This window comes from Paenibacillus cisolokensis, assembly GCF_018403665.1.
GTDB lineage: Bacteria > Bacillota > Bacilli > Paenibacillales > Paenibacillaceae > Paenibacillus_AH > Paenibacillus_AH cisolokensis.
Map to the genome: position 1 here is coordinate 1 of NZ_BOVJ01000059.1, position 57,671 is coordinate 57,671.

Sequence of the window (57,671 nt, forward strand, 5' to 3'; positions counted from 1 at the left end):
GCTGTCAATAGCGGAAAAAACTGTACTTTTGCAGGATTGGTTGATTTATAACGAATGAAAACGAGTGAAAACGGCAGCGAACAGGTGCAGGGGCCCGAAATGGTTTAAGCTGATGGTATGCGGATCTCTTCGGGATGGTTTAAGCTCCGGAAGTGCGGTGCTTTCCGAAATGGTTTAAGCTGATGGTATGCGGATCTCTCCGAAACGGTTTAGGCTACTGGTGTACGGAGATCCCCGAGACGGTTTAAGCTGCTCTGTATGGAGGGATGCCGCGAACTGCGGCTAATACCGTATACCGGGTCGGCTAATACCGTAATACCGGGTCAAAGAAAAGCTGCGAATGGGAAACGTATGACTTTATGCCGTTCGATAAGCGCGAACCGCGCAACAGAAAACGTCGCATGTCACTAACGCCGCCAGGCGTTTTTCTTATGTTTGACCGCACCATAGACAGCACCGTGTTATGTTTGACAGTACTCTTATGTTTGACAACACCGTTAATACCGTATATACTGTATATGTACAGTTATAACGAATAGAGGGATCCCGCGCAGTGAACATTTTGATTTCCAATTCGTCCGACGAACCTATATATTTGCAAATCGTGAACCAGATTAAAGAACAAATTATGAAAGGGGAGCTGACCGATTCCGAGCCTCTTCCTTCGATCCGCAGCTTGGCGAAAGATCTCAACATCAGCGTCATCACGACGAAGAGAGCCTACGACGAGCTGGAAAAGGAAGGCTTTATCGTCACCGTGGCCGGAAAAGGTTCCTTTGTGGCGTCGATTAACAACGAAATGCTGCGCGAGGCGAAAATCAGGGTGATCGAGGAAAAATGACCGAGGCCGTAACGACAGCCAAGCTTTTGGGTCTGACTTTGGATGAATTGCAAGAAATGCTCACGTTGATCTACGAGGGGTGAACCGCAATGGATAACATTTTGGAAATAACCAACCTGTCAAAAAGCTACGGCGAGTTCTCTTTGAAAAACATCAATCTTTCGTTGAAACGCGGGTATATTATGGGCTTCATCGGGCCGAACGGGGCCGGCAAAAGCACCACGATCAAACTGATCATGAACCTGGTGAAGAAGGATGAAGGACAAATCCGCATTTTCGGATTGGACCACGAGAAGGATGAAATCGCCGTCAAGGAGAAAATCGGGTTTGTTTACGACGAAAATCATTTTTACGATGAACTGACAGTCCGGGAATTGAAAAATATGATCCGCCCTTTTTACAGCAGATGGGATGAAGGATTGTTCCAAAAGCTGGCCAAAGACTTCAACTTGCCTTTAAAGAAGCAGATCAAGCATTTGTCCAAAGGGATGAAAATGAAATTTTCGTTGGCCTTGGCGCTTTCGCACGGTGCGGAGCTGCTGATCATGGACGAACCGACGTCCGGTCTGGACCCGCTGATCCGGAACGAGCTTCTGGAAATTTTGCAGGAGGTCATTCAAGACGAAGATAAATCGATCTTTTTCTCCACCCACATCACGTCCGACCTGGACAAAGTCGCCGATTTCATTACCCTGATCCATAACGGCGAAATTTTGCTGAGCACAACAAAAGACGAGCTGCTGGAACAATACTGCATCGTCAAGGGCGGCAAGGAAACGTTAAGCGAAACGAACCGGGAAGACCTGATCGGCCTGAAGGAGAACAAATACGGATTTGAAGCGTTGTGCCGGAACAAACGGGAGGCCATGAAACGGTTCGGCAACTCGGTCATTCTGGAAAAACCGACCCTGGAGGACATTTTGCTGTTTACAACCAGAGGAGGACGGACCAATGTTTCATCTTATTAAAAAAGACGTATTGATGCAAAAACGGACGCTGCTGCTGTCTCTGCTTATCATGGTCTTCTTCTCTTTTTCCCTTTCCCCGATGGGAACCGCCGGGCTCACGGTCAGCATATGGGCGATCTGTTACCTGTTTGTTTACGGTGCCGGCATGCTGGAAGAAAAAACAAACGGCGATAAGCTGCTGGTCAGCCTGCCGATCCGGAAAAACACGATCGTGATGTCCAAGTACGTGTCCGTCTATGTGTTCGCGGCTTATGCGTTGCTCGTAAACTTTATCATTCGCATGCTGGCGAATCTGTTTCAGATTCCCCATTTCAGTTTTCCGTTTACGTTAGAGGCGGTTGCCTCCACACTCATTGCGGTCACGCTAATATTCAGTCTTTCGTTCCCGCTTATATTCAAAGTCGGTTTTATGAAATCGCGCTTGACGAATTTCGTGGTCCTGTTCGCTTTTCTGTTCGTAGGACACCCGATCGCAGGTCAATTATCGAACGGCGCGGGGATCGATTTCTCTCTTGCAAGGTCGGATACCGGCCTGACGATATTGGTTGTACTTGCGCTATTGATTATCGTGATCGCGTCATTTTCACTTTCGCTTGCTTTTTACCGGAGGAGGGAGTTTTGAAAATGGGGCCGTCAACGAGCCGTCTTTTATAACCCGGGACATGGCGGCGCGGTTATTCCGGCGGCACGGACCGGAACTGCTTCCGGAAGGCGCTGGGCGTCAAGCCGGCATGGCGGCGGAAGCAGCGGACGAAATAAGGGAAGGAACCGAAGCCGGTCTCCTCGGCCACTTTGCCGACCGGCTCGTTCGTATTAACGAGCAGCAGCTTGGCCTGCTCGATCCGGTAACGGGTCAAATACTCGAGCGGGGTGCAGCCGAACGCTTCTTTCATGCAGAGCGCAATATAATTGGCATGAAAATGCAGCGCTTCCGACATGCGCTTGTAATGCAGCGGTTCCCGGTAATGGCGGCGCAGGAAGACGGCCGCTTCCTCCGCGACGGCGAGGCGGGGGCTTGCGGGAACCGCGCCCCCCGCTTCCTGCAGCTGCAGCAGCGCCGCAAGAAAATGCTGCTGGCGTTTCCAGCGCGAAGCGGCGTCGGGATGCCGCTGCAGCAAAATGCCCCGCAGCTCGCTATAGACCGCTTCCGGCACTGGAATACGGCCGGCTTGCGGAATATACCAGGTGAAATATTCCACCTGGTCATACGGATGAACCGGCGGCCTGACTGCCGGCGTCTGCCGCTCGTACACTTCCTCCCAACGGCCGAGCGTCTGAAAATGAACCCAGTAGAAATGCGTCTCCGACCGGCATGGAACGGCTGTCCGGTGAGCGCGGTCCGGACGCAGAATGGCGTAATGTCCCGCTTCCACCTGCAGCGGCATGCCGTTCTCCTCCAGTTCAAGCGCGCCGCCTGTCACGACGAGAAGATCGAAGACGCCGATGTTGGAGCGGTCCGGATGCGTACCGCCCGCCGGGTACGTATCTTCGCCCGCGACGATGCAGTGCGGCATTGGCGGACATACGAATTGAAACATTTCAGTTCCTTCCCCTTTACGATGCAGCTTGTCATTATCTTAATAGACCGGCATGCGCAGATGCAATTAGATGTTGCGATCGGATAAAAGGCGGTTGTCATCGGCTATCCCGTCCCTTTCGCTTTCATGCTATATTCGGTTCATCCGATAGCGAAAAGGGGAGAAACGTATGGCGCTGCATCGTACGGCATTTGAACCGCTTCCGCTCGGAAGCGTAAAGCCGGCCGGATGGCTGTACAACCAGCTGCGTATCCAGGCGGACGGACTGACCGGCCATCTGGAAGATCATTGGGCCGACGTCGGACCGGACAACGGCTGGCTCGGAGGAAAAGGGGAAAGCTGGGAGCGCGGTCCGTATTATGTGGACGGGCTGCTTCCGCTCGCCTATCTGCTGGAGGATGAGCGGTTGATCGGCAAGGCGAACCGCTGGATCGAATGGTCGCTCGCGAGCCAGCGGAGCGACGGGCAATTCGGTCCGGACGCCATTCGCACCGTTAACAGCGAGGTCGACGGAAAGCAGGACTGGTGGCATTACATGATTATGCTGAAAGTGCTGACGCAGCATGCGGAGGCGACAGGAGACGAACGGATCGTCCCGTTCCTGGGCAGGTTTTTCCGATACGTGCGCAGCAAGATCGAGGAGCAGCCGCTGCGCGGATGGGCGAAGGCGCGGGGAGCGGAAATGCTGCTGACGCTGCGCTGGCTGTACAAGCGCACCGAAGATCCGATGTTGCCGGAGCTGGCGGCGATTGTCGCCCGGCAGACGCTGGAATGGACGGAGATCTTCCACGACTTTCCGTACTGGCGCAAGGTGGAGCAATGGGATTGGCGAACCCATGTCGTCAATGTGGCGATGGGGATCAAGACGCCGGGGACGATTTACGAATGGACCGGCGACCCCGTCCAGCGGGAAGCGGTGCGCCGCGGCATCGACAGCCTGATGATCTACCACGGTCAGGCGCATGGCATGTTCTCGGGAGATGAATGGCTGTCCGGCACACATCCGAGCCAAGGGGTGGAACTGTGCGCCGTCGTCGAGTACATGTTCTCCATGGAGCAGTTGACGCGCATCTATGGCGACGGGCGGTTCGGCGACATTTTGGAAAAAGTCGCCTTTAACGCGCTGCCGGCGGCGATTTCGGCGGATTGGACCTCGCATCAGTACGACCAGCAAGTCAATCAGATCGTCTGCAACGTCGCGCCGCGAAGCTGGAGCAACGGCCCGGATGCGAATCTGTTCGGCCTGGAGCCGCATTTCGGCTGCTGCACGGCCAATATGCACCAGGGGTGGCCCAAGTTTGCCGCTTCGCTGTGGATGGCGGACGGCGAAGGGGGATTGGCCGCGGTCTCCTACGCGCCGTGTGTCGTCCGGACGAAGGTCGGTTCGGGCGCGGAGGCGGAATTGAAGGTTAGCGGCGAATATCCGTTTCGCGAAGACGTCGTCATGGAGCTGACGCTTGAGCGGCCGGAGCGGTTTGCCTTCACATTGCGCATACCGGCATGGTGCTCCGATCCGGCGCTGGAGGTGAACGGCGAACGGGTCGACCTTGGCGCCGCCAAGGACGGATACGCCCGGATCGAGCGCGAATGGCACAGCGGCGACAGACTGGTGCTGAAGCTGCCGATGACGGTGCGCACGGTGATGCGCAATTTGAATGCCGTCAACGTGGAACGGGGACCTCTCGTCTATGTGCTGCCGGTGGGCGAGAATTGGCAGCTGCTCACGAAGCGCGAGAAGTTTCACGATTGGGAAATTTACCCTGCCACCCCGTGGAAATACGGTTTACTTGCGGAAACCGGTTTTGAGCCGTCGTTCGCGGAAGTGCCCTACCAGCCGTTCGATGCCCGCCATGCGCCGGTCCGGTTGAAGGCGACCGGCAAGCTGGTGCGCGATTGGCGGATGGAGGGCAACAGTGCGGGAACGCCGCCGCTTTATCCCGACGCGTCGGACCAGCCCGCCGCCGAGCTGGAGCTGGTGCCTTACGGCAGCGCGCGGCTGCGCATAGGGGAGTTTCCGCTTATTCGACAGGAACCGAATTCATAATTTTATTATCGTGGAGAAGCCGCCCCGTACGACCGGTCAATCCGGAACGTGAGAACGTGACGTGTCCGATAGCCGGTCATGCGAATGCGGCTTTTTGTTGTTCAAACTCGATACTTCCAGCCCATTGCGGTCGCTTGCCGATCCCGATTTCCTAAAAATAGTCGCATAGTCCCCGACCGCAAGCTTACGGCTGGAGTCGGAATTCCTAAAAATTCGTTAAGTTCGCTTGTTTGTTCGCCTTCCAGATTGCTATAGTTTTTGAAACAAAATCTATCGTTTCCAACTTATAGACGCAGACTTTGGAGCTAAGAAAGGAAGAGGGGTTATGAGATTGGGAGGCCCGGTCTTTGTCGAATTCGAGGACCCGGACGGCTGGATTCGTGCGTTGAAAGCGGAAGGGTATCGGGCGGGAACGTGTCCGGTCGGACATGACGCTTCGGCGGAGCTGATACGCGCTTACCGGAACGCGGCCGATGCGCATGATATCGTCATTGCCGAGGTGGGCGCTTGGAGCAATCCGATCAGCCCGGACGAGCGTACGAGAAAAGCGGCCGTCGAACATTGCAAGCAGCAGCTCGAGCTTGCGGAACGGATCGGCGCGAGATGCTGCGTCAATATTGCCGGTTCGCGCGGCGAGCAGTGGGACGGACCGCATCCGGACAATTTTTCCGAGGAAACGTTCGAGCTGATCGTCGATACCGTGCGGGAAATTATCGATGCCGTCAATCCGCAGCGCACCTTTTATGCGCTGGAGACGATGCCCTGGGCATTTCCCGACTCGGCCGACACTTACGTTGCGCTCATTAAAGCGATTAATCGCAAGGCGTTCGCGGTTCATCTGGACCCGGTCAACATGATCTCGAGCCCCCGAATCTATTATCGGAACGGAGAAATGATCAAAGATTTTTTGCCAAGCTGGGACCGTTCATTCGTACTTGCCATGCGAAAGATATCCGCTTGTCCGGACAACTGACCGTACGTCTCGAAGAGACGGTTCCGGGAACCGGGGAACTGAACTATGCCGTTTATTTGCGCGAGCTGAGCTGGCTGGACCCGGATATTCCGCTGATCATCGAGCATCTGGACGATGCGGATCAATATCGTCGGGCGGCCGGCTATATCCGCCAGGTTGCCGCTTCGCTCGATATCCCGCTGTAGTCCGGTCTTGCAAACGTGTAACGGCCGAAAATCGCGGGCAGCCCGCTTTGCGGGCTGCCCGCGATTTCATCTTTGTAAAATCAGATTTGCGTAATGACATATACAAGCGGTTCGTGGCCGGCTTCCGTACCGAAGAAATACAACTGGTTGCCGAGAAACAGCTCATAGTACCGGTGCCTCGACGGCTCCGGTTTGCCGCGCAGTCCGAGGCGGATTTGCGCCGGCGCGTCGTCCTCCAGATCGAATCGGGGAGGTTCGATCCACTGCATCAGAAACTTCATCGGCACGGACGAAGCGTAAGTCGCGGGCGACTCGTCGTCAAGCAGCCAGTTGGGCTTGCCGCCAAGCTTGTTTCGTTTGGCCGCGGTCTTCTTCGACGGCACAAGCTCGAGACGGTTGAAGCGGATTTTGGGGGTGTAATCCATACGCTGCTCGCCTGACCTCGTCTCGAACACGACGATGCGAAAATTCCGTTGATACTGAGTCAGGAAGCCTTGCGGAATATCGGCGCCGGCAAGCACGCCGGTCAGCATTTCCGGAATCAGATACTCTTCATGAGCGCATGAGGTGCAGGCGAATACGGCCATCGACAAGGACTGCCAGACATGTCCTGCCGGAAAGGCCACTTGATAGAAGAACGTCAGATCGGCACCGCACAGCCTGCATTGCGGCAAGTCGACGCCGGCCGGAATCCGGGGCCGGCCGCCGATGAAGGAGGTGTCGTCTGCGTTTTGGCCGCTCACGGCCGGTTTGGATTCAATGAACCAACAAGCATCCATAGGTTGATCGCTCCCTGCCGTTTAGTAAACTGTATGGCTATAAGTCAGTGTACCATATCCGGGACATCCGGCCGCAACCCGTCAAGCGGCATTACGGATTTCGGAATATTTTGCTGATCGTTTCCCCGTCAATGCGCACCTGATACAGCACTTCCGAAGGGCGCGTCGAGCCCGGCGGATATTTCGGCGTTACCCGTACGAACACATCCTTGCCCGCCAACACTTCTTCGGCGATCATTTTCTCGAATTCGCGGAACGCGCCGCGGTTGACCGTCGGGTTCTGCGGGAAAATATTGCCCGATTTGCGGCTGCCGAGACCGCCGAGCTTGTTGCCGATCGCATGGCCGGCGTCATCGGTCCGGCGGCCGAGCATGCGCGCGAATCTGCGCGACGCGTCGTTGGTAATCGTGCCGGTGTCGATATGGCGCGGTTCGATCTTCGCAAAGACCGATATAATCTGGCCGCGGCTGCCGAGCGTCGTACGGTACGTAAGACCCGCCTTCGTCGTGATTTCGTATCGGGCCAGCCCTTTGGCGGACGGCAGCATGCGGGCGGCTGCGATTCTCCCGAACGGCAGGCGGTTAAGACCGAGCGTGAACAGCGCGGCCGCGGCATATTCCGGCGATTTCAGCCGGCCGGGATGGCGAATGATATCGGCAACTTGATGGCCGCTGGCGACGATGCCGTAGCCGAACGAAACGGCGCCGATCGCCGACCATACGCCCATGAACGGAAAAGAAAGGGCGAATGCGCCGGCAATGATGGCAGCCTTCTCCCAACCGGATCGCCGGTCCCACCAGGACTGCAGGTTGTCGAACAGGCAGGCGAAGCATGTATCGTGCGAGCCGTCCGGCGTCCAGCCGCTTACGGCGGTCAGGCCGATGATGAAGAGCAGCGCAACGGCTGCGATCGTCATCGCTCCGTGAATGGAATAGACCCGTTCGTTCAACAGAGGCAGACGGGCTTTACCTTCCGCGTTGCCGTGCAGCAAGGCCATCCCCAGCTCGCGCCGTTCGCGATAAAAATAGAGCAGGTAGCCGAATTGCCGCCGGTCCTTGAACAGCATCCAGGTCAGAAGGAGCAGCTCGCTGACCGGATTGATGACCGGTTCGTATTGAAGCGCCGGCAGCTGGTTTTTCAACTTGTTCAGCTGGATGTAATCGATCAGAACGGCCGCCGCGATCATCAGCAGAAGAAGCGGTTCGGCCCGGTATCCGCTGCCGAGCCATTCGTGAATGCGTTCCAGCCAGCCCGGCGTTTGATAGTCGCCGTTCCACACCGCGTGATCGAGAATGGCCCATAAGAGCAGGAAGAGCGGGAACAGAAAACGGCGTACGTCAGCCGCTTCCGGAAGCGGATCGCAAAACCGGCGCCAAGCGCGATAAGCGCTGTCAGTACGGCATGGCCGCTGCTCATCTTGTCCGGCAAGAAGCTGCTTTCGAAGTAGCCGGGAAACCAGTCATACAGCTCCCAATGCAGCACCTGGCCGTCCAATAGCGTCATGCCGTAGGGGAACATCCCGGACACGAAGCGCCGGACCGTCTCCTCCATCCATTGAAAGCCTGCGCCGGTCGCGCCGCCGATCAGCGCGTAATCGGCCAGGCTGAGTGTGGACGCGCGCCGTGACAGGAACAGGAAGACGCCTAGCGGAAGCAGCTTCATCATTTCTTCCATTATCGGCGTCACGACCGCCGTGCTCCAGATATCCCGCGCTTCGCCGCCGAACAGAGCCGTAATCGCGTTGACGATGACCGTATTGATCGGCACGGTCAGCCATGCGCCCGCCAGAAAAAGTAGGAGCAGGTTCGCCATGTCAACGTTTTGCTGCGGCATAGAAACCAAAATTGCAGCAGGACATATAGCGACCAGCCATACTGAAGAAGCATCGTGCGCGATTCTTTCATATAGAAAAGGCTGGCCAGGAAACCGGCCACCAAAATCCAGGACAAAATCGAATAGAGCGTGTAAAGGACCGGATATTTTCGCAGCAGTTGCTGCGCGAACTCGCCGATCGCTTCGAGCCCGGAACGGATTCCGGTCCGGACATTGCCCAACATGCCGTTCGGCTTCAAGGTTTCACTCTCCTTTCGCAGGGCTCGGGCGCCTAGATACTATAACCGAATTTGGGCGAGATTGGTATAGGACAAAATTCCATTTTTGACGCATTTTTGTGACCGGAGGCGCAAAGCGCCGAAAACCGCAGATAACGCGCCGGATTCGGCCTTTGTTCATCAATTTGTGATAGCCGGGACGGTCCGACCAAAGAACTATCTGCTATAATGAAGGCGCAAATGCCGAGGATGGAGGGAAACATGATGTTGCTGCGAATGCGAAAAAGAAAAATACAAAAATATCGGTTATTGCTTGCGGTGCTTATCGCATGCGCCGTACTGCCCCGGACGGCATGGGGTCACTCCGCTCTCGTCGAATCGTCGCCGGAAGCGAACAGCGTTGTGAAACAGCCGCCGACGGAAATTACGCTAACATTTAATACGAAGATCGAACCCGTCAGCGCAATCGTCGTCAAGCGCGAAGACAAAACATCGGTTGCATTGGCGGAAACGAAGGTGGACGGCAAGCGGATCGTCGCCTCTTTGGAGGAACCGCTGGAGAACGGACGCTATACGGTCGATTGGAGCATTATCGGGGAAGACGGCCATGCCATAGACGGTGCATTCGCGTTTGAGGTGCAGGTTCCCGATGAGGCGGAGACGCCCGCCGGACAGCAGACCGAAGAGCGGACGGATATGTCCGGAGATTCGGCCGCGGGAGCGGAGAATAATCCGGCTGCAGGCGGCGGCGAACAGCCGGCGGCAGCTGATGATACGGCCGATTCTTCCGAAGGAGGATCGGAGACGGGAGCGGCGGCGGAAGATCCGTCTGCAACCGATGAGCAGAACGCGGCGCCTCTGCCGGAGAAGGACGATAGCGGCCGGGGAACGGCGCGCTTCAATATGCTGTGGCTGGCCGGAGGCGTCGCCGTCATCGTGCTGGTTCTTGCCGGACTGTCCTCCGTGCGCCGCGGCAAGCCATAATCGGGCCGGCAAGCGTTCACGGAACGAACCCGGCTATGCAAGCGGCCCCGATATTCTGCCGGCAGTCCGAAAATAGCCCAAAATACCTGTTAAAATATAACTATTTATAGTATATTATTTTCTGGTAATATGGTTATATTTACCTACAACAGGGTGAGGGAGAGATGTGGGACGATGAAAAGGTTTATGAGTGCGGTGCTGGCATGCTGCCTGCTCGTCGGCATCGTGACGGCGGGCAGCGGAGGGACGGCGGCGGCCGCCGCGGCGGATGCGAAAATCGCCGAAGTCGGGCGCAACGGATCGCTGCTGATGGAAGACGGTTCGCTCTGGATCGACAGCCTGGGCAACCGCAAGCTTCAACATTTTCCGAATATGAAAGCGAAGGCTTTGGTCGAAGAGGAGCGTACCGGCTATGCGTTGACGAGCGACGGCAAAATTCTGTCGTGGAGCTCGGGACAGAAGCCCAAAGTCGTGAAGGAAGATAAAAGCATTCGCGAGCTGAAGCTCGGCTACTGGCTCAGGTCGGACGGGACCGTCCGGGGGTTCGACAAGCGGGCGGACAAGCTGCAAAATGTCGTACATTTTTATAACGGGGAAGCTCTTGTCGCGTTGACCGGAAACGGCGAATTGCTGGTCAACTTGGGAGGGGACGAGTTCCAAAAAATCGATACCATTGAGTCCCCTTCATCGGTCGCCGATATTGCGATGTATGGATTCGATGTCGTCGTGCATTACAAAAACGGGGACGTCGTCTTACATTCGTGGTTTAATGTCTGGGATAAGAGCGACCCGCCGCAAACGATTGCGCAAAACGTCGTTCATCTGTCGACGAATTCGAACGGCCATCTGTTTTTGACCCATCGGGACGGAACGGTATCCTACTATAGAAGCGGCGAGCTGAATGCCTTGAAAGAAACCAAGGACTTCGTCAAAACGGTCGGCGTCGGCTACGCTTCCTTCTACGGTAAGAAGCGGGACGGCAGCTGGGTGTACTACGAGGAAGGCAAGACGAAGCTTGTGACCGTTCCGAAAATCGCAAGCTTGTCGGTCAAGCTGTCGGACCCGCTCCCGTATGTGGGCGACAAGGTGAAGGTCGATATCGTCGCGAACTATTCGAACAACGACAAAAAACGATACCGCTGAAAGAAGCGGATCTGGTAATCGAGAAGCCTTATATCGCCGAACGTTCAAGTGACGGTAGGTTGAAAGTGAAGGCGGCGGGCACGACGAAAATTACCGTCAAACAGGGCGGCGTTTCGAAGTCGGTCACGCTTTCCGCTTCTTACGGCTATTATCTGCAATACGCCAAACAAGTAAACGGCGTCATTTACATCCCCGTCAAAGATGTGTTCGAAACGATGGGCGCCAAAGTATCCTATAACAGCGGAACGAAAACGTTTACAGCGAAACTGGGCAATACCGTCGTCGAGCTGAAGCAGGGAAGCGCAAACGCCAAAGTGGACGGAAAGGCGGTCCGGATGAAAGGCACGGTGCGGCAGGAGAACGGCATGACCGTATTTCCGGCAAGCTTGCTGGCCGATCAATTCGGCGCCAAGCTGAAATGGGACGCGAAGCGGCAGGTGCTCACGGTCAGCTTCGGCCAGGGGCATATCTGGATCGAATCGGTCGATACGCAGGCAATCGACAAGCGCACCGCATTGGGAGGCTTGAACGCTTATATCGGCAAAACGTATTACGTCAATCATTATCAAGGCTGGAAACGGTTCATGAAGGTGAAGCTTGTCGATATCGAGGTGGAGGACCGGATGTACAAGCCGGTGTTCCAGACGGATGGCGGCAAGCAGTACGCCGGATATTCGACGACGGCGGACCGGCTGAAAGAATTGCTGGCCGACGATTATACGTTCCTGAATTACGATCCGTACAAAAAGTACAAATGGCCGTCGTCGGTGTGGAAATTGATCGAAGCCGAGAAAATCGCGATCGGCATGACGAAACAGCAAGTTCTGCTGTCATGGGGGGAACCGACCTCCACCAGCACCGTGTCGGGCTCCGGCATTACGGTGGAAACGTGGGGGTATGGCTATTACACGTTCGTTACGTTTACGAACGGCAAAGTGTCCTCCATCGTCAGATAGTGTCCCGGCAGGGAACGAACCGAACGTCGCCGGCATAGCCGCGCAGCGGACCGGATGCTGCTGCGCGGGGGACCGCATGACAAAAGGGGCGCGGATTACCCGCACCCCTTTCCGCGTCCCGGCAGCAGTACGGTCAGACTGACGAGGGTGACGAAGACGGTTGCGCCCATGTCCGACAGTATGGCGATCCAGAGCGTCAGCCAGCCGGGAATCGTCAGCAGCAGCGCCAGCAGCTTGAGACCGAGCGATACGGCAATATTGAAGCGAATGATGCGGTTGACTCTCCGCGATACCGATACGGCCTCCGGCAGCTTGCCGAGATGATCCTGCATCAGGACGATATCGGCCGTCTCGATGGCGCTGTCCGTTCCTTTGCCCATGGCGATGCCGAGATGGGCGGAGGCAAGGGCGGGCGCGTCGTTGATCCCGTCGCCGATCATGCCGACTTTGCCCCGCGCCGCCAGCTCTTTCACCCGGGCCACTTTGTCTTCCGGCAGAAGGCCGCCGTAAAATTCGTCTACGCCGACCGCGCGGGCGACCTTCTCGGCGGTCTGCCTGTGGTCGCCGGTCAGCATGACCGTCCGGATGCCGCGGCGGTGCAGCTCCGCTATCGTCTGCCGGCTTTCCTCGCGAATTTCGTCGGCGATGCCGAACATGCCGAGCAGCTTGCTGCCATCGGCGACGAGCACGATCGTCAGCCCTTCCGCTTTCATGGCCGCAATATCCGCTTGCTCCTTCTCCGACAGCGCAAGCTGTCCGACGCCCGTCTCATTGCCGGCGTAATAGTCCGTACCGTCTATCGCGGCGACGATGCCGCGGCCGGATAGCGTCTCGACCCGGTCCGGAGTGCGGGGAACGACGCCGAGCCGGGACGTCTCCTTCAGCACCGCTTTGGCGAGCGGATGGGACGACGTGCTCTCGATGGCGGCGGCTACATCGTAAAATTTCTCCTCGTCGTAGACGACGGTCCGCACGACATGCGGCTCGCCTTTCGTCAGCGTGCCCGTCTTGTCGAAAGCAATCGTATCGAGCTTGCCAAGCTGCTCCAGAAATACGCCGCCTTTGATCAGAATGCCGTCCCGGGCGCTGCGCGCGATGCCCGAAACAATCGCAATCGGGGACGACAGAATAAGCGCGCACGGACAGCCGACGATCAATACGGCCAGCCCTTGGTACAGCCATATCATCCAGTCGCCTCCGAACAGCAGGGGAGGGGCCAGAAAGACTACAAGCGCCACGGCGATGATGAGCGGCGTATAGTAACGGGCGAATCGGTTAATGAATAATTCCGTCGGCGTTTTCGTTTCCTGGGCTTCCTCGACGAGGTGAAGAATTTTGGCCAGGGAAGAATCCCGGTAGGGCCGGTCGATGCGGACGTGGAGCAAGCCTTCGTTGTTGATGCTCCCGCCGTACACGAAATCGCCGGCGTTCTTCTCGACCGGCATCGACTCGCCGGTTATGGCGGCTTCATTGACCGAGCTTGCGCCGTGCACGATCGTGCCGTCCGACGGAATTTTCCCGCCGGGCTTGACGACGACCGTATCGTTGGCCGCGAGCGCAGCGATCGGCACGATTCTTTCGCGGCCGCCTTCGAGACGAACGGCTTCTTTCGGCGCCGCCTGCAGTATCGCTTCCATCGAACGGCGGGCTTTCTCCATGCCGTAGCCTTCCAGCAGCTCATTAACGCCGAACAGCAGGGCGACAAGCGTCGCCTCTTTCCATTCGCCGATCGCGACGGCGCCGATGAGCGCAATCGACATCAGCGTGTCGATGTTGAAGCGGAGCCGGACCAGATTGCGGATGCCGCGAAGAAACGTTCGATAGCCGCTTAACGCAATGGAGAGCAAATAGAGCGCTGCCGAGACGCCCGCGCCGACCGCGGCCGATCCTTCCGCGCCGGAGCCGGCCAGCAAAGGGATGGCCAATGCGGCGGCATACAATACGGCGGAGAAGATGAGCCATCTCAACATCCGGTTGCCGGCGCCATGTTCGTGATGGTGTTCATGACCTTCATCGTGCCGTTGCGCTTCCGCATGATCGTGCACATGATCATGCCCATGATCGTGCGCATGATCATGCGAGCGATCGTTGCCGGCGGTGTCGTGACGATGAACGTCGTTCTCGCATGAACACGCCGCGACAGCGGCGGCTGCCCCGCCGCCGTCATTCGATACGAGGAAGGCGCCGTCCGATTTCAGAATCGCCGCTACCCGTTTCATTTCGATACGGGAATCGATCGTCAGTTTGCCGGAGTTGTAGCTCAGCGACGCCGAATCCCCGAACGGGAGCTGCCGGATTTGACGTTCCAGCTCTTGTGCGCAGTTTCCGCAAGACAGCCCCTTTACCCGGTATTCTTTCATGGCCATGATTCGTCCCTCATTCCGGATCACAAATTAAATATGAATACTTGTTCATATAATATGTTTAAATTGCGGAAATGTCAATGCGGTTTCGAACCCGTAATCTTTCTGATATAATAATCCGAAAGGCGGTGGACGTGACATGGAACGAACGATGGAAGAAGTTTGTGAGGATACCTGTACCGGTTCCGAACTCGCGGCGGACGATTGGAACGGCACCCGCATCGATGAGCAGACAGCGATCGATCTTGCCGAGTTGTTCAAGGCGCTGGGCGATCCGACGCGTATGAAACTGATTTACGCGCTGCTCGACCGCGAGCTGTGTGTCCACGATTTGTGCGTCATTCTTAATATGACCCAATCGGCAGTGTCGCATCAGCTCCGCTATTTGCGCAACGTTCGCATCGTCAAGCGCCGTAAAACGGGGAAAACGGTCTACTATTCGCTCGACGACACCCACGTCAAAGAAATCGTGCTGCTTACGATTCAACATTTGGCGCATGGTTGATCGAGACGGACGTTTTCCATTCCGATCTATAGACATCGTGGGGAGAAGGGACTTCTTTGACGGAAGCCCTTTTCCTCTTTTCTGCAAGGAACTTCGACGAAAAGGGAGAGTGCTTCTTCATGAACGCAGGGGAAAGAAAAACGGCGGTCATTACCGGAGCGGCCGGAGGCATTGGACGCGCCCTTGCCGCAGGCTATGCCGGGGAAGGATTCGCGGTTGCGTTGATCGATAAGGATGAGGACGGACTGCGGGAAACCGGGAACATGGTGGAAGCGGCCGGAGGGAACGTGTATGTACGAAAGGTCGACCTGACGGATCCGGATCAAATCGCGGCCGGATTTCGGGATATCCGCGACGTGTGCGGCAGGGTGGACGTGCTGATCAACAATGCCGGACTCGGCGCGTGGAAATCGCCTTACGAGCTGTCGGTCGAGGAATGGGATTATGTCATCCATACCAATTTGCGCGGCACCTTTCTCTGCTCCCGGGAGGCGGCTGCCGTCATGCGGGCGCAGGGCGGAGGCGCGATCGTGAACATCGCCTCGACCCGCGCCTTCATGTCGGAGCCGAACTCGGAAGCTTATGCCGCTTCCAAAGGCGGCATCGTCGCGCTGACGCACGCGCTGGCGGTATCGCTCGGGCCGGACGGCATTACCGTCAATTGCATCAGTCCCGGCTGGATCGAAACCGGGGACTACGGCAAGCTCCGGCCCGAAGACCACGCGCAGCATCCCGCGGGAAGAGTCGGCAAGCCGGACGATATCGTCCGCGCCTGCCTGTATTTGACCGATTCGCGCAACCGTTTCGTTACCGGAACGAATATTACGGTAGACGGCGGGATGACGCGAAAGATGATCTATCTCGAATAACGGACCGATGGTCGGCCAGCCAGCGGATCAAGAGCGCGAACGGATTTCCTGGCGCATGAACATCGCGTACGATATGCCGAAGCACGCCATCGTCGCGGCCAACAGGCCGATCAGCTGCGGCCATACGAGCAGCACGCTTTGGCCGAGCGGCAGCGGGCTGGCGATCGCGCCGACAACTTGTTCGGCCGTCAGCGGACCGAGCGAGCGGACGCCGGGTGTCAACAGCGTCGTGGTCGCTTCCGAGAACAGGTAAGCGGGCGACAGACGGTTCAGCAGCAGAATGCCGTTGGCGTGGCTCAGCAGCTGGTCGACCGACGTTGCGTTCGCCGGCGCCGTCGCGCGCTCGATCAGGCCGACGATCATGCTGTAAAATACCGAGAAGAACAGCCAGAGCGCGATCCCCGAAAGCGCCGAAGTAGCCGCCTGGCGGAAGCGGATAGAGAACAGAATCGACAGGTTCAGCCAGAAGCCGACGTATACGATGGCGACAAGCGTGAACAGCACGACGCGGATGAATTCTTCCGGGGTCGGCGGATAGCCGATCGTCATAAGCCCGAGCCCCATGACGAGAAATCCGAGCGAGAACAGGACGACGGTAATGAGCAGCAGCGATGCGGTGAACTTCGCCAATATGAAGTCGTCCCGATAGACGGGATGGGACAGCAACCGGCCGAGCGTTCCTTTGCTGCGCTCCGAATTGACGGCGTCGAACCCGAGTGCGATGCCGATCAGAGGACCGAGGAACGAGACGAATGTCGCGAACGTCGGCAACGTTCCGTCGGAAGCCGTAAACATTTTCAGAAACAGGAACGCCGTATCGGATTGCTCGTTGCCCGCGCTTTCTTTCAACGACGTAACGGCCCCGTAGATCGAACCGATGCAGGCAAGCACCGTAATGCCGATCAGGATGCCGAACCGCCAGCTGCGCAAATGATCGCCGAATTCTTTCTGCACGATAACCCAAAAGGGGGAAGGCGTCCTTGCGCCGGATTGTTCCGCATTCGCCTTGCGAATGCCGTTTCCGTCGGACGAAGGCCGTTCGGCCCGTATTTTCAGCTTCTTCAGCCATCCGCCAAGTTTAGCGATCGCTTCTTTCAACGCGTTTCCCTCCCCTCGAAATAACGGTGATAAATATCGTCCAATCCGTACTGCCTGCGGCTGATCGCATGCAATCTTGCGCCGCATTCGATGACGGCCGCGGCCGCTTCGCTAGTCACGTCGCGGCTGCAGACGAGCGTCGCGACCGACTCGCCGGCCGCCGTATTCTCGGTAGACGCCTTCGCGTCAACCGAGACCGACTGCACGCCTTCCAGCGCCTGAAGCCGTTCCGTCAGCGCGTCGGTCCAGCCGGATGCTTCGATGAGAACGGTAACCGTCCCCGTCTCGTCCAGCTGTTCCGCCAATTCCGCGACGGAGCCGAGGGCGATCAGCCGCCCTTGCACGAACAGGCCCACTCTGTCGCAAATTTGCTGCACCTGATGCAGGTGGTGCGAGGAAAGAAGCACCGTCAAGCCTTCCTTGCGGCTCAGATCGGAAATAAGCTGCAGCAGCTCCCGCACCCCTTCGGGGTCGATGCCGAGCGTCGGTTCGTCCAGAATGATCACTTCGGGCCGCTTGATCAGCACATCGGCGATGCCGAGCCGCTGCCGCATCCCGCGGGAGTAGGCGCCGACCTTCTTGCCGGCGGCATGGCTCAAGCCGACGAGCTCGAGCAGCTGCAGCGCCCTGTCGCGGGCTTCGCGTTCGGGCAGGCGGTTCAGCCGCGCCGTAAAGATCAGATTGTCGAGTCCGGTTCGATCTTCGTAAAAGCCGATGTCGTCGGGCATGTAGCCGACAAGGCGTTTCACCTGCAGCGCGTGGCGGGCCGGATTCAAGCCGCAGACGCGGGCGCTGCCGGACGTAGGTTCCGTCAGCCCGAGCATCATCAGAATGGTCGTCGTTTTGCCGGCGCCGTTCGGCCCGAGGAGTCCGAATATTTCGCCGCGGCGGATGGTCAGATCGAGCGCGTTGACGGCGGTATGATCGCCGTACGTTTTGGTCAGCCGCTTCAGCTCGATCACCGGTTGTCCGGGGGGCGCAGGCGGCGAAACGGACGGTTCCCGGCCGGCCGTCAAGCGGCCGTTTGCTTCATGCGCGGATTGATTCACGGTTAACGCCTCCCGTATTTACGGAACAGATAATAGATGCCCCCCGCTACGGCAAGAATGATCAAGATGCCGATCCAACCCCACAATACCGACGATTTGACCGCCACGCGGATTTGCGCGTCAGCCGATTTTTCAGCCGAAGAGGCGGTGATGCTTACGACGTAATCCCCGGGCAGCGCTTCCTTGGACGCCTTGATCGTCGCTTGCACGCGTGCGGATTCGCCCGGCTTGATGCTTTCGACGGTCGGCTTGTCGAACGAGACTTCCCAGCCGGTAGGACTCGATGCCGACATATTGACATTTTTCAGTTCGGCCGAGCCGGAATTGGTAACGACGAGGTCGACTTTGCTGGAGGAGCCGGACGTCACGTTGGCATTCAGCCGTTCATCGGCCGTGCTGACCGAAATGCCGTATGTGCCCGTAATGTCGACTTCGACTTTCGTTTCGGCCGAAGTGGAATTGGTCGTCGCCTTGATCGGAATTTCGTAGGTGCCGGCCTTGACCGTATCCGGCGGTTCTACATTGATCGTGACCGATTTTTCCGCGTTAGGCTCCACTTCGAGCGACGACACATTGTTGCCGCCCGATGAGAACGTGACGTTCCAGCCGGGATCGGCTGCTGCGCTCAAGGCGTAAGTCTGGCTTTCCGCAGTGCGGTTGCGCAGCGTTGCCGTGAAGGAGAACGTCGAATCGGCATGCCCTTGAATGTTGGGCTGATCCGTCTCCAGCTCGGTCCGGAACGTGCCTTTCTCCGATACTTCCACGGCAAGCGGAAGAACGCTGCCGCTGGCGGATACTTCAAATTGGTATACCCCTTTTTCCACTTCGAGCGGAACGTGCAGCGTCAGGCTGACGGATTGCGATTCCCCCGCTTTGACGGCCAGACGGCTGACGTTTCGTCCTCCGGCGGTCATCTCATATTCCCAGTCGGCGCTTTGGGCCTTGAACCCGAGGTCGACCGTTGCCGTCGAGCTGCCGTGGTTGATGACGTCGATCGAGTACGTGATCGATTCACCCGGCGGAGCCGAAAGCCGGAGGTACGGCGTGTAAAGCTCGACCGCCGAAGCGGCGGAAACGACAGAGCCGGTGAAGCCGGCGGCGGTTCCGCCCAATCCGAGAATAATGGCCAATACCAACGATACAATGGTCCTGCGGCATGCGGCACGCATGCAGATCCCCTCCTGAATTGATCTTGTCCGCGGTTCGCGACCGAACCGCTTTTCATATTGGGTACGCACGAGGCGACGGCTTGGATTTATGGAAAATGAAAAATTTTATCCGAACTTTTGACCGCTCTTTTCAGAACGGATTTTTTTGATACAACGAAACATATAGGGAAGTTCGATGCGAAACAGCGGGTTCGACCGGTTGAAGGGGGGAGCCGAATGAACCGGACTGGCGGCGAATCGGCGGCGCTGCTTGCGGAAATGTGCAGCGGCTCGGCCGAAGCGTTCGAGCAGTTCTATGAGCGGTACATGCCGCTCGTTTTTCAGGTGGCCATGCGCGTCGTCGGCGACCGGATGGAAGCGGAGGATGTGTGCCACGACGTATTTCTCGAAGTGCTGCGCAAAGGAAGCGGCTACGATTCGCGGCGGGGATCGATCGAGTCGTGGCTTGCGGTCATGACGCGCAGCCGGTGTCTGGATCGGCTGCGCCGCCAAAAACGGACGACGCTGCTTCAAGAATCGGATACGGCCGTCTTCCGCGCAGGCGGCGAGCCCGGACCGGAGGAGCTCGTTCTGGACCGGATGCAGCGGGAGGCGCTTGTCCACGCGCTCGGACACTTGCCGCTGCGGCAGCGGCAAGCCATCGTCAGCCAGTATTACGGCAACGAAACGCAATCGACGATGTCGGCGGCCCTGAACGTGCCGCTCGGCACGGTGAAATCGTGGGTTCGTTACGGCATTCATAATATTCGGAAGCAGTTCGACAAGCTCGGCTGGATGCAGGAAACGGGAATTCGGAAGGAGGAAGACAAATGATCGCGCAAACGGGAAACGGTTCGCCTAAGCGGCAGTGCGAACGGGGAATCGGTGAACAGACGCTGGTCGATTGGCTGCTTGGCCGCCTGCCGGACGATCAGCATCGTTTGCTGGCGGCTCATGTGGCCGAATGTCCCGCATGCAGCGGCATCGCGGACATCTGGCGGCCGCTGCTCGCGCCGCCGGCGGCGGCCGACGGCTCCGCTCTTCCTTCCGAATCGGTCCGCGGCAAATTGCGCCGGCGTCTGCGCCTCATCGGCCTGAGGCGGTCGATACGCCAGCACAGCGGCAAATGGATGGCGGCGGCCGCCTGCGCGATCATGCTGCTGACCGCGCTCGCCGGGCTGTTCCACATCGACGGTTCGTCCGAGCGGCGGAACCGTTACGTCGCCGAGCATGAACCGGCAGCCGTCGCCTTTCTGAACGATCCGTTCACGGCCAATTATCATGTTCGGCTGACGAACCATATGCTGGGCGAAGGGTATATCTGGTTTAACGATAATTCCCACGAAGCGCTTATTTTGCTGGAAGGAACGCTGCCGAGCGACGGGTACGCCTTGCAGGTGTGGGCCGTAAAGGGCGACGGGCACGCCAAGCTCGGCACGCTCAGCTTCAAAGAAAAAATTTGGCGCATCTGTTCGTCAAGGCAGAGGCGCTCACGTCCGCCGACAACATCGTGCTGACGATGGAACCGCGGGGCAGCTCTTCACTTCCTTCATCGGAAGCGCTGGTGTTTATGCTGCAACGGCGTTGACGAATATCCTCACAACGGCCGGCGTTCGAATGACGGCTTGCCGGCGCCGGCCGTATGCCTGTCCGCCTCTTTCACCGCATGTCTGTAACTTCTCCTCTCTCTTGCACTCTCCTGGAATCCTCACCGAAATTTGGCGTCATACGGATACGCGCATTTTTTGTTGACAATATCATAGTTATCCGATAAGATTTATTCAACAAGCAAACTGACTGACTAATCAATCAAGGGTGTGGTGACGATAACCGATCATAAAGAGTTGAAGGCCAAAGACACGGGGCGCAAGGAATTGCTGATAAAGATCGCGCTCGAACGTTTCGCCAAGTACGGCTACCACAAAACGAAAATTTCGGATATTGTCGGTGAGGCCGGCGTGGCGCAAGGTACCTTTTACTGGTATTTCAAAAGCAAGGAAGCGCTTGTGCTCGAAATTATCCGCAACGGCCAGGAGCAGCTTTTGCAAGTGATCGGGCAAGGCTACCGCAAGGAAGTCGGCACCGTCGAAGACATGCTGCGCTCGTCGGAGGAGCTGTTGACCGGATTTTTCCGATTCGCGTTCGCCAACCGTCATTTTATGGAAATTATGTTGTCGGGAAGCGGATGGGACGAGACGATCCGGCAAGCCGCCCATGAAGCGCGCGTATCGATGGAGCTCGCCTTCCGGCGAAACATTCGGCGGGCGATCGAACTCGGCATGCTGCCGGATACGATGGACGTCGAAGTCAGGTCGGCGCTGCTTATGAGCCTGATCGAAGGAATAGCGGCCCGCTGGCTGTTCGGCCCGCTTGAAGCGGGATCGCAAATTCCCGAACGGACGCCGGAAGAGTTGGCGGCGGAGACGGCCAGATTTGAATTTTTCGGATTATTGGGCAAATGAACGACAGAATTGTTTTTCCGGCATGGTGCCGAGAGGGAGGAAGCTGTGATCACAGTGAAATGGTTCGAAGGGAAGTATCACGTTCAGGACGGCCGGCAGGCGATCTGGGGAACGGAGGCGTCGCAGGCGTGGACGCCGGTCGAATTGCTGGAAAGCTCGCTTGCACTGTGCGTCGCGAAATCGCTTAACATTCGAATGGATCAGGACGGCGTTTCGGCGGACGATTTTACGGTTGTTGTCCATTCGAACAAATCGGCATCGGGCGTGCCGCGGCTCGAAAGCTTCAACGTCGAAGTGCAATTGCCGGCATACCTTCATCCGGAGTACAAGGACAAGCTGCTGCGGCAAGCCTCGCAAATCTGTACGATCGGCAATACGTTAAAACGGGGTGCGGAGATCGGTTACGAAACGATATAAGGCTGCGCATCCCCAAATCTAGGAATCATTCGAAAGGATGCGAACAATTTATGCTGCAACAACATCAATCAGGAATCGAAGATTATTCCATCATTCCGGTCCCGGCGGACAAGCGCAAGCCGTCATGGAACATTGCCGTTACGAGCTGCGCCTGGATCATTTCATTATCAACGCTGTTTACCGGCGGAGCGCTCGCCGCCGGGCTCACGTTCGGGCAATCTGTTCTTGCAGGCGTTTTCGGCATGCTCATTCTTGCCGTTTACGGTTTTTTCAAGGGTGGATGGGGGCGAAATACGGCGTTTCCACCACGGTGCTGGCCCGGCATGCGTTCGGACGCGCCGGCGCCGGATTGTTCGGTCTCGTGCTGTCCATTACGCTCGGAATCGGCTGGTTTGCCTGGCAGGTCGCTTTCTTCGGCATGACAATCGAACAGATGTTTCCCGGTTATTGGTTTACTGACCAGCAGGCGGCGATCGTCTGGGGCGGCATTTTGATGATTTCAACAGCATTTATCGGTTACCGCGGTTTGGCTGCTCTTAGCATCATCGCCGTCCCGCTCGTCGTCATTCTGTCCGTTTGGGGCTTTTTGCCGCCGTTCAGCATTCGGGCAGCTTCGACTCTTTGTTCAGCGCTCAGCCGATCGGCGATCCGATCACCTTGTTCGCCGGCATTACGCTCGTCGTTGGCAATGCTGCTCTCGGCGCCGTTGTGTTCCCGGACATTTCCCGCTATGCCCAATCTCCGCTTAAGGGCGGACTCGGCACATCATCAGGCTACTTCCTCGGCGGATTGTTCTGCATCGTTGCCGGTGCGGCGATGACGTTTGCGGCCCAGGTGCCGAGCATCGGTTCCACGCCGAACATTCCGGCGGCGATGGCGCAGATCGGACTCGGATTTTTCGCTTTCCTTATTCTCGTCTTTGCGCAATGGACAACCAATGACAACAATTTGTACACCGGCGCTCTTGGGATGCGCAACGTCGTGCGCGTACCGAAATCGGTGCTGGTGCTGGTGATGGGCGGACTCGGCATCGTCATTGCGCTCATCGGCATCCAGGATCATTTCGTGCCGTTTCTGAATCTGCTTGGCGCCTACGTTCCGCCGATCGCCGGCGTCATGATCGCCGACCATTTTATTATTGCGCCATATGTGCGGAAGAGCGGCTATCGTTTCGGCGCGGGCACCGAATATCCGACGGTCAATGCGGCGGCGATCGTCATCGTGGTACTGGCCGGCTTCATCTCCACGAAAATCACGTTCGGCATCGGTCCGATCAACTCGACGCTGCTCGGATTCGCGGGCTATGCGGTCGTCGCTTCGGTCTTGCATGCGCTTCGCGTTCCGTACGCTTTCGGCCGCTCTCGCGAAGATTCGACCGGGTTTTAAAGGCGCTGCCGCTTTATGGCCAATTCTATCCATTTCTGGAGGGGTGAACTGTGAATATATCTTCTAACGAGCAGACTTCCTGGATGCTTGGAATCGACGTGGGCGGCACGTTCACCGATCTTGTAGCGCTGGACGGCAAGGGTGGGCTTCATTCGACGAAAACGCCGTCCACGCCCGATCCGTCGATCGGCGTCATGAACGGAATCGCCAAAATCGCAGGCATGCTCGGCGAGGAGACCGGACATTTTCTTAGCCGCTGCTCACTCATCGTGCATGGCACGACCGTGGCGACCAACACGCTGCTGGAATATTCGGGGGCCAAGGTCGGGCTGCTCACGACCGAAGGGTTCCGCGACGAAATCGAGTTTCGCCGGGGATATAAGGAAAGCGTCTTTTCGCCAAGGCTGCCGGCGCCTTACCCGATTGTGCCGAGACGGCTTCGCATCGGCGTGCCGGAACGGCTGGATGCCGCCGGCAACGTCATTCGCGAGCTGGACGAGGATGCGGTTCGGAAAGCGGTCCGTTTTCTCGTGGACGAAGGTGTAGAGGCGATTGCGGTATGCTTCCTGTTCAGTTTCATTAATCCGGCGCACGAGCTGCGAGTAAAGGAAATGATCGAGCAGGAGGCGCCCGGGCTGTTCGTCTCCATCTCAAGCGAGGTGCTGCCGCAAATCCGCGAGTTCGAGCGAGTAAGCACCACGATCGTCAACGCTTATACCGGCCCTGCGCTGCAGCGCTATCTGGAAAATCTGGAACGTTCCCTGCACGAGCAAGGCTTCGCCGGCGAACTGTTCGTCATGCAGTCGAACGGCGGCGTACAGAACATCGTGCAGAGCGGAAAGCTGGCTGCCGGATGCCTGCTGTCCGGCCCGGCCGGCGGCGTTACCGCCGCGGCGTTTATCGGCGAACGGATCGGTCATTCCGACCTGATCACCGTCGATATGGGCGGGACAAGCTACGATGTCGCGGTCATCGAACAGCTGCAGCCTTCACTGACGACGGAGAGCTGGATCAGCCGCTACCGCATCGCGCTGCCGATGCTGGATATTCATACGGTCGGCGCCGGAGGGGGCAGCATCGCCTGGGTGGACAGCGGCGGGCTGCTGCAAGTCGGACCGCGCAGCGCGGGCTCCTATCCCGGGCCGGCATGCTACGGAAGGGGAGGCACCGAGCCGACGGTGACGGATGCCAACCTCGTGCTCGGTTATCTCAATCCCGACCGTTTTCTGGGCGGGGAGATGAAGCTGGACGCGGCGGCCGCGGAGGAAGCCATCCGCCGTCACGTCGCCGAGCCGCTCGGCCTGACGGTCATCGAAGCCGCGCTCGCGATTTCCGAAGTCGTCAACAATAATATGTCGAATGCCATCCGCTTCGTGACGACGCAGCGCGGCTACGATCCGCGCCGGTTCGCGCTGCTGGCGGCGGGCGGAGCAGGGGCGGTCCATGCGGGACGCCAGGCGGAAGATCTCGGCATCGAGACGGTGATCGTGCCGCGGTTTGCGCCCGTTCTCTGCGCGCTCGGCGACGTATCCGCCAATTTGAAGGTGACGGAGCTGCGCACCCGGTTCGAGCGGGCCGACAAGGTCGATCTCGACGCGATCAACCGCTTGTTCGACGAGATGGAGCAAGCCGCCCGGGAGAAATTGGGGAGCGGCCGCACGGCGATCCGGTTCGAGACGCGGCGCTACGTCGATCTGCGCTACGAGGGCGAGGTTCACGAAGTGACGGTGCCGATCAAGACGCGCACCCGCAGAGTGACGGCGCTCAATATGGAGGCGACCATCGCGCAGTTCCACGACATTCACGAGCGGCTGTTCGCGCATCAGAATCCGCATTCCCCGGTGGAAATATTGAACCTGCGGCTGGATCTGCTCGGCGTTCGGGACCGCATTCCGCTTCATGAGGAGCCGTTCGGAGACGAAGATCCGGCTCCTGCGATGACCGGACGGCGAACCGTCTATTTCGGCGCCGAGCCGGTGGAAGCGGCTGTATATAACGGCGACCTGTTAAGGCCGGGACATATGATCGTCGGCCCGGCCGTTATCGAGCAATGGGGGACGACGATCGTCGTCTATCCGAAGCACGAGGCGCTGATCGATGCGTTCGGCAATTGCATGATCGAAATCCGCCGTGAAAGAGAGGGAGGGCGATGACTGTATCAGCGGCTGATCGAATCGAAGAGCAAATCGTGTACGGCAAGCTCGCTTCCCTGAACCGGTACGCGGGAGAACGGCTGCAGCGCATGTCCCGCTCCCCGCTCATAGCCGAGAAGCGCGCCTTTGCGGCGGCTGTTCTGACGCCGCGGCTGGAGCTGGCGCATCAGGTTCAATTCGAGCCGGAACATCTGTACGCGCTGCGCGATTCCGTCCGTCACGCTTTCGACTTCTTCGCTTACGATATCGCCGAAGGGGACGTCATCGTGACAGCCGATCCGTACGGAGGCGGCACGAAAGGGCAGACGCTGACGCTTGTGGTGCCGACATTTGCCGGTGGCGAACTGGTGCCGTTTCCGGCGATTCGGGCGCAGATGGCCGATATGGGCGGCGAAATCCCGGGCGGTTTCAACGAGTCGGCTTTCGAGTTGTGGCAGGAAAATATGCGGGTGACGCCGCTGAAACTGTACGCAGGGGGCAAGCTGCAGCGCGACGTCCATCGTTTTCTGACCGCCAACAGCCGGACGCCGGACTGGATCGCGGCGGATCTCGATGCGATGTACGCCTGCTGCCTGGAAACGCAGCGTTCGATTCTCCTTCTTCTTGAACAGTATGGCGGGGAAACGGTTGAACGGGCGATCAAAGGGATGTTCGCTTATACGAGTGCGGAAGTGCTGCGGGGATTGCCGGAAGCCGGGAGTGAATATGTGGGCGAAGCGGATATTCCGTCCAGGGAGGCGTCCGGTACGATTCGGGTCAGGGCCAGAAGGGACGGCGGCACCTTTCATTTCGACTTTGCCGGCACCAGCGGGCAGCAATCGGCTCCGTACAATGCTACGCCGCAGACGGCCAAAGCATGCGCGGTCATCGCCGCGGCGGCTAACAGCATCGACGAGCTGCCGATTAACGAAGGACTGCTGGAAACGTTCGTCTTTCACTTTCCTCAGGGCTGCATCCTTTCGCCCGATTTCCCGGCGGCGACGGGGCTCGGCAGCCGCCTGACCGGCCATGCCGTCGCCGCCGCCGTCACCGGCGCGCTCCGCACGAGCGGCAAACCTTTCGTCGCCGTCCACGGGCCGGGCCCCTGGATGACGCTGTACCCGCCGATCGGATCTTCCCCTTCGGTCGTGCCGGTATGGATCGATCCGGGTTTTCCGGTGTCCGCGGACGGTTGGGGACCGGCAGGACTTAGCGGAGCGGGAAGACTCGTATCCGCAGAGGAGCTGGAGTTGCGCAGCGGCTTTCGCATCGATTCGCGCGAGCGCGAAACCGATGAGCGCGGCGATGAAGGGGTGACGGTGCGGCTGAAAGTGCTGAAAGGCACATGGGAATATCAATTGTTCGAGCCTGATCGGGGCAGCATCGACGTAAGCGAGGACGATCACGGCGATGAAGGCGCGAGCCGTCCGCTCCGGGCAGGGGATGTCCTCACGTTCCGTTATGCGGATGCGGAGCCTCACGGCGGACAGAAGGGAACGGTGCAGGATGGCGAATGATTGGAACAAACGAATACTGTCCCAAGTTGTAGGGGGGACGCTCGATTCCGTCGCGCAGGAGATGAGCGCAGTCGTCACCCGAACTTCCCGTTCCCCACTGTTCAACGAAGCGCATGATTATACGACAGGCATCTTCGATCTGCACGGGAACAAGTCGCGTCTCGTCGCGCAGGCGCCCGGATGTACGCTGCATCTGTACGCGGTCGTCAGCGCGGTGGACCGGCTGGTGGAAGCTTTTCGCTACGATTTGCATCCCGGCGACGTGCTGCTTGTGAACGACCCGTATTACGGCGGTTCCCACAGCCTCGACTGGACGATCGTTACGCCGGTGTTTCACGGGCGCAAGCCGGTGCTGCTTCCGGCCGTGCGCAGCCACATGGGGGATAACGGCGGACCGGTCGCCGGCGGCTATAACCCAAGGTCCCGCGACATCTGGCAGGACGGTTTGCGCATCCCTCCGATCAAGCTGTACGAGCGGGGAGAGAAGCGGCGCGACGTATTCGAGATGATACTCGGCAACAACCGGCTGGAGCATTGGCTGGAAGGCGATCTGGATGCGATGATCGGGGCTTGCCGGGTGGCGGAGGAGCGCATCCGGACGCTGCTTGAGCGGTACGGCGGCGATCAGGTTCGGGAAGCGATCGACAGCCGGATTGCGTATACGGAGCGGCGGGTGCGCGAGGAAATCGGCAGTTGGCCGGACGGGACGTATACGGCGGAGACGTTCGCGGATCATGATTTCCAGGGCCGCCGCGACATTCGGGTGAAGGCGACGGTTACCGTCAAAGGGAGCGACCTGCATATCGACTTTACGGGCTCGTCGCCGCAAGTTTCGGGCTTCATCAACAGCCCGTTGTCGAATACGACGTCATTTGCTTTCGTCGCGGTATCGACCTGCTGCGACGAAGACATCCCGATCAATGAAGGGTATATGAACCCCGTCACCGTTACCGCGCCTCTCGGCACGGTCGTCAATCCGAAGCTTCCTGCTCCTTGCGGCCACGCAACGGCGTGCGTCGGGGCGGAAATCGCGGAAGCGGTGCTGCTGGCCCTGGCGCAATGTGCGCCCGAGCGGGTAGGCGTCAATGCGCACAAGCTGCCGCTCGCTTATTCGCACGGCGAATACGAAGACGGCAGACCGTGGGTCAACCTGAATTTCTTCGGTTACACGGGCGGAGCCGGCGCAGCCTACGGAACGGATGGCTGGGGATTGTATCCGCCGGTTATGACCGGCGTTATTCTGCCTTCGATCGAAATGACGGAATATCAGTATCCGTGCCGGATTCTGAAGCACGAATACCGCGAAGATTATACCGGTCCCGGAAAGTGGCGCGGCGCGCCGGGGCTCGAGGTGAAAATCCAGCATCTTGCGGAGAGCCGGACCAGCGTCATGATGGCAGGGGTCCGCAATACGATTCGCGGGTTTTGCGGCGGAGGGAACGGTCCCGCCAACCAGGTCGTCATCAACGACGGCCAGCCGGGCGCGATGGATGTTCCCGAGACGGTCTTCGATTACCCGATGCCGCCGAACGGGATCATTACGTTTCAGCGGTCCGGCGGCGGCGGCTGGGGCAGTCCGCTGGACCGCGATCCGGAGGCAGTGCTGGACGATGTGCGCAACGGATATGTCTCGGTCGACGGCGCGTTTCGCGATTACGGCGTTATCGTCCGGGAGGACGGCAAAGGCGGCTATCGGCTGGATGCGGACGCAACGGAGGCGCATCGCTCCCGCTTGAAGGAATCGAAACGAAAGTAAACCGGTTTAAAATGATCGGCACACCGCGCCGAATCCTTCGCTGGTTGAACGGCGAAGGATTCGGCGCGGTTTCTTTTGGCGCGTAATAACGCCGAAAATAATCGTGCGCAGCAAGCAGGAATGGGGCGCCGAGAGGAGAACGATTAAAAGGAAGTGCCAATATTTATGATGCATGTACATTATTGGAGGTGCATGAGGAATGAAATTGTCCGACATCGCAGTCCAGCTCTATACGCTGCGCGATTATTGCCGCACCGGCGAACAGCTGCGCGAGACGCTGCTCAAAGTGAAGGAGATCGGCTACCAATCGGTGCAGCTGTCGGGTCTCGGGCCGATCAATCCGGAAGAGGTAAAGCGGCATGCTGACGAAGCGGGCCTGGTCATTTGCGCGACGCATGTCGATTACAACAGCCTGAAGCATAAGCTGGACGATGTCGTGCGTCAGCACAAGCTGTGGAATTGCCGTTACGTCGGTCTGGGAGGCATTCCGGCGGAGTACCGGTCAGGCGAAGGCTATGCCGCTTTCGCGAAGGAAGCTTCGGAAATCGGCAAACGTCTGAAGGAGCACGGCCTGCAATTTATTTATCATAATCATAAATTCGAGTTCGAAAAATATGACGGCCGCACCGGCATGGCGATTTTGCTGGAGGAAAGCGACCGCGATGCGTTCGGCTTCGAACTTGACACCTATTGGGTGCAGGCCGGCGGAGCGGACCCGGTGGAATGGATCAGGCGGGTGGAAGGGCGAATGGGCGTCATTCATCTGAAAGATATGGCGATTGTGGACGACAAGCAAATATTCGCGGAAATCGGCGAAGGCAATCTCAATTTCGAGCAAATTGTGCAAGCTTGCCGCGAAACCGGCGTGGAGTGGTATGTGGTCGAGCAGGACCAGTGCCGACGCGACCCGTTCGAAAGCTTGGCGATCAGCTTGAACAATCTGAAAAAGCTGCTGTAGAACCGCAAGAAGGAGGAGCTTGCATTGAAAATCGGATTGAGCACCTACAGTTTGCTGAAAGCGATTAAAAGCGGCGAAATGACCGTACTGGATGTTATCTCCTGGATCAAGGAAAACGGCGGCGAGCATATGGAGATCGTGCCGTACGGCTTCACCCTCGTCGACAATCCGGCGTTGGCGGACGCCGTGGCCGAGAAGGCGGCGAAGGAAGGAATCGAGCTTTCCAACTATTCGATGCCGGCCAATTTCGTGCAGGAAACGGAGGCGGAATTCGAGCAGGAGGTCGAGCGTGTCAAGCAGCACGTCGATCTGCTTCACCGGATGGGCATTCGCCATATGCGTCATGATGTGACAGCGTTTTCGCTGCCGAAGGAGAAGATGACGATCCGCTATTTCGAAGATTCGCTGCCGCAAATTGTCGAGGGCGCCCGCCGGATCGCCGATTATGCCGCTCCGCTCGGCATTACGACGACGATCGAAAATCATGGCTTCAGCGTGCAGCGGAGCGACCGCGTGCAGCGGGTGCTGCAGCTGGTCGACCGTCCCAATTTTCGCACGACGCTCGACGTCGGCAACTTTCTGTGCGCGGACGAAGACCCGATCGTCGGGGTCAAAAGCAACATTGCTTACGCATCTCTCATTCACTTCAAAGATTTCTATATCCGGCCGTACGATCAGGACCCGGGCGGCGGCGAATGGTTCCGCACCGCGAGCGGCAACTATTTGCGCGGAGCGATCGTCGGACACGGCGACCTGGACATCCGCCGGATTATACGGATTATCAAGGATGCGGGCTACGACGGATACGTGACCGTCGAGTTCGAAGGGATGGAGGATTGCAGGATCGGCTCCAAAATCGGGATGGACAATGTCCGCCGTCTGTGGGAAGAGGCGTGATTCCTATTCCGATGAGCCGATAGCGGCCGATCCGGCTTTGATTCGCTGCGGGGCGATGGAAATATCGCTTTCCCGCAGCGAACTTTTTTCGCAGCGCCAAACGATGCGGCGGTTGATGACCGCAAAAATGTATGCGCTTACAAACGGTAAATTCCACAGGAAGGCAGTGGATCGCTATGAACCGGTTGTGGCTTCATCGGATGATTTGGTCGTACGTTCCGCTATATTTCATCTTTTTCACATTCCTGTTTATCGTCTTTGTCCACACGATGGAGGAGCAGCTGCGGCTGAGCGCGAAAGATTCGAGCGCCGTATTCGCGCGGCAGATGCTTCAATCGGTCGACGTCACGCTGAAATCGGTCGAGTACCGGATTATCCGGGAACTGCTTCATAACAATAGACTGGCCGATTTCATGCTGGAAAAAGGGCCGGCCGACGTCTATGCGCGGTATGAGATCGCCATGCAGCTGCGCGAATTAAAGAAGGAACTGGCCGTCATCGATTCGTTCTATCTGCTCCGATTCAGCGACGGATTGGCATTCAACGGCAATGTGTTGGCGCGATCTTCCGGCGAAACGATGGCGGTCGGCTTTGCGGCGGCTACGGCGTCGGGCGCCGAAGGGTCGAGATGGACCGACGTGCGGCCGTTCCGCGAATATCCTTTTCAGCAGGAGCGAATGGTGACAAGCCTCGTCTATCCGGTGCCCGACAGCCGCCAGCCGAAAGGCTTGCTGATCGTCAATGTGTCGGCTGCGGCGCTGCGGGAGCAAGCTTCCGGATTGTTCGACGGCAAAGGGACGTTTGTCCGCTTGTACGACCGCAGCGGAGCGCCGGTTTTTGCGCAGGGCGATGCGGAAGCCGTTGCGGAAGGCCGGGCGCTCGCCGCCATCTCGTCCGATTATACCGGATGGAAGCTGGAAAGCGGATTTCACGGCCGCGCACCGCTTCGGTCGACCTCGGGTCATTCTCTTCTCTGGATGACGCTTGTCATCGTCATCGGCGCGCTCGGCGCCTTCTCCGTCGTTTACGTAACCCGTCAGCATTACAAGCCGATCGAACGGCTGATCGGCCGCATACACGTTCTCGACTCGCAACGTTTCAGGGCGGCAGGAAACACGGGGCGTTCCGGACCCGACGAGTTTGCCTTTATCGCCTCCGCCATCGAAAGTCTGGCCGCCCGGTCGACAACGTCGGAGAAGCGGGTGGTGGAAGCGGATATTTGGAGACGAAAGCAGCTCATCCGCGAGCTGCTGGCCGGAGCGGCGCCGCCGGACAAGCTGGCCGCCCTGACCGGGACGCAAGGAAGCTGCGCCGCGGCGTTTATCGTCGAAATCGACCGCCCCAGGCAGACGTTCGGCCAGTACAGCGCCCGCGATCAGTCGTTGTTCCGTTATATTATCGGCTCCGTCGCGGGGGAATTGGCCGGGCGGAGCGGCCGCGAATTATGGGAGGAGTGGCAGTCGCCGACGCGGCTGTCCGCCGTTCTGTTCAGCCATTGCAGCGATCGCGGCGATCCGGAGGCCGGGGCGATCGGGGAAGCGCTTGTCCGCTGGGTTAGCGATAACCTCGGCTTTACGGTGACGGTCGGCATCGGCGATCCGGTGCGTTCGCTCGATCAGGTTGCCTTGTCCTACCGCCAGGCGGAAGAGGCGCTCAGGTACAAGGCGGCGCTCGGACATGGGCGGACGATCCGGTACCGGAAGGAGGATACGGAAGGCAAGGCGGAGCCGGATACGCGCAGCCGGGCGATTCGCCGCATCGCCGAAGCTTACCGGAGCGGGGGAGACGAGTGGATACGGGAGCTCGAACAATTTTTGAACGGATGCGCAGCGGCCGGCTGGACCGGGAGACGATCGGGGAGCGGACGAAGGCGCTGCTGACCGAGATCGACCTGAGGACGTCCGGTTTTTGCGATCCGTATTATGCGCAATGGGCGGGCGAGGTGCTGCCGGAAGCCCGCAGAGCCGCGGAACGCTTCGAAACGATCGACGATCTGCGCGCCGAGCTGACGGCGATTTTGAAGCGCTATCTGGAACGATTGGAGAGGCTGCGCGGATTACGCGGCCATCATGAGACGATGAAAGAAATTCGTTCCTGTATTGAACGGGAATACGCCAATCCGGACTTGTCTCTCGACTATTTGAGCAGCCGCTTCCCGATCGGCGCCAAATATTTGAGCCAGCTGTTCAAGGATGAATTCGGCGAAAATTTCCACGATTTCCTGACCACCGTACGGATCCGCCATGCGCGCGTCTGGCTTGCCGACGAGACGCTGTCCATCCAGGATGTCGGGGAGAAGGTCGGTTATCCGAACGGCGCGACGTTCAGGCGCGTCTTTCGGCGGGTTGTCGGCATATCTCCGCAAGATTACCGCAAGAAAGGTTTTCATCCGAACGGTCAAGCCGATAAAGGAGGAGGACGGACATGAACTTCCGTTTCATCGGCCGTTTGGCGGCGGGGGCAGCCGCCATCGGGACGGCTTATATGTTGTTCCTGTACATGGCCGGCACAAGTACGGATTCGGACGCTGTGAAATGGCCGCATTCGCAAGTCGTGCTTACGGTGTTCGCCACGCCGCCGGCCGAGGTGGAGGATATTGCGACGAATGCGTTTACCCGGCATCTGGAGCAGCGGCTGAACATCCGCTTCCAATTCGTGCAGGTCAGCGCGGAGGCGCAGCGGGAGCGAAAGGCGGCGCTGCTTGCGGGCGGGGACGGCCCGGACGTCTTCCTGACCGGCAATTTGACGCCGGATGAGCAGATTCGCTACGGCATGCAGGGCAAGCTCCGGCCGCTCAATGCGCTGATCGACCGGTACGCCCCGCAAATCCGCCGGCGATTCGCGGACAATCCGCAGCTGAAAAAATCGATTACCGCTCCGGACGGCAATATTTATGCGCTTCCTTCCGTCAACGAATGCTTTCACTGCTGGTACTCGCAGAAGCTGTGGATCAACGCGGAATGGCTGGAACGTCTCGGATTGACGGTTCCGCAAACGACGGACGAGCTGTACCGCGTACTGCAGGCGTTCAAGCTTCAGGATCCGAACGGCAACGGCAAGGCGGACGAGGTGCCGCTGACCGGCGCGGCGGACGGTTGGCGGGTCGATGTGACGGCTTTTCTGATGAGCGCTTTTATTTATTACAACGGGGAAGACTACTTCGTCATCGAGAACGGCAAAGTCAGTCTGTCCGCCATCCGGCCGGAATGGCGGGACGGACTTTCCTATATCCGGCGTCTGTTCCGCGAAGGGCTGATCGATCCGGCCGCTTTCACCCAGACGGTCGACGGGATGGTCCAGCTCGCCCGCTCGCCGGAAGCGAACCGGATCGGCAGCCTGACGGCCGGGCATATCCGCATGGCGTTCGCGGGACCGGCGGAAACGCGCCATCAAGCGTACATCACCGTTCCGCCGCTCACAGGACCTGACGGCTACTCGGCGGCCGGCTATTTCAACCGCGGGGAATACGGGCAGTTCGCCATTACGAACAAGGCGTCGGAAGAAGAGGCGGAAGCCGCTATCCGGCTTGCCGATTATTTGTACGGCGAGGAAGCGGCGGTGCTGAATGAATTCGGACCCGAAAACTTGTGGTGGAGACGGGGAGCGCCGGGCGAACAGGACGAGCACGGCCGTCCGGCCCGCTATGCGGTGCGGCCGGAATTTTGGGAGGTGAGCGTGCAGAACGAAGGCTGGAGCCAGATGGGCATTCTGTATCGCAGCCGCGATTACCGCGAATCGTGGGCGGTGCCGGACGATCCGTATTCGCTTGCGGGCTACGAGCACCGGCTGTATACGGAGACGAAGCTTCATTATGAAGGAAGGGAGCCCGCGGAAGTGATGCCGCTGCATCTGTTCATGGAGCCGGAAGCGGCGGCGGAGGCCGAACGGCTGCGAACGTCGATCCACGGCGCGGTGCGCGATGCGACCGTGGCGTTCATAACCGGACATCGCCGGCTGGAAACCGAGTGGGACGCCTATGTTCGGGAAATAAAGGAGCTGAAAGCGGACCGTTTTATCGAGCTCTACCAAACCGCCTATGACGATTACCGCGCGAGGTAGCGGGAAGCGCCCCTCAGCCCGTCCGACGTTACCTCGCCGCCGCGTTCGCCGGCACCGGTCTCCGCCTTAAGGAGGCCGGTGTTTTGGCGTTGAAGAAGGGAACGTAAGACCCGGCGAAGCGGAAAATGGTGCGCCGGCGGAAAATGGAGCGGCGGGCCGGACGGAAAAGAGAGCGCCGCCGGATTATCAAGCGGCGGAGAGGCGGAAAAGTCGGCGGCAGCGGAAAAGCGGCCGTTGACCGGGATGTTGCGGGAACCGTATCGTGAACCTCGAGCACCTTATCCACTTGTCAACGAAAGGATGTGATCGTTCGCATGGGTTCGACCGGCGCAACCGGTGTGACGGAGCGAAAGGCATCTCCGGGGCTGAAAAGCCGTATGGCGGCGGCGGGCAAGGACGGCCTTCGCAAGACGAAGCGGCATTGGCAGCTGTATCTGCTTGTGCTGCTGCCCCTGGCCTATATCATCATTTTCAAATATGTTCCGATGTACGGGGCCCAGATTGCGTTTCGGGATTTCAGTATTATGAAGGGGTTCGCCGGAAGCGATTGGGCAGGACTCAAGCATTTCCAGGACTTCTTCCAATCGCCGAATTTCAGCATGCTGATCGAAAATACGCTGCTGATCAGTCTGTACTCGCTGCTCGTAGGGTTCCCGGCCCCGATTATTTTGGCTCTGGCGCTGAACGAGGCGGGCGGGCGCGTATTTAAAAAACGGTGCAGATGGTGACGTTCGCTCCTTATTTTATTTCGACCGTCGTCATGGTATCGATGATCATTCTGTTTCTATCGCCGCGTCTTGGCTTCGTCGATCTGATCGTCCGTGCGCTCGGGATGGAATCGGTCAATTTCATGGGCATACCGGCCTACTTCAAGAGCATATTCGTCCTCTCCAATGTCTGGCAGGGGATGGGCTACGGCGCCGTTATCTATCTCGCCGCGCTTGCGGGCATCAATCCAGAGTTGTACGAAGCGGCCAGAGTCGACGGGGCGTCCCGCCTGCAAAAAGTGGTTCACGTCGATATCCCGGGCATTATGCCGGCGGCGATTATTATGCTGATTTTGAACGCGGGCCAAATGATGAACGTCGGATTCGAAAAATTTTTCTGATGCAAAATCCGCTTAACATCAGCTCGTCCGAAGTCATCTCGACGTACGTGTACAAAGTCGGTCTGCTCGGCGCGAATTTCAGCTTCTCGGCCGCGGTCGACCTGTTCAACTCGGTTATCAATCTGATCCTGCTGGTCGCCGTCAACTGGCTGGCCCGAAGGGTATCCGAGACCAGTCTGTGGTAGCGGTTGGGAGGGAAATGATGAAAGCGCATACGAGGATCAAGGAATCATGGGGCGACAAGCTGTTCCTGTTCGGGGTATATCTCTTTCTCGTTATCATTCTGGTCGTGGTGCTGTACCCGCTCGTTTACATCGTCAGCTCGTCCTTCAGCTCGCCGCGGGCGGTCGTCAGCGGGAGCGTATGGCTGCTGCCGGTGGAGCCGAGCCTCGCGGGCTACAAGGCGATCTTCAACAATCCGCAAATTTTGACCGGCTACGCCAACTCGATTTTCTACACCTTTTTCGGAGTACTGATCAATGTATCGCTAACGGTCATGCTGGCTTACCCGCTTTCCAAACCGACGTTTTTCGGCCGCGGCCTTATGATGGTTATCATTGTCATCACCATGATGTTCAGCGGCGGCTTGATTCCGTACTATTTGACCGTGAAGGCGCTCGGTCTTCTCGATACGCGATGGGCGATGCTGCTGCCCGGGGCGCTCGCCGTCTGGCAGGTTATTATCGCGCGCACCTTTTTTCAGTCCACCATTCCGAAGGAGCTCGGCGAGGCGGCGGAGCTGGACGGCTGCAGCGATATCGGTTTTTTGTGGCGCGTCGTGCTGCCGCTCTCCAAACCGATTATCGCCGTCCTCGTGCTGATGTATGCGGTCGGTCACTGGAACGCGTACTTCGAGGCGCTCATTTTTCTGAAGTCGCCGGATCTGTATCCGCTGCAAATCATTTTGCGCAACATTCTGATTCTGAACTCGATCGACGCCAGCATGATGGTCGACGCCAATCAGATGGTCGCCCGGCAAGGGCTGCGCGATTTGCTCAAATATTCGCTTATTGTCGTGGCGACTGTGCCGGTATTGGCCATTTATCCGTTCGTGCAAAAATATTTTGTCAAGGGCATCATGATCGGTTCGCTCAAAGGTTGAAATCAGGCCGGAATGAGGAGGAGATGGGACATGAGAAAACGGTGGGTTCGTTTCGCGGCGCCGATGATGGTGTTGGCGCTGCTTGCCGCTTGCAGCGGCGGAGGCGGAAGCGCGGAGGAAGAAGAGTCGGGGGACGGGGCGGTGACGCTGACGACGTTCGTATCGGTGCCCCCGCGCATCGAGGATATTTCGACGAACGAGGTGACGAAATATATCGAACAGAAGCTGAACATCCGCTTCAAGTTCGACGCCGCGCCGTCCGCCAACGCGGAAGACAAGAAAAAACTGATGATGGCGAGCGGCGACTATCCGGCTGTGTTCCTGTCCGGCAACTTTACGCAGGCCGAGCAGATCGAGTACGGACAGCAGGGCATTCTGAAGCCGCTGAACGACCTGATCGAGCAATACGGCGTCGAGATCAAGCGGGCTTTCGCCGAGGATTCGGAGCTGAAAGCGGCCATTACCGCTCCGGACGGCAATATTTATGCGCTTCCGCATGTGAACGAATGCTTCCATTGCTGGTATTCGCAGAAGCTGTGGATTAACAAAGGCTGGCTTGACAAGCTCGGGCTGAAGTTGCCGACGACGACGGAGGAATATTACGAGGTGCTCAAGGCGTTCAAGACAGGCGATCCGAACGGGAACGGCCAGCAGGACGAAATTCCGCTGACAGGCGCGTTTAATACGTGGCATGCGATTCCGGCCAATTTTCTGATGAATTCGTTCATCTACAACAACGACGAGAACTTCTTTATTATGGAGAACGGCAAGGTGAAGCTGGCGGCCAATCAGCCGGAATGGCGGGACGGTCTCGCCTATATCAACCGTCTGTACAGCGAAGGCTTGATCGACAAGGAGGCGTTCACCCAGAACGGCGATCAGCTGCAGCAGCTCGGCAACCGCGACGGCGACAACCTGATCGGCTCGGTGACGGCGGGCCATATCGGAATGGCTTTCAGCATTGCGGAAGGCGAAACGCGGCATAAGGACTATGTGACGGTTCCTCCGCTGACCGGTCCGAAAGGCGTCGCTTACGCCGGGTTCTACAAGTCGTACGGCAACGGCAACTTCGCGATCACGAACAAAGCTTCGGAAGCGGAAGCGATCGCGGCGATCAAGCTGGCCGACTATTTGTATTCGGAAGAGCATGCGATCATGAACGAATACGGGTTCGAAGGCAAATATTACGAGAAAGCGAAGCCGGGAGAGCTGGACGTGCACGGCAACCCGGCCAAATATACCGTGAAGCCCGAATATGCGTCCATCGGCACGACGTTAAACGATATTTGGGATCAGATGGGCATTACGCGGCGGACGAGAGCGATTCGCGAATCGTGGACGGCGCCGGATGATCCGTTCTCGCCGACCGGCTACGAATACCGTTTGTTCATGGAGACGGCCAATCATTACGAGGGACGCGAGCCGGAGGAAACGTTTCCGCTCAGCATCTTCATGGATGCGGCCGACGCGAAGGAGGCGAACCAGCTGCGCACGCAAATCAACGACTACATTCGCTCGAATCTCGCGCAGTTCGTAACCGGCTCGCGGCAGCTGACGGATGCGGAATGGGACAGCTATGTGAAAGGCTTGGACGGCTTGAAGCTGGACCGTTATCTGGAAATTTACCAGAACGCATACGACCAGCTGAACAAGTAGCGGATGGGCCGCGCCGACGCCGCGGTCCGCAAATGCTGCGAAAACAGCCCGCAAATGCGGCGAAAGCGGCCGCATTTGCGGGCTGTTTGGCTCATAAGGGGCTTGTACGGGCCGAACACGCGATTGCGTTTTGAACCGGGGTCCGGTACGATTAATGTACTGGTTTGCAGAGGGAGAGACAAGCTATGTTTGCAAGATACGACCATTCCGCCGGGAAAAGGGAACCTCCGATGAAGCGCATTTTGATCGCCGTATCGGTGGAAGCGGAACGGGAGGCGGTGCTGCGCGGAGCCGGCCGCGATCCCCGATTTGACGTCCGCATAACCGGAGCGGGCAGCGCTTTGGCCGCCGCCCGGACAGCGCAGCTGCTGGCCGGCGGCGGGTACGGCCTGGCCGTGTCCGCCGGCATTGCCGGCGGATTTCCCGGCAAAGCCGCGATCGGGAGCGTCGTGGTTGCCGACGCGATCGTTGCCGCCGATTTCGGGGCGGAGACGGCGGACGGCGGCTTTCTGCCGGTGGATGAGCTCGGATTCGGCAGCGCGCGGATCGGAGCGGACCGTCAGGTGGCGGAGCGAATCGCCGCCGCCATCGCTTCGGCCGGTATTGCGGCGGCGGTCGGTACGGTTCTGACCGTCGCGACGGCGACCGGCACGGCGGAGACTGCCGCGAAGCTGGCGGCGCGTTACCCGGAAGCCGCGGCGGAAGGGATGGAAGGGTTCGGCGTCGCGACCGCCGCAGCGGCGTTCGGCGTGCCGGCGCTGGAGCTGCGGGCCGTATCCAATGCTGTCGGTCCGCGCGACCGGAGCGCCTGGCGAATCGGCGAAGCGCTCGCGGCGCTGGAGAAGGCGAGCGCGATTTTACCGGAGGTGTTGACATGAAGATCGCATATTCCCCGTGTCCGAACGACACGTTCGTCTTTCACGCATGGGCGCACGGGCTTGTTCCCGGAGCGCCGCAGCTTGAAGTTACGTATGCGGATATCGACATTACGAACGGGCTGGCCGCCAGCGGCAACGGCCCCGATGTTCTGAAAATTTCATATGCGGCGCTGCCGTGGGTATTGTCGGAATATGCGCTGCTGCCTTGCGGCGGGGCGCTCGGCCGGGGCTGCGGCCCGCTCGTGCTGGCGGCCGATCCCGGTATGGCGGCGTCGGGCGGCGCCGCCCTGTCCGGGAAGCGGGTCGCCGTGCCGAGCGAGCGCTCGACCGCGTATTTGCTGTTCCGACTGTGGGCGTCGCAGCGCGTTCCGGGCGGCGTCGGCGAAATCGTCATCATGCCGTTTCACGACATTATGCCGGCCGTGCGGGACGGCATCGTCGACGCCGGCCTGGTCATCCACGAGGCCCGGTTCACGTATCCGTCTTACGGTCTCAGCCTGGTCGCCGATATGGGCAGCTGGTGGGAAGAGGATACGGGGCTGCCGATTCCGCTCGGCGCCATCATCGCCCGCAGGACGCTGGATCTGGCGGCGATCGCCGGATGGATTCGGGCATCGGTCGAATATGCTTGGGCGCATCCGGATGCCTCCATGCCCTATGTGATGGAGCATGCCCAGGAGATGTCGCCCGATGTCGCCAAGGCGCATATCGACTTGTACGTCAACGATTTCACCGCCAATCTGGGCGAGCAAGGATACGGGGCGGTCCGGGCTTTGCTCGGCCGTGCGGCCCGCGAAGGGTTGGTTCCGGCTTTCGACCCGGCGCTGCTCGAATGGAAGGGCGAAGCGATGCCGGGCCGCCAGGGGAGGAACTAGCGCGCCAACCCCTTCGCACCGGAACGGGATACGATCAGTCTAACGACAAAACCTCCGGAGCTGTCCGCTTCTGCCGGACAGCTTCGGAGGTTTTGGGTTGCAGGTTGTCGGGTGACTGATCTGGAGCAATTGAGATATGATGGTGTCGTTCAGATGCAGGTGACCCTGCCAGGCAAGGGTCTGAGCTGTCGTTTAGTGAAATGTGGCGCATGATTCGGGGTGTTTATCGGGCCGACAGCCGAATGAAAGGAGCGGGATGATGAAAAGGAAGAAGAAGAAGCTTTTTTTCGGCGCGGTATTCGTTATCTTGCTGTTCCTTACAGCCGTACAGGAAATCGGTCCGGGAAGAGAATTTGCTGCAAGTGAATCGATAGAGGAAGGCAGGGGGCACAGTTTACAAAAAATTCATATCAATTATCTTCTTTTTCTGTACGATATGGTATATATTATAATTAGTTGGTTAAACGACTGACTCTTTGAGGTGTCTTCCATACATAGAAATCCGGGGTGGAGTAAGGGAGCGCACTGTAATTCACGCGGGGGACTGAGATGAATGGCAAAACCGAACGTCGTTTCCAAACAGGAACTGATTGAAGCAGCCAAGGCTTGCATCGTGGAAAACGGCTTGGAAAAGCTTACGCTGAAAATGGTGGCTGACAAGGCAAATGTGTCGCAGGGGACCGTCTATTACCATTTTCACACCAAAAACCAACTGATGATGGACGTGGTAAAAGACGTGTGCCTTCGTTCCTGGGAGGAGATGTCGCATGCGCAAACCGTCGAATTCGCCGTCCCGGAGGCTTTGAATGCCGCCAAGGAACGGTGCCGACCGGACTCCTTTTTCCACCGGCTGTTTTTGTCGTTGGTTGTGTTTAGTTTCAACAATGAAGAAATCAAACAGGAATTGGGCCAACTGCTCTTGTTTGAAAACAAGGTGCTTTCGGAAAAGATTCAGGAGTTGATGGCAGACAAACACGCCGATTCCCGCATGCAGGGGCCTGCTGTTCAGTCTGTCCAGGAAAATCGGCTGATGGGGGTTTCCTCCGGGACCTGGGCGGTTATTATCAATGCGTTGATTGACGGCTTGGCCGTACAAAGCCTCGTCTCTCCCGAATTTGACCGGGATAAAGTGTTTGCCGAACTGGGCGTATTCTTTCAGCAGCTGTTAGAAAACAAATCCGTCTGAGCAGCCAAACCGCAAGTCTTGGGGACTCGCTTCATTGTGTGTTCTCACTCTCGCTTTCCTCCAAAGGCTTCTTTTCCAATATAGTTACTCACATAGAAGAGGGGATGAGTGCATGTTCTCGGAAAAACTGGGCTTAACCTTACTGTTCTCGATCCTGGTCTGGTTGGGAGCGACTTTGTTCTTCGTGTTTTTCGGCAGCGTGGTGTTGTTCGATCCGTATCAACAAAATTTTCTCCCTACGTTTCTGTTGTTGGAGCTTGCGACAGTGGTGGCCTTGTACATCGTCTTTGTGATCTTTCGCAAGCTGGATCCCGGTCCGTACGCGGTGGTGAAGCTGGGGGTGGTCGGCAGTGCAGTCGGCTTGATCATCGATGCCTTCGTTTTATGGAACCGCGACGTGTTTTTTCCGGGATTGTCCAATGAACAGCTGCTCGCCTTTACGATCTGGATGGCATTTGCCTATGGACTGTATTTGCTGATCCCGCTGTTCATGAGAAAAGGCAACAAGTAATTCTTTAGATAGAACCAACTAACGACACTTGGCGCAACCTTCTATATCCTGCACTGGTCACTGTGCTTATGTCATAGGTTATTAAATGCAACAGTTCCATTCACATACTTCCACGGCAAGCAATAGTGCCTGTGTGTGCGGTACGAGGCCCCAGGAGATCTTCTTGTAACCTTTAGTGCAGCAACGAGATAAATGCTGGCGTTCAATTCAGATGTTCTATGCTACAGTCACGATGATAGGCTGATTCTTTGTAATAATAATGGTGTGCTCTTGTTGTGCCGCAAAGCTGCGATCCGGTAAACATAAAGTCCACCCATCCGGCTGCTTAACCACATAATCCGCCCCTGTTGATAAGCCCATTTTCGAAGGTGTTGCGATGCTCTTAGTTCTTCTTCAAGTCTTTGCAGTTCCGAGTCTTGCAGATGAATCTGAGAGACCATGTCCTCCAACTTGAAGGCAAGATCTAATTCTCACATGGCAACAGCGATCTCTGCACGAGCTGCCAGCAATCTAGCACGCCCGATGCCGGATTCGTCCTTCATTTCTTCCAAGGCACGGTCGAGCGTTTGGGCTGCTGCACGATCATTGGCGTAAATATCGCGCAGGAACCACACTTGATTAAGTATTTCCTCCAAAGGCGCATATATATGTCCCTATGGATTTATCATTCTCGAATGATCCTTTTCCAACCTCATTCACCTGATTTTGTTCCCGGCGAAAAAATCTAAGCTGTTCTCTCAAATATTGTTGCTATTTAGGGTATACTGTAAAAAATAGTGTGGAAATCCCGCAGGAGGGCAATAAAGGAGCAGCACCCTTATTCAAGCAATGAAAGACTGTGTTGGTTCCGATACTTGGAGTTGCACAAGAAGCTAGAGCATAACGATAAACAGAAGAAAATGTTGCTGGATACGTGTAGGAGGGACCGTCCAGTGTTTCAAAGCCGGTGCTTAATGAACTTTGAATGGAACTTCCAAATTATTACTTTGTTAGATGCTACATATATTAAGAATGAAATGGGGCGATAATAATAGTGTTTTTCAAAAAATTTGTTGTGGCAATAACTGCTGGAATTATCTTCAGTGTGACTTTATCAGTGATAGACTACACTCCTCTGGCTGAACGGAATGAAAATGTTCTTTATTACTCGTTTCCTGGTCTGCTGGCTATGGGGATTTTCTACATTGTTCCATTCTTTCTTTTCTTGGGCATACCGATATCGATATTATTAGACAACTTCTTATCCAAGCTAAGAACAAATAACAAAACAAGAAACTATTTACTTTCAGTTCTTTTTTACGCGTTTGGCGGAGTAATTGTGACACTGCTGCTCTTGATATTTATTCAAGGTGGGCGAGCGAGCAGTTTGTCGGCTTTCTCCGAAGTTTTATGGTCTGTCATCTTTGCATCACTGTTGTTTTTGCACTTATCCATTCTTCTTGATGTAATGTTAAAGAAATTAAAAAGTTATTTATTAAACAACCGCTCCTCATAAAAGCGATTGTTTCACTAACTAAAAGCACCAATATTTACGAAACGAAGCTCCAGGCTTTTCACCCAGCCAATAAGAGGGCGGAATACGAGCTTGTCAAAGAGCTTTCCGGCAACCGCTTTTGCCATCGACGTGCCTCCTTTATCCGTTACGGTAAAAACCGCTCCCGATCGCGCTCGCGATCGGGCATAAAGCAGGACGAACGCTGTCCGAACAAGCGGTAACGGTTGCGCGCGACCCAGTCGTAGACCCGGTCGCGGATCGGCCGCGGGACGGCGGCGAATACGCGAAGCAATCGCCACCCTCCCGTTAAACGGGAGCAAACGTACAGCGCCGCATCCGATTTCGTGCGGCATGTCACCCCATGAACGACGACGAACGAGTTAAAGCGGTCTGTCGGCAGTTGGCAGCGGCTGAGCATCATCCGTCCGGTCTCCGATTGCAGGGAGGCGAACCGGAAATGCCGCTTGGGATCGCGCGGAATGACGAATTGCACGATGCCGCTGCACAGGTTGCACATGCCGTCGAACAGTATGACGGCTGTCGAGTTGTCCTCCACGGCGTATCCCTCCGTTTTGATCGTGCTTTCGGATTTGTACAGCTTGAACTCGGTTTGCGCCTGCGTGTAGCCTTGCCCGATCAGCTCCAAACCCTCGCGTTCCGCGGAAGTCAGCGGCTTCGGCTGCTCCTTTCGCTTCAGCCCGGGCGGCCCCCTTCAGCAGCACCTCCATCGGTAGGCATGATGATAGGAGCTGCGAATCGCCTGGGGCCGCTGCCGATAATTGCTTTTCGCACGTAATGGATCGCGCCGGCGGTGAACGAATCGCGGATCGTATAGGGGAGTCCGCCGATGCCGGCGCTGAACAGAAAGAATGCCGCCCAACGGTTGGTGCCGTTTCGCGGATTGACCGCGAGCAGGACGATAGCCGCGGCCGACAGCGCAATAATAGAGCATTGGACCATCCCGGATCGCATGTTTTACACGTTAGCAAATAAAGCTTTGTACAAGTATAGTCAATATTCGATACGCTGTAAAGGAGGCCCGGCTTGGGGGGCGGCAAAGGAAAAAGCGAGATTTCGGAGGAAAACTCCGTCCGTTATATTAAAAATGACGATAGATTCCGGTCGAACGGGCGGCTATAATGAAGCTGTAACGGCGGAACAAAGGAGAGGAGAACAGGCCGATGAAGTATTATGTCAGCGTCGATATGGAAGGCATCGCCGGCGTCGTATTGCGGGAGCAGCTGCTGCGCGGCGAGCCGCTGTACGAAGAAGCGAGACGGTTGTTGACACTGGAGGCGAATGCGGTCACGGAGGCGCTGCTGGAAGCGGGGGCGAGCCGGGTCGTGGTCAAGGACGCGCACGGCAGCGGCTTTAATTTCATCCCCGAGCTGCTGCATCCCGGCGCCGAATATGTCATGGGAGCGACGCGCGTGGAACGTCGTTTTCCCGGGCTCGACAGCACCTTCGACGGCGTGCTGCTGATCGGCTATCATGCAATGGGAGGGACGATGGAAGCGGTGCGGGATCATACGATGACGTCCCAGGGCTGGCAATCGCTCAGGCTGAACGGCCGCCCGATCGGGGAAATCGGACTGGACGCGTTATGGTTCGGGATGTACGGCGTTCCCGTCGTCTTCGTATCGGGGGACGACAAGACGTGCAAGGAAGCGCAGACCGAGCTGCCGGGCGTCGCGACCTATGCGACGAAAACGGCGACCGGACGCCATTCGGCACTCCTGAAAGCGCCGCAGCGCGTGCGCGCCGAGCTGAAGGAGGCCGTCGCAGCGGCGGTTCGCCAGCCGGTCAAACCGGCGCCGCTGCGGTTGCCGGGACCGTACGAACTGACGATCCGCTTCCTGCATACGGAGCAGGCGGATGCACGGCGATTCGACGGCGAACGGGCGGTGCGAACGGACGGCGTGACGGGCGTCTACCGCGGGGACGATCTGATCGAACTGCTCGCGATGGCGTTCTAAACTTATCCTGAATGCAAGTCGGGCATCTTCTCGCCGACGCTGCAGCGGAACGTTGGAGACCGGGGTTCCGGCTGCAAGTTGTCCCGATTCATCCGGGTGTTTGGGCATGGCTCAGTTTTAGCGCATGCAGCACGCTTATTTTATGCCGCGTTTGTTCGTGATACAAATAATCGCCGATGACGCGGTCGATGAACAGAATGCCGTTCAAATGATCGATCTCGTGCTGCATGCAGACCGCCTTATAGTCTTCGGCTTCCAGTATGCGCGGCTCTCCGTTCCGGTCGAATGTTCTGACCTTCACATACTTGGCACGTTCCACCAAGCCGGTATACCCGGGGAACGACAGGCACGCTTCCGGACCCGTTTGCGAGCCGCGCGCTTCGATAATTTCCGGATTGATCAGCTCGATCAATCCGTCTCCGCAGTCCATCACTACGATGCGCCGAAGAATGCCGATTTGCGGCGCGGCCAGGCCGGCCCGCCCTTCGGCCGCATACAAAGTATCGGCCATGTCGTCCAGCCATTTGAACAGTTTGGCATTGAATTCCGCCACAGGCTTCGCCGTTTTCGAAGTATCGGTTCCCCGAAGGGCAGTATGGTTTTTCCGCCATAGCGGCGTTCACCTCGCTTCAGGTTATGCACCCCCTTTTGGCCGGTCCGGTCACGATGGCAACCTGTTAACCGGATGAAGAGTATAAAGAGGGGAAGGAAGGAGAAAAATAGAGAAAGATCCGATAATCGTATCGGTTAATGCAAGCGCATGTTTCCATGACGGGAACATGCGCTTGTCAGTTACTTTCCGGAAACCGGTACGGCCTGGTAATACTCTTCCAACGTAATGTTACGCTCGGCGATTTCTTTCGCAATCTCGAGTCCGACATAGCGAATATGCCACGGCTCATATTTGTATCCGGTAATGTCCTCTTTCCCTTCCGGGTAACGGATAATAAAGCCGTATTCGGCCGCATGCTCCGCCAGCCATTCGGCCTCGGGCGTGCCGGCGAAACAATCCTGGGCCGCACAGCGGCCGTCGCTTCCGGAGACGTCGATCGACAAGCCGGTCTGGTGCTCGCTCGTTCCGGGCAACGCGCTGTACGTGCGTGCCTTCTCCTCGCCGTCCCGTTTGACATAGCTTTCGAACAGCTCTTTTTGCCGTTCGTACGAACGGTATCCGGACACGCCGGCAAGCTCGATGCCGTCTTCCTTCGCACCCGCGAACAATTCTTCCAGCGCTTCCGCGGCTTCTTTGCGAAGCTTGCGCTTGTCGACCTTCTCGCTGAAAATAAACGGAACGTCGGGATATACGAGGTCTTCCGGCTCGTAATTTTCCGGCAGCGTATACTGCTTGTTAATCAGTACAGCTAAGCTGTCCGGATTCGCCACCACCATCAAATCGCCGATTTTGCCCGCCGTCTCCTGAACCGGCCCTTCCCGTTCCGGCGGCGAGTTCGGCTTGTCTACCGGCGGCTTCTCCGGTTTGACGTCCGGCTTATCCGTACCGGGATGCTCCTGCGCCGCGTTCTCCCGCTCCGGCGGTTCCGGCGCCGCGTCCGCCGGCTTCGACGGTTCGTTCTCCGTCGCATCGTCGGCGTCTGCGGCCGGATCATTCGGCTGCGTCTGCTCCGATCCGACGTTATGGCTGCCGGTAATTCCGGAGAGGAGGCTGCCGCACCCCGCGGATAACATGACCAAACTGGTAAACAAAATAAAATAAGGCCTTTTTTCAACGCTCATCATTCTCCTTGTTCGACGTAGCCATACCAAAAGTGTAACATCATTCCGGGAGGAACACCATGCTGACAAGTATGGCATCCTGTTATTTCGATTTCATGCCGCAACAATTTCAAACTTGTTTCCGGCCGACAGCGAAAAAGAAGGCGGGAAAAACCGGCCATAGCAGCCGGTTTTCCCGCCTTCGCAGGACCGCTTTAATATACAAGCGAGAAGAGACCGTTAATATGGGACAAATAGCGGATATTGCTCGCTTCTTTCATCAGCGATGCCGGGAGGCCTTTCAGCTTCGTCTGGTTGCCGCCGATCGTGCCGATCGCGTCTTTGCGGCCGAGGCTCGCAAGGGTGCCGGAGAAGACCGGCTTGAAAGCTTTCAACGGACCGCCTTTATATGCGGCGAATACGTTGTAGCCGACCGTTTCGCCCGTTTGCCACGCGATTTGCGCGCTGGGCGGATAAGGACGGCCTTCCGGACTCATGACGACAGCGCTGTCTCCGGCGAGGAATACGTCCGGATGCGAGGTCGACTGCAAATATTCGTTGACCGTTGCGCGTCCGCGAACCGTTTCGATGCCCGAATTGGCGACAACCGGGGAACCGGTTACGCCGCCGGTCCAGACGAGCGTGTTCGCTTCGATTTTCGTGCCGTCTTTCAGAATGACGTTGTTGCCTTGCACTTCCGTAACGGCGACCCCGGTCAAAATGCGGACGCCGCGTTTTTCCAGGCTCGTCTTGGCGCGTTCCACCAGATCCGGCGTAAATCCGGCCAAAATGGAAGGAGCCGCTTCGACGCAGTAGAGCGTAATATCGTTGAAATCGACGCCTTTTTTCTCGCACCAGGAAGGGAGCATGTCCGTCAGTTCGCCGATCAATTCAATGCCGGACAGGCCGCCGCCGCCGATGACGATCGTCGCGTCGGCTTTATTTTCGACTGTGCGTATGCGTCGATGCGGGCTTCGACATGCGCGCGAATGCGGTTGGCGTCTTCGACCGATTTCAGGGTGAAGCTGTTTTCTTCGAGCCCCGGAATGCCGAAAACGCCGTTTCGCTGCCCAGCGCGATAACGAGGGTATCGTAGCTGATCGAAGCGCCGTTCGCAAGCGACACTTGCTTCTGGTCCAGGGCGATCTTTTCGACCGTATTGATGCGGATATCGACATCTTTGCCGCGCAGCAGCTTCTCGAGCGGCAGCGCGACGTTGCCTTCGTTCAGGCCGCCGACGGCCAGACGGTGCAGTTCCGTCACAATTTGATGAAACGGAGTCTTGTTGACAAGGGTGATCTGTGCTTCTTCTGCTGAAAGATATTTGCGTGCGGTCAGCGCAGTCAGCAGCCCGCCATAGCCGCCGCCCAGTATTACAATGTGCTTTGACATGCTGATCCTCCTGTTCTGGATATCAAATACGGTACGGGATTAACGCTGCTTTTGACGTTCCGCCGACACATCCAGGAACGCCTGGATAAAACGGAGCGTTTTTTGTACTTGCGGATCTTTCAACATTTTCAACAAGCCGAACAGTCCGATCGTCGCCGACTCCGTCTGCACGCGTTCGTTTGCCTCGATTGCCGCTGCGGCAACGCCTTTCACTTTCTCCTGAATCGGTTTGACGAATTCTCCGATTCCGCCTTTCAAATCTTCGATGAGGATGCGGTCCGTCGCCACCGACTGGGCAAAGTCGTACGCTTTCGTCAGCAGCGTGACCATCTCCGCCAGCTTGGGCAAATTTTCCACCAGCTCGGAGAGCGATCGTTGAACTTCGGGCTTCATCAACTGGTCGAGAATATCCGTCTCCACGCGGCCAGTCGAAGCTTCGTGTTCCACTTCTTGCGACAATGTTTCTGCCATGATGCAAAAAGCCTCCCTTGTCTGCGACATATTGTTGTGCCGGAACGGTAATGACTCCGCCTTCGAATAGATGTGAATAATTTCACAAAAAACGCAGGATTGGTACCGGTCCGAATTTATCTACCTTCATATTCTAGTCCTTTTGCCGGCGAACTGCAAAACTTTTTTAAGTCTGGAAACAACTTTTTAACCGGAAACGGAAGGATAGGGGAAAAAAGTCCGAATGCCGGTCCATTTTACTATTAAGAAGAAAGAGGTGGAGGAAACGGGTAAAACTTGTCGGCTAAAAGTTACTTGAATTATTATAGGGACTAAATTATAATGTGCAATGTGGCGTCCGAGCCCAAAGCGGTGTCACATGCATACAACTAGAGGAGGTTGCATACCCAACATGTCCAAGGTATTATTCGTCAAAGCAAATGACCGCCCTGCGGAACAATCGGTTAGCGTCCAAATGTACGAGACTTTTCTGAAAACGTATCGGGAAGCTCATCCGGACGATCAGATTACCGAACTCGATCTTTATAAATTGAATCTTCCGTACTACGGCAACACGGCCATTACGGCGCTTTACAAACGGAGCCAATCGCTCGAGTTGACTGCCGAGGAGCAGGAGATTGCGGATATAATCGATTTTTATCTGAATCAGTTTCTGGAATCCGACAAGGTCGTAATCGCCTTCCCGCTGTGGAATTATACGGTCCCGGCGCCGCTCGTCACGTATATCTCCTATTTGGCGCAAGCCGGCAAAACGTTCAAATATACCGCCGAAGGTCCGGTCGGACTGGCGGGCGACAAGAAAACCGTTCTGCTCAGCGCGCGCGGCGGCGACTATTCGAATGAATGGATGGCCGCCCATGAATCGGCCAGCCGCTTCGTCAACAGCGCGATCGGCTTGTGGGGCATCCGGCCCGAGGAAATTGTCATCGAAGGCCATAATCAATTCCCCGATCGGGCGCAGCAAATTATCGAAGACGGTTTGCGTCGGACGGCCGAAGCGGCAGCGCGGTTCTGATCGCTGCGGGCTTGAGGCTCTTTCGGAATATGTTTCGTGTTCCGGAAGAGTCTTTTTTTAAATGCGGAATGCTGCTCCATGGTGTATAGTAGCATCAGGATGGCAAAAGGCGCAGACGGACGACACGCGCGCAATATTATGGTGCGTCTGCATCCCCGCCATTATTCACAAAAAGTTCGAAAGTCCCGTTTATTTCACGAAAACGCTGGACAACCGGATTAAATGCATGTATTCTTAGATGTACACTTTGAATGAACAATTTCATAACGGGAACAGGTGCGTACCGCCGCCAAACAGGTGACCGGTATGCTTAAAAGGGAAGTTCGGTGCAAACCCGACGCGGTCCCGCCACTGTAACGGAAGAGTCGTCGCGAGACAGCCACTGGCTGGAGCTTTTAGCCGGGAAGGTCGCGATAGATGTTGACGCCGGAGCCAGGAGACCTGCCTGTTTCGACAACACTGCATGTACCTACGGGTGATAGGGAGGTGTTAGGCGATCGTCTGGAATGAGCCAGGCGTCTTTCCCTATACCTATTGACGGGGAAAGACGCCTTTTTTCGTTGTGACAAGAGAGGCCGAACAGAGGAAGGATGGGAGAAACAGATGAAGACGGAACTGATCATCAGCAATTTGGGTTACCCGAGAATCGGGGAAAACCGCGAGTGGAAGAAAGCGCTCGAGTCGTTCTGGGCGGGCAAGCTTGAGGAAGAAGCGTTCCGGGCGGAAATGGACCGGATACAGCTTGAGCTGTTGAAGGTTCAGCAGGCGAAGGGCGTCGACCTGATCCCGGTAGGCGACTTTACGCTGTACGATCATATGCTCGATATGGCCGTCATGTTCGGCGTAGTGCCCGAACGATACCGGCACGAGGGGGGCCTGTACCGCTTTCGGTCTATTTTGCGATGGCCAGGGGCAACGCGCAGGCGACGGCTTGCGAAATGACGAAATGGTTCAATACAAATTACCATTACATCGTGCCCGAAATCGGCGGCATCGTGCCGCGTCTGACCGTGAACAAACCGCTGGAAGCGTACCGTTTTGCCAAAAATCGCGCAGGTATCGAGGGCAAGCCTGTCGTCGTCGGTTTATTCACGTTTCTGAAGCTGTCCAAAGGCTTCGAGGCCGGACGTCTGGCGGAAAAATCGAACAATTTCTCCCGGTGTACATTCAGATGCTGACCGAGCTGGAGCGGGAAGGCGTCCAATGGGTGCAAATCGACGAGCCGTACCTTGCGACGAACGTCACCGCAGACGAGTGGAAGCTTGTGGAAAATCTGTATCGCCGCATTCGCGAGCAAACGGCCGGCCTTCGGATTATGCTGCAAACCTACTTTGAAGGTGTCGATGATTTTGAGAAAATCACGTCGCTTTCCGTCGACGGCATCGGTCTCGATTTTGTTCACGACGGCGGCAAAACCGCCAAAGCGCTCGAACAATCCGGATGGCCGGAAGATAAAGTGCTGGGCGCCGGCCTGATCGACGGCCGCAACATATGGCGGGCGGATCTCGATGCGAAGCTGGAGGCGATCCGGCGCATAGCGGCCGTTGTTCCGCTAGAGCGATTGATTCTCCAGCCGTCGTGCAGCTTGCTGCACGTTCCCGTCAGCACGAGAGCGGAGAGCGGGCTTGACCCCGTCGTGCGCGGAGCGCTCGCATTCGCCGAGGAGAAGCTGGACGAACTGCGCATTCTTCGCGCCGCAGTCCGGCAAGGCGAGCAGGCGGTGGAAGCCGAGCTTGCAGCTAGCCGCGAAGCGCTGAACGCATTCCGCCTTCTGCCGGAGCGAAACCGGGAGGACGTCGCCAGCGGTTTGCGTCAATTGGCGGATATCCCGGATTCCCGCAATCGGCCGTTCTCCGAACGGTTCGAGCTGCAGCGGAACAAATGGCAGCTTCCGCCGCTGCCGACGACGACGATCGGCAGCTTCCCGCAGACGCCGGAAGTGCGGCAGGCGCGGCTGAAGTGGCGGCGGGGCGAATGGAACGATGCGCAGTACGAAGCGTTTATGAAAGAGCAAATTGAGGCATGTATCCGGCTGCAGGAGGAAATCGGAATCGACGTGCTGGTTCACGGCGAATTCGAACGGACGGATATGGTCGAATATTTCGGCGAGAAGCTGGACGGCTTCGTCTTTACCCGGAACGGTTGGGTGCAATCGTACGGTTCGCGCTGCGTCAAGCCGCCGGTTATTTACGCCGACGTCGCATTCGTACAGCCGATGACGGTGAAGGAAAGCGTATATGCGCAGTCGCTGACGGATCGTCCGGTGAAAGGCATGCTGACGGGGCCGATTACGATATTGAACTGGTCGTTCGTACGCGACGATCTGAGCCGCGAGCAGGTGGCGAACCAGATCGCCTTGGCGCTCCGGCAAGAAGTGCTCGCGCTGGAGAAAGCCGGCATCGAGATGATCCAGGTCGACGAGCCGGCTTTGCGCGAAGGCTTGCCGCTCAAGCAGGAGGATCAGGACGCCTATCTGCAATGGGCCGTCAAAGCGTTCCGCCTCGCTACCTCGGGGGTAAAGGATACGACGCAAATTCATACGCATATGTGCTATTGCGAGTTCCACGATATGATTGACGCCATCCGTTCTCTCGATGCCGACGTCATCTCGATCGAATCGTCGAGAAGCCACGGCGAGCTCATCTCCAGCTTCGAACAGCACGATTACGACCACGGCATCGGCCTCGGCGTTTACGACATCCACAGCCCGCGCGTGCCTAGCGTCGAAGAGATGTCCGACATGATCGACCGCGCGCTCCGGGTGCTTCGTCCCGAATTGTTCTGGATTAACCCGGACTGCGGGTTGAAAACGCGCGGCCTGGCCGAAACGGTTCCGGCGCTGCGCAATATGGTTCAAGCGGCTCAAGCGGCAAGAGCCCAACATTTCCAACGCGCGTAAATCGTAAATCCAGGCGAATTGCAAACATCCTGCGGCTGTCCGTCAACAGGGCGGCCGCAGGATGTTGGTGTTTAACAACATTAAATATAAATGAAGCGAATTGTTTTCGATATTAATCTTCTTCTTTCTCGTTTTCCTTTCGTTTGAACAGACTTGTTTGCCGGATTTTATCCGATACCGTCCGACTGTACTGGTGAATCCTCTTCGATTCTTTGGTCAGCAGCGGACCGAGGACGGCGAGCAGCAGCACGTACAGAACGGCGAAGGATTGGATAGCCGGCATCAAACCTCCGGCTTTGCCGATATTGGCCATAATGATCGAAAACTCCCCGCGGGAGACGAGCGTCAGTCCGACATTAAGCGAGGCGCGAGACGAATTGCCCGACAGGCGGCCGGCGATGAAGCCTGCCGCGAGGTTGGCGAGCAAGGTAAGGATGACCGCGAGCACGGCCATGCCTACGGCGCCGCCCAGCGTGGACGGCTGGATGGTCAGGCCGAAGCCGAAGAAGAAGATAGCGCCGAAGAAGTCCCGGAACGGGACGACCAGGCTTTCGATTCGCTTCACATGGGCGGATTCGCCCAGCACGAGACCGATCATCAAGGCGCCGATCGCTTCGGCGACATGAAGCGTCTCCGAGAAACCGGCGACAAGAAACAACATCGTCATGACGAGGAGTAAAAACAGTTCGCTAGAAGGGACGCGCAGCGCGAGATCGAAATATTTGACCAGCTTGCGCCCGATTATGAGGAAGCACAGAATAAACAGCAGCGCGGACGCCGAAACGAGCAGCACGCCGCCGACAGATGTCGCGCCGCTCAGCACAAGACCGGACAGGATCGAGATGTGAACGGCAATGAACAGATCGTCGAACATGATCATGCCCATAATCAGTTCCGTTTCGGGATTGGCCGTCCGCTTCAGATCGACCAGCACTTTGGCGACGATCGCCGTCGACGAGCTGGTCATAATGCCGCATACGACAAGCGTCTCCTTGAGCGGCAAATCCATGAACCAGCCCATGAGCAGTCCGGAAATAAAATTAAGCGCCACATAGAACAGTCCGCCGGCCAGTATCGCTTTTCCGGATTTGAGCAGGCGTGCGACGGAAAATTCCAGTCCGAGATAAAACAGCAGAAACAGGATGCCGAGGCGCCCCATAAAGTCGATGACATCCGAGCTTTCGATAAACCGCAAGTCGATGATCCAAAAATGGGGAGCGTGAGGGCCGACGGCCATTCCGATCAAAATATAGAACGGAATGACCGAAAACCGGAGCTTGGCGGACAGCAATCCTACGATGCTGATCAGCCCCAGGGCGAGCCCGACCTCGAAAATGATCATGTCCATCGCTATTCACTTCCGTTCTGCAGCAGCATTTTCAACTTATGCAGGTTCATTCGCTCCCCCGCTACAATGGCCGTCGTTCCGCCGGTCAGGATATGATGCGGACCGGGATTGATAATCGCGGCTTTGTTTTTCTCCACGATCGCGATAATGATCGCGCCTGTTTTGCGGCGAATATCGAGCTCGCCGATCGGCCGGCCGACGCAGCCGCAACTTGCGTCGAGGCGTATCCATTCGATGACGAGATCGTCGAGCACCATCTCGAGCTGCTCCAGCGCTTTCGGTTTGTAAGTGATGCCGGCAAGGATGGCCGATATCATCCGCGCTTCATCGTCGTCGAACGTCACGGTTGACAAAATGTCGTCGGGGTCGTCAGGGTCCATGTGATAGATTTCGCGGCGTTCGTCATTGTGAATAATGATGACGAGCCGCTCACCGCTGCGGGTGTGCAGCTCGTATTTCCGGCCGATTCCGGGCAAATCCGATTCTCTAAGGTTCATCGTATATCTCACCTCCCAAGTACGGAATGCGCGCTTCGAAGAGCAAGCAGTTCGGATTTCTCATCCCGATTCCCTCCCTATAGAAATATAAGGCCTCTGCGATCCGAGACCTTACCGCTATTGTACCAGATTCGGTAAGGAAGTCCAGCAAGGCGGGCCGGCGCACGCAATTTTACAAAATCTACTGCCCGATTTAACGATCCCGCAACAAACGGCTGTTACAATGAGAACGCAAGCAAAATCGTGAAACGGGAGGAACGGGAAAATGCGGCTGATGTTGATGGGCGATCTGCATTATCATGACGTCGATCCGGCAGTGCCGGGGTGGGCGGAAGCGCGCGACGCTTTTTATGAGAAGCTGCTGGGTTATTTTCTCGAAACCGATGCGGATCTCCATATTTCACTGGGGGATTTGACGAACAGCGGTTCCGAATCGGAGCTTCGGGACGTATATGCGCTTCTGCGCCGGAAAGAACGGACGTTCGTGCATGTGCTGGGCAACCACGATCTGTACGTTCAGCCGAGAGCGGACGTGTTGCGCTTGACGGGCGGCAGGCGGTACCATGCGATCGAAACGGACGAAGCGGTGCTTCTGTTTCTCGATACGGCCCGGGAGATGGAACCGGAAAACTTGGGCGGCTGGATCGACGAAGAACAGCTGCAATGGTTTGAAGAGAAAGTCCGCACATCGGCATCCAGACCGCTGCTCGTCTTCGCCCATCACCCGGTGCATCGGACGACCGCCAGATCGGAAGCGGATAAAGGCTCGATCCATCCCGATATCGAGATGTGGCGAATATTGCGCCAGAAACAGGGAAGCGGCGTTTATTTCAACGGCCATACCCATGTCGATTCGATCGTGCGGCAACAGGGTTGGACGTTCGTGCAGCTGTCCGCCTGCCTCGATCAACCCGGATTCCGGATCGTCGACATCGGCGATCGCGAGATTCGCATTCGAGCCGTCGATTGTCCGGATGCGGACCTGTTCGGCCGTGCGCAGGTGCTGCACCGGCATATGCCGCGCTTCAGGCACAACCCGGACGCCCGCGGTCAGGAGGCGGACCGCGAAGCGACCGTGCCGCTCATGGCGGCCGGCCTGCCGCGTTAAGGGGCCGCATCCATGTCGAAGACGGCGCTCGAAGCCTTTATCCGGGGGCTGCATGCGCGCCCGATGATCGCTTCGGTCAAAGAAGCGAAGCATATCGAAATCGCGCTGGCCTATCGCGAGAAGCTGGGCGGCGTATTTCTGCTGACCGGTCATATCGGCGTCGTGAGAAACTACGTCGAGCTTTACAAGTCGCACCGGCTGCCGGTATTTCTGCATCTGGAAAAGATTGGCGGGTTGAGCACCGATTATTACGGCCTGGACTACCTGGCCAAGACGGTCAAGCCGGACGGGATCGTGACGACGAAAACGAACGTCGTGAAGACGGCCAAAAAAATGGGCCTTATCGCCATCCAGCGTTTTTCTCGTCGACACGGAAGGGTTGGACAATATCGCGAACAGTCTGAGCAATGCCGAGCCGGACATCGTCGAAGTGATGCCCGCCCGAATTCCCGAAGCGCTGCGCCGGGTCCAAGCGCTGACGCCGCTGCCGGTCGTGGCCGGCGGGCTGCTTTTCGACCGGGACCAGGCGCTGGAATGCCTCGGCAACGGAGCGACCGCCGTCTCTTCTTCCAAACCGGAATTATGGCGGCATACGTTCAAATAATCTTATCATTCCGTTGACACGGCATTAACAGTTCGTCGCTATGATTGGGATAAGCATTGACAAGTAAATACATTCGGTTGGAGCGATGGAGAAACCTGATGAAGCCGCGGTCCCTTGAAGACCTGGCGGCCGGATTCGGGTTTCTTTTTTTGCTGCATCAGGCAATGTCCCTATTCGAAACGGAGGTATGAAAGATGGTAAAGAGGATTGCATTGCAGGCGCTTGTCATCGCGCTGGCGGTCGCGACGGCGGCATGCGGCTCGAACGGAAACGGCGGCAGCGCGGCAGGGACGGGCGGAGCCACGTCCGGCACGACTGCAGCGGCAGGATCATCGGACAAAAAATAACGATCAAGTACTGGTACGCGTTCGGCGACAAGATCGAGGAGGCGAAGCGTCATCTGGTGGAACAGTTCAACGCGTCGCAGGACCGGATCGAAGTCGTTGCGGAGCATCAAGGCAATTATGACGATCTGCATGCCAAAGTTCAGGCCGCCTTCGCGGCAGGCAACGCCCCTGCCGTTACGGATCTCGAAATCGCCTCGACCGGCGTATTCGCCAGATCGGGCATGCTGCAGGAATTGACCGGTTTCGCGGATCGGGACAAGGAGAAGGTGAAGCTCGACGATTTCATTCCGGGACTGATGGGCAACGCCTATGTGGACGGCAAGCTGTACGGCCTTCCTTTTATGCGGAGCACGCCGATCATGTACAAAAACGCCACGATGTTGAAGGAAGCGGGACTCGATCCGGAAGGGCC

Annotated in this window: 52 protein-coding genes, 5 pseudogenes and 1 riboswitch (1 of these 58 running past the window's edge); of the genes and pseudogenes, 39 read left to right on the forward strand and 18 right to left on the reverse strand. The window is 57.4% G+C overall.

Going from position 1 to position 57,671, the window contains the following annotated elements:
* Positions 1-553: 553 nt before the first annotated feature.
* The 3 genes and pseudogenes from PACILC2_RS08145 to PACILC2_RS08155 all read left to right on the forward strand — a co-directional run bounded on the left by PACILC2_RS08145 (position 554) and on the right by PACILC2_RS08155 (position 2,431).
* Positions 554-924: pseudogene (locus PACILC2_RS08145) on the forward strand (GntR family transcriptional regulator).
* A gap of 6 nt (positions 925-930) precedes the next feature.
* Positions 931-1,809: an ABC transporter ATP-binding protein gene (locus PACILC2_RS08150; RefSeq protein WP_213528495.1), complete on the forward strand. Its 879-nt coding sequence runs from the start codon at positions 931-933 to the stop codon at positions 1,807-1,809.
* Positions 1,793-2,431 (forward strand): ABC-2 transporter permease, encoded by a 639-nt coding sequence (locus PACILC2_RS08155; RefSeq protein WP_213528496.1) that lies wholly within the window; start codon positions 1,793-1,795, stop codon positions 2,429-2,431. The genes PACILC2_RS08150 and PACILC2_RS08155 overlap by 17 nt, the downstream gene beginning before the upstream one ends.
* A gap of 52 nt (positions 2,432-2,483) precedes the next feature.
* Here the strand turns inward: PACILC2_RS08155 and PACILC2_RS08160 are convergent, their stop codons facing one another.
* Positions 2,484-3,347, reverse strand: coding sequence for a helix-turn-helix transcriptional regulator (locus PACILC2_RS08160; RefSeq protein WP_213528497.1), 864 nt, complete (start codon positions 3,345-3,347; stop codon positions 2,484-2,486).
* Between the two features lie 169 nt (positions 3,348-3,516).
* Between PACILC2_RS08160 and PACILC2_RS08165 the strand changes: the two genes are divergently transcribed.
* The 3 genes from PACILC2_RS08165 to PACILC2_RS26585 all read left to right on the forward strand — a co-directional run bounded on the left by PACILC2_RS08165 (position 3,517) and on the right by PACILC2_RS26585 (position 6,549).
* Positions 3,517-5,391, forward strand: a complete 1,875-nt coding sequence (locus PACILC2_RS08165) for a beta-L-arabinofuranosidase domain-containing protein (protein WP_213528498.1) — start codon at positions 3,517-3,519, stop codon at positions 5,389-5,391.
* A gap of 325 nt (positions 5,392-5,716) precedes the next feature.
* Entirely contained in the window at positions 5,717-6,364 is a 648-nt protein-coding gene (locus PACILC2_RS08170; protein WP_244863354.1) for a sugar phosphate isomerase/epimerase family protein, read from the forward strand.
* Complete coding sequence (locus PACILC2_RS26585) at positions 6,349-6,549, forward strand: hypothetical protein (RefSeq protein WP_244863355.1); 201 nt, start codon at positions 6,349-6,351, stop codon at positions 6,547-6,549. The genes PACILC2_RS08170 and PACILC2_RS26585 overlap by 16 nt, the downstream gene beginning before the upstream one ends.
* Positions 6,550-6,629: 80 nt before the next feature.
* Here the strand turns inward: PACILC2_RS26585 and PACILC2_RS08175 are convergent, their stop codons facing one another.
* The 4 genes from PACILC2_RS08175 to PACILC2_RS08190 all read right to left on the reverse strand — a co-directional run bounded on the left by PACILC2_RS08175 (position 6,630) and on the right by PACILC2_RS08190 (position 9,400).
* The gene (locus PACILC2_RS08175) at positions 6,630-7,328 is read right to left on the reverse strand and encodes a hypothetical protein (protein WP_213528499.1); all 699 of its coding nucleotides are present in this window, start codon (positions 7,326-7,328) and stop codon (positions 6,630-6,632) included.
* A gap of 91 nt (positions 7,329-7,419) precedes the next feature.
* Positions 7,420-8,607: a DNA/RNA non-specific endonuclease gene (locus PACILC2_RS08180; RefSeq protein WP_213528500.1), complete on the reverse strand. Its 1,188-nt coding sequence runs from the start codon at positions 8,605-8,607 to the stop codon at positions 7,420-7,422.
* Positions 8,514-9,140 carry a PrsW family glutamic-type intramembrane protease gene (locus PACILC2_RS08185; protein ID WP_213528501.1) on the reverse strand — a complete coding sequence of 209 codons (627 nt, stop codon included), beginning with the start codon at positions 9,138-9,140 and terminating at the stop codon, positions 8,514-8,516. The genes PACILC2_RS08180 and PACILC2_RS08185 overlap by 94 nt, the downstream gene beginning before the upstream one ends.
* Positions 9,098-9,400, reverse strand: a complete 303-nt coding sequence (locus PACILC2_RS08190) for a hypothetical protein (protein ID WP_213528502.1) — start codon at positions 9,398-9,400, stop codon at positions 9,098-9,100. The genes PACILC2_RS08185 and PACILC2_RS08190 overlap by 43 nt, the downstream gene beginning before the upstream one ends.
* A 240-nt stretch (positions 9,401-9,640) precedes the next feature.
* Here PACILC2_RS08190 and PACILC2_RS08195 point away from each other — a divergent pair, with 240 nt between their 5' ends.
* The 3 genes from PACILC2_RS08195 to PACILC2_RS08205 all read left to right on the forward strand — a co-directional run bounded on the left by PACILC2_RS08195 (position 9,641) and on the right by PACILC2_RS08205 (position 12,462).
* On the forward strand, positions 9,641-10,363 hold the full coding sequence (locus PACILC2_RS08195) for a copper resistance CopC family protein (RefSeq protein WP_213528503.1): 723 nt from the start codon (positions 9,641-9,643) through the stop codon (positions 10,361-10,363).
* Between the two features lie 174 nt (positions 10,364-10,537).
* The gene (locus PACILC2_RS08200; RefSeq protein ID WP_213528504.1) at positions 10,538-11,506 is read left to right on the forward strand and encodes a hypothetical protein; all 969 of its coding nucleotides are present in this window, start codon (positions 10,538-10,540) and stop codon (positions 11,504-11,506) included.
* A 65-nt stretch (positions 11,507-11,571) separates the two neighbouring features.
* Positions 11,572-12,462: a stalk domain-containing protein gene (locus PACILC2_RS08205; RefSeq protein WP_244863361.1), complete on the forward strand. Its 891-nt coding sequence runs from the start codon at positions 11,572-11,574 to the stop codon at positions 12,460-12,462.
* Between the two features lie 95 nt (positions 12,463-12,557).
* Here PACILC2_RS08205 and PACILC2_RS08210 read toward each other — a convergent pair whose 3' ends face one another.
* Positions 12,558-14,822, reverse strand: coding sequence for a heavy metal translocating P-type ATPase (locus tag PACILC2_RS08210; protein ID WP_213528534.1), 2,265 nt, complete (start codon positions 14,820-14,822; stop codon positions 12,558-12,560).
* Between the two features lie 142 nt (positions 14,823-14,964).
* Between PACILC2_RS08210 and PACILC2_RS08215 the strand changes: the two genes are divergently transcribed.
* Both PACILC2_RS08215 and PACILC2_RS08220 read left to right on the forward strand, forming a co-directional pair.
* On the forward strand, positions 14,965-15,330 hold the full coding sequence (locus PACILC2_RS08215; RefSeq protein WP_213528506.1) for an ArsR/SmtB family transcription factor: 366 nt from the start codon (positions 14,965-14,967) through the stop codon (positions 15,328-15,330).
* Between the two features lie 119 nt (positions 15,331-15,449).
* Positions 15,450-16,199, forward strand: coding sequence for an SDR family NAD(P)-dependent oxidoreductase (locus tag PACILC2_RS08220; RefSeq protein ID WP_062493185.1), 750 nt, complete (start codon positions 15,450-15,452; stop codon positions 16,197-16,199).
* Positions 16,200-16,226: 27 nt separating this feature from the next.
* On the opposite strand, the gene PACILC2_RS08225 is transcribed toward PACILC2_RS08220, so the two are convergent.
* Genes PACILC2_RS08225 through PACILC2_RS08235 form a run of 3 tightly spaced genes read right to left on the reverse strand, consistent with a single transcriptional unit; the run spans position 16,227 to position 19,515 of the window.
* On the reverse strand, positions 16,227-17,297 hold the full coding sequence (locus PACILC2_RS08225) for an ABC transporter permease (protein ID WP_372447082.1): 1,071 nt from the start codon (positions 17,295-17,297) through the stop codon (positions 16,227-16,229).
* Positions 17,294-18,313 carry an ABC transporter ATP-binding protein gene (locus PACILC2_RS08230; protein ID WP_062496909.1) on the reverse strand — a complete coding sequence of 340 codons (1,020 nt, stop codon included), beginning with the start codon at positions 18,311-18,313 and terminating at the stop codon, positions 17,294-17,296. Before PACILC2_RS08230 ends, PACILC2_RS08225 begins: the two co-directional genes overlap by 4 nt.
* 35 nt (positions 18,314-18,348) lie before the next feature.
* Complete coding sequence (locus PACILC2_RS08235) at positions 18,349-19,515, reverse strand: COG1470 family protein (protein ID WP_213528508.1); 1,167 nt, start codon at positions 19,513-19,515, stop codon at positions 18,349-18,351.
* 216 nt (positions 19,516-19,731) lie between these two features.
* Here PACILC2_RS08235 and PACILC2_RS08240 point away from each other — a divergent pair, with 216 nt between their 5' ends.
* From PACILC2_RS08240 to PACILC2_RS08335, 21 genes and pseudogenes are all read left to right on the forward strand, one after another.
* A complete protein-coding gene (locus PACILC2_RS08240; protein ID WP_213528509.1) occupies positions 19,732-20,328 on the forward strand; it encodes an RNA polymerase sigma factor in 597 nt (198 codons plus the stop codon).
* Positions 20,325-21,011: a zf-HC2 domain-containing protein gene (locus PACILC2_RS08245; RefSeq protein WP_213528510.1), complete on the forward strand. Its 687-nt coding sequence runs from the start codon at positions 20,325-20,327 to the stop codon at positions 21,009-21,011. The genes PACILC2_RS08240 and PACILC2_RS08245 overlap by 4 nt, the downstream gene beginning before the upstream one ends.
* 303 nt (positions 21,012-21,314) lie before the next feature.
* The gene (locus PACILC2_RS08250; protein WP_307860453.1) at positions 21,315-21,956 is read left to right on the forward strand and encodes a TetR/AcrR family transcriptional regulator; all 642 of its coding nucleotides are present in this window, start codon (positions 21,315-21,317) and stop codon (positions 21,954-21,956) included.
* Between the two features lie 45 nt (positions 21,957-22,001).
* Positions 22,002-22,373 carry an OsmC family protein gene (locus PACILC2_RS08255; protein WP_213528511.1) on the forward strand — a complete coding sequence of 124 codons (372 nt, stop codon included), beginning with the start codon at positions 22,002-22,004 and terminating at the stop codon, positions 22,371-22,373.
* Between the two features lie 50 nt (positions 22,374-22,423).
* A complete protein-coding gene (locus PACILC2_RS26590; protein WP_244863356.1) occupies positions 22,424-22,795 on the forward strand; it encodes a hypothetical protein in 372 nt (123 codons plus the stop codon).
* 199 nt (positions 22,796-22,994) lie between these two features.
* Positions 22,995-23,759 (forward strand): cytosine permease, encoded by a 765-nt coding sequence (locus PACILC2_RS26595; protein WP_244863357.1) that lies wholly within the window; start codon positions 22,995-22,997, stop codon positions 23,757-23,759.
* An 83-nt stretch (positions 23,760-23,842) separates the two neighbouring features.
* Positions 23,843-25,912, forward strand: coding sequence for a hydantoinase/oxoprolinase family protein (locus PACILC2_RS08265; protein ID WP_213528512.1), 2,070 nt, complete (start codon positions 23,843-23,845; stop codon positions 25,910-25,912).
* Positions 25,909-27,408, forward strand: coding sequence for a hydantoinase B/oxoprolinase family protein (locus tag PACILC2_RS08270; RefSeq protein WP_213528513.1), 1,500 nt, complete (start codon positions 25,909-25,911; stop codon positions 27,406-27,408). Before PACILC2_RS08265 ends, PACILC2_RS08270 begins: the two co-directional genes overlap by 4 nt.
* Positions 27,398-29,164, forward strand: a complete 1,767-nt coding sequence (locus PACILC2_RS08275; protein WP_213528514.1) for a hydantoinase B/oxoprolinase family protein — start codon at positions 27,398-27,400, stop codon at positions 29,162-29,164. The genes PACILC2_RS08270 and PACILC2_RS08275 overlap by 11 nt, the downstream gene beginning before the upstream one ends.
* 199 nt (positions 29,165-29,363) lie before the next feature.
* Positions 29,364-30,122, forward strand: a complete 759-nt coding sequence (locus PACILC2_RS08280) for a sugar phosphate isomerase/epimerase family protein (protein ID WP_213528515.1) — start codon at positions 29,364-29,366, stop codon at positions 30,120-30,122.
* Positions 30,123-30,146: 24 nt separating this feature from the next.
* Complete coding sequence (locus PACILC2_RS08285) at positions 30,147-31,019, forward strand: sugar phosphate isomerase/epimerase family protein (RefSeq protein WP_213528516.1); 873 nt, start codon at positions 30,147-30,149, stop codon at positions 31,017-31,019.
* 176 nt (positions 31,020-31,195) lie between these two features.
* Entirely contained in the window at positions 31,196-32,899 is a 1,704-nt protein-coding gene (locus PACILC2_RS08290; protein WP_213528517.1) for a CdaR family protein, read from the forward strand.
* On the forward strand, positions 32,842-33,447 hold the full coding sequence (locus tag PACILC2_RS08295; protein WP_213528518.1) for a helix-turn-helix transcriptional regulator: 606 nt from the start codon (positions 32,842-32,844) through the stop codon (positions 33,445-33,447). Before PACILC2_RS08290 ends, PACILC2_RS08295 begins: the two co-directional genes overlap by 58 nt.
* A complete protein-coding gene (locus PACILC2_RS08300; RefSeq protein WP_213528519.1) occupies positions 33,444-35,078 on the forward strand; it encodes an extracellular solute-binding protein in 1,635 nt (544 codons plus the stop codon). Before PACILC2_RS08295 ends, PACILC2_RS08300 begins: the two co-directional genes overlap by 4 nt.
* 377 nt (positions 35,079-35,455) lie before the next feature.
* A pseudogene (locus PACILC2_RS08305) lies at positions 35,456-36,371 on the forward strand (ABC transporter permease).
* 17 nt (positions 36,372-36,388) lie between these two features.
* Positions 36,389-37,288 carry a carbohydrate ABC transporter permease gene (locus tag PACILC2_RS08310; RefSeq protein ID WP_213528536.1) on the forward strand — a complete coding sequence of 300 codons (900 nt, stop codon included), beginning with the start codon at positions 36,389-36,391 and terminating at the stop codon, positions 37,286-37,288.
* A gap of 30 nt (positions 37,289-37,318) precedes the next feature.
* A complete protein-coding gene (locus PACILC2_RS08315; protein ID WP_213528520.1) occupies positions 37,319-38,944 on the forward strand; it encodes an ABC transporter substrate-binding protein in 1,626 nt (541 codons plus the stop codon).
* 230 nt (positions 38,945-39,174) lie between these two features.
* Complete coding sequence (locus PACILC2_RS08320) at positions 39,175-39,822, forward strand: futalosine hydrolase (RefSeq protein WP_145977216.1); 648 nt, start codon at positions 39,175-39,177, stop codon at positions 39,820-39,822.
* The gene (locus PACILC2_RS08325; protein ID WP_213528522.1) at positions 39,819-40,697 is read left to right on the forward strand and encodes a 1,4-dihydroxy-6-naphtoate synthase; all 879 of its coding nucleotides are present in this window, start codon (positions 39,819-39,821) and stop codon (positions 40,695-40,697) included. Before PACILC2_RS08320 ends, PACILC2_RS08325 begins: the two co-directional genes overlap by 4 nt.
* A gap of 553 nt (positions 40,698-41,250) precedes the next feature.
* Positions 41,251-41,883, forward strand: a complete 633-nt coding sequence (locus PACILC2_RS08330; RefSeq protein ID WP_062493174.1) for a TetR/AcrR family transcriptional regulator — start codon at positions 41,251-41,253, stop codon at positions 41,881-41,883.
* Between the two features lie 112 nt (positions 41,884-41,995).
* Positions 41,996-42,394: a hypothetical protein gene (locus tag PACILC2_RS08335; protein ID WP_062493173.1), complete on the forward strand. Its 399-nt coding sequence runs from the start codon at positions 41,996-41,998 to the stop codon at positions 42,392-42,394.
* Positions 42,395-42,864: 470 nt separating this feature from the next.
* On the opposite strand, the gene PACILC2_RS08340 is transcribed toward PACILC2_RS08335, so the two are convergent.
* Positions 42,865-43,029 (reverse strand): hypothetical protein, encoded by a 165-nt coding sequence (locus tag PACILC2_RS08340; protein WP_213528523.1) that lies wholly within the window; start codon positions 43,027-43,029, stop codon positions 42,865-42,867.
* Between the two features lie 398 nt (positions 43,030-43,427).
* On the opposite strand from PACILC2_RS08340, the gene PACILC2_RS08345 reads away from it, so the two are divergent.
* Positions 43,428-43,889: a hypothetical protein gene (locus PACILC2_RS08345; protein ID WP_062493171.1), complete on the forward strand. Its 462-nt coding sequence runs from the start codon at positions 43,428-43,430 to the stop codon at positions 43,887-43,889.
* Between the two features lie 145 nt (positions 43,890-44,034).
* Here PACILC2_RS08345 and PACILC2_RS08350 read toward each other — a convergent pair whose 3' ends face one another.
* The gene (locus PACILC2_RS08350; protein ID WP_256364528.1) at positions 44,035-44,445 is read right to left on the reverse strand and encodes a thiol-disulfide oxidoreductase DCC family protein; all 411 of its coding nucleotides are present in this window, start codon (positions 44,443-44,445) and stop codon (positions 44,035-44,037) included.
* Positions 44,446-44,582: 137 nt separating this feature from the next.
* Positions 44,583-44,849, reverse strand: a complete 267-nt coding sequence (locus PACILC2_RS08355; protein WP_213528524.1) for a hypothetical protein — start codon at positions 44,847-44,849, stop codon at positions 44,583-44,585.
* Between the two features lie 221 nt (positions 44,850-45,070).
* On the opposite strand from PACILC2_RS08355, the gene PACILC2_RS08360 reads away from it, so the two are divergent.
* Positions 45,071-45,865 (forward strand): M55 family metallopeptidase, encoded by a 795-nt coding sequence (locus tag PACILC2_RS08360; protein ID WP_213528525.1) that lies wholly within the window; start codon positions 45,071-45,073, stop codon positions 45,863-45,865.
* An 88-nt stretch (positions 45,866-45,953) separates the two neighbouring features.
* On the opposite strand, the pseudogene def reads toward PACILC2_RS08360, so the two are convergent.
* From def to PACILC2_RS08380, 4 genes and pseudogenes are all read right to left on the reverse strand, one after another.
* Positions 45,954-46,498: pseudogene (gene def, locus PACILC2_RS08365) on the reverse strand (peptide deformylase).
* A 159-nt stretch (positions 46,499-46,657) separates the two neighbouring features.
* Positions 46,658-47,599, reverse strand: a complete 942-nt coding sequence (locus tag PACILC2_RS08370; RefSeq protein ID WP_372447086.1) for a M15 family metallopeptidase — start codon at positions 47,597-47,599, stop codon at positions 46,658-46,660.
* 194 nt (positions 47,600-47,793) lie between these two features.
* Positions 47,794-48,970 (reverse strand): annotated as a pseudogene (locus PACILC2_RS08375) (NAD(P)/FAD-dependent oxidoreductase).
* 39 nt (positions 48,971-49,009) lie between these two features.
* Positions 49,010-49,441, reverse strand: a complete 432-nt coding sequence (locus PACILC2_RS08380) for a DUF1641 domain-containing protein (protein ID WP_062493167.1) — start codon at positions 49,439-49,441, stop codon at positions 49,010-49,012.
* A 358-nt stretch (positions 49,442-49,799) separates the two neighbouring features.
* Between PACILC2_RS08380 and PACILC2_RS08385 the strand changes: the two genes are divergently transcribed.
* A complete protein-coding gene (locus tag PACILC2_RS08385; RefSeq protein WP_280515293.1) occupies positions 49,800-50,456 on the forward strand; it encodes an FMN-dependent NADH-azoreductase in 657 nt (218 codons plus the stop codon).
* Positions 50,457-50,713: 257 nt separating this feature from the next.
* A riboswitch (cobalamin riboswitch) is annotated at positions 50,714-50,919 on the forward strand.
* A gap of 140 nt (positions 50,920-51,059) precedes the next feature.
* Positions 51,060-53,355, forward strand: a pseudogene (metE, locus tag PACILC2_RS08390) (5-methyltetrahydropteroyltriglutamate--homocysteine S-methyltransferase).
* A gap of 112 nt (positions 53,356-53,467) precedes the next feature.
* On the opposite strand, the gene PACILC2_RS08395 reads toward metE, so the two are convergent.
* Both PACILC2_RS08395 and PACILC2_RS08400 read right to left on the reverse strand, forming a co-directional pair.
* Entirely contained in the window at positions 53,468-54,703 is a 1,236-nt protein-coding gene (locus PACILC2_RS08395) for a cation:proton antiporter (RefSeq protein ID WP_213528527.1), read from the reverse strand.
* 2 nt (positions 54,704-54,705) lie between these two features.
* The gene (locus PACILC2_RS08400; protein WP_062493163.1) at positions 54,706-55,200 is read right to left on the reverse strand and encodes a cation:proton antiporter regulatory subunit; all 495 of its coding nucleotides are present in this window, start codon (positions 55,198-55,200) and stop codon (positions 54,706-54,708) included.
* A 265-nt stretch (positions 55,201-55,465) separates the two neighbouring features.
* Here PACILC2_RS08400 and PACILC2_RS08405 point away from each other — a divergent pair, with 265 nt between their 5' ends.
* The 3 genes from PACILC2_RS08405 to PACILC2_RS08415 all read left to right on the forward strand — a co-directional run.
* Positions 55,466-56,308, forward strand: a complete 843-nt coding sequence (locus tag PACILC2_RS08405) for a metallophosphoesterase family protein (RefSeq protein WP_213528528.1) — start codon at positions 55,466-55,468, stop codon at positions 56,306-56,308.
* Positions 56,309-56,320: 12 nt separating this feature from the next.
* The gene (locus PACILC2_RS08410) at positions 56,321-56,929 is read left to right on the forward strand and encodes a glycerol-3-phosphate responsive antiterminator (RefSeq protein ID WP_213528529.1); all 609 of its coding nucleotides are present in this window, start codon (positions 56,321-56,323) and stop codon (positions 56,927-56,929) included.
* Between the two features lie 170 nt (positions 56,930-57,099).
* Positions 57,100-57,671, forward strand: the beginning of a protein-coding gene (locus PACILC2_RS08415; protein WP_244863359.1) for an ABC transporter substrate-binding protein. Its footprint extends 766 nt past the window's final position; only the first 572 of its 1,338 coding nucleotides appear in the window; the start codon lies at positions 57,100-57,102; the stop codon falls past the right edge of the window.

Bases quoted from the DNA above. Each gene is read 5' to 3' on its own strand.
- PACILC2_RS08150 (WP_213528495.1), top strand. From the start codon at position 931: ATGGATAACATTTTGGAAATAACCAACCTGTCAAAAAGCTACGGCGAG.
- PACILC2_RS08155 (WP_213528496.1), top strand. From the start codon at position 1,793: ATGTTTCATCTTATTAAAAAAGACGTATTGATGCAAAAACGGACGCTG.
- PACILC2_RS08160 (WP_213528497.1), bottom strand. From the start codon at position 3,347: ATGTTTCAATTCGTATGTCCGCCAATGCCGCACTGCATCGTCGCGGGC.
- PACILC2_RS08165 (WP_213528498.1), top strand. From the start codon at position 3,517: ATGGCGCTGCATCGTACGGCATTTGAACCGCTTCCGCTCGGAAGCGTA.
- PACILC2_RS08170 (WP_244863354.1), top strand. From the start codon at position 5,717: ATGAGATTGGGAGGCCCGGTCTTTGTCGAATTCGAGGACCCGGACGGC.
- PACILC2_RS08175 (WP_213528499.1), bottom strand. From the start codon at position 7,328: ATGGATGCTTGTTGGTTCATTGAATCCAAACCGGCCGTGAGCGGCCAA.
- PACILC2_RS08185 (WP_213528501.1), bottom strand. From the start codon at position 9,140: ATGGCGAACCTGCTCCTACTTTTTCTGGCGGGCGCATGGCTGACCGTG.
- PACILC2_RS08195 (WP_213528503.1), top strand. From the start codon at position 9,641: ATGATGTTGCTGCGAATGCGAAAAAGAAAAATACAAAAATATCGGTTA.
- PACILC2_RS08200 (WP_213528504.1), top strand. From the start codon at position 10,538: ATGAAAAGGTTTATGAGTGCGGTGCTGGCATGCTGCCTGCTCGTCGGC.
- PACILC2_RS08210 (WP_213528534.1), bottom strand. From the start codon at position 14,822: ATGAAAGAATACCGGGTAAAGGGGCTGTCTTGCGGAAACTGCGCACAA.
- PACILC2_RS08215 (WP_213528506.1), top strand. From the start codon at position 14,965: ATGGAACGAACGATGGAAGAAGTTTGTGAGGATACCTGTACCGGTTCC.
- PACILC2_RS08220 (WP_062493185.1), top strand. From the start codon at position 15,450: ATGAACGCAGGGGAAAGAAAAACGGCGGTCATTACCGGAGCGGCCGGA.
- PACILC2_RS08235 (WP_213528508.1), bottom strand. From the start codon at position 19,515: ATGCGTGCCGCATGCCGCAGGACCATTGTATCGTTGGTATTGGCCATT.
- PACILC2_RS08240 (WP_213528509.1), top strand. From the start codon at position 19,732: ATGAACCGGACTGGCGGCGAATCGGCGGCGCTGCTTGCGGAAATGTGC.
- PACILC2_RS08245 (WP_213528510.1), top strand. From the start codon at position 20,325: ATGATCGCGCAAACGGGAAACGGTTCGCCTAAGCGGCAGTGCGAACGG.
- PACILC2_RS26590 (WP_244863356.1), top strand. From the start codon at position 22,424: ATGCTGCAACAACATCAATCAGGAATCGAAGATTATTCCATCATTCCG.
- PACILC2_RS08265 (WP_213528512.1), top strand. From the start codon at position 23,843: ATGCTTGGAATCGACGTGGGCGGCACGTTCACCGATCTTGTAGCGCTG.
- PACILC2_RS08270 (WP_213528513.1), top strand. From the start codon at position 25,909: ATGACTGTATCAGCGGCTGATCGAATCGAAGAGCAAATCGTGTACGGC.
- PACILC2_RS08275 (WP_213528514.1), top strand. From the start codon at position 27,398: ATGGCGAATGATTGGAACAAACGAATACTGTCCCAAGTTGTAGGGGGG.
- PACILC2_RS08280 (WP_213528515.1), top strand. From the start codon at position 29,364: ATGAAATTGTCCGACATCGCAGTCCAGCTCTATACGCTGCGCGATTAT.
- PACILC2_RS08290 (WP_213528517.1), top strand. From the start codon at position 31,196: ATGAACCGGTTGTGGCTTCATCGGATGATTTGGTCGTACGTTCCGCTA.
- PACILC2_RS08295 (WP_213528518.1), top strand. From the start codon at position 32,842: ATGCGCAGCGGCCGGCTGGACCGGGAGACGATCGGGGAGCGGACGAAG.
- PACILC2_RS08300 (WP_213528519.1), top strand. From the start codon at position 33,444: ATGAACTTCCGTTTCATCGGCCGTTTGGCGGCGGGGGCAGCCGCCATC.
- PACILC2_RS08310 (WP_213528536.1), top strand. From the start codon at position 36,389: ATGAAAGCGCATACGAGGATCAAGGAATCATGGGGCGACAAGCTGTTC.
- PACILC2_RS08315 (WP_213528520.1), top strand. From the start codon at position 37,319: ATGAGAAAACGGTGGGTTCGTTTCGCGGCGCCGATGATGGTGTTGGCG.
- PACILC2_RS08320 (WP_145977216.1), top strand. From the start codon at position 39,175: ATGAAGCGCATTTTGATCGCCGTATCGGTGGAAGCGGAACGGGAGGCG.
- PACILC2_RS08325 (WP_213528522.1), top strand. From the start codon at position 39,819: ATGAAGATCGCATATTCCCCGTGTCCGAACGACACGTTCGTCTTTCAC.
- PACILC2_RS08330 (WP_062493174.1), top strand. From the start codon at position 41,251: ATGGCAAAACCGAACGTCGTTTCCAAACAGGAACTGATTGAAGCAGCC.
- PACILC2_RS08335 (WP_062493173.1), top strand. From the start codon at position 41,996: ATGTTCTCGGAAAAACTGGGCTTAACCTTACTGTTCTCGATCCTGGTC.
- PACILC2_RS08355 (WP_213528524.1), bottom strand. From the start codon at position 44,849: ATGGTCCAATGCTCTATTATTGCGCTGTCGGCCGCGGCTATCGTCCTG.
- PACILC2_RS08360 (WP_213528525.1), top strand. From the start codon at position 45,071: ATGAAGTATTATGTCAGCGTCGATATGGAAGGCATCGCCGGCGTCGTA.
- PACILC2_RS08370 (WP_372447086.1), bottom strand. From the start codon at position 47,599: ATGAGCGTTGAAAAAAGGCCTTATTTTATTTTGTTTACCAGTTTGGTC.
- PACILC2_RS08380 (WP_062493167.1), bottom strand. From the start codon at position 49,441: ATGGCAGAAACATTGTCGCAAGAAGTGGAACACGAAGCTTCGACTGGC.
- PACILC2_RS08385 (WP_280515293.1), top strand. From the start codon at position 49,800: ATGCATACAACTAGAGGAGGTTGCATACCCAACATGTCCAAGGTATTA.
- PACILC2_RS08395 (WP_213528527.1), bottom strand. From the start codon at position 54,703: ATGGACATGATCATTTTCGAGGTCGGGCTCGCCCTGGGGCTGATCAGC.
- PACILC2_RS08400 (WP_062493163.1), bottom strand. From the start codon at position 55,200: ATGAACCTTAGAGAATCGGATTTGCCCGGAATCGGCCGGAAATACGAG.
- PACILC2_RS08405 (WP_213528528.1), top strand. From the start codon at position 55,466: ATGCGGCTGATGTTGATGGGCGATCTGCATTATCATGACGTCGATCCG.
- PACILC2_RS08410 (WP_213528529.1), top strand. From the start codon at position 56,321: ATGTCGAAGACGGCGCTCGAAGCCTTTATCCGGGGGCTGCATGCGCGC.